The sequence below is a fragment of the Streptosporangium pseudovulgare genome (assembly GCF_014648055.1).
Taxonomy (GTDB): domain Bacteria; phylum Actinomycetota; class Actinomycetes; order Streptosporangiales; family Streptosporangiaceae; genus Streptosporangium; species Streptosporangium pseudovulgare.
Genome location: NZ_BMQJ01000032.1, coordinates 1 through 57,671, shown reverse-complemented (window position 1 = coordinate 57,671; position 57,671 = coordinate 1). Strand labels below are relative to the sequence as shown.

46 protein-coding genes, 2 tRNA genes, 1 pseudogene and 1 riboswitch (1 of these 50 running past the window's edge) are annotated in these 57,671 nt (G+C 71.6%); of the genes and pseudogenes, 21 read left to right on the top strand and 28 right to left on the bottom strand.

The window, feature by feature from the left end; all coding sequences use genetic code 11:
• From IEZ10_RS36455 to IEZ10_RS36430, 6 genes are all read right to left on the bottom strand, one after another.
• Window positions 1–2,463 carry the 5' portion of a valine--tRNA ligase gene (locus IEZ10_RS36455; protein ID WP_189251075.1) on the bottom strand. Its footprint begins 108 nt before the window's first position, so the window shows 2,463 of its 2,571 coding nt (coding positions 1–2,463); its start codon is at window positions 2,461–2,463; its stop codon lies off the left edge, out of view.
• Between the two features lie 202 nt (window positions 2,464–2,665).
• Complete coding sequence (gene clpX, locus IEZ10_RS36450) at window positions 2,666–3,946, bottom strand: ATP-dependent Clp protease ATP-binding subunit ClpX (RefSeq protein WP_179823929.1); 1,281 nt, start codon at window positions 3,944–3,946, stop codon at window positions 2,666–2,668.
• A 193-nt stretch (window positions 3,947–4,139) separates the two neighbouring features.
• On the bottom strand, window positions 4,140–4,784 hold the full coding sequence (locus IEZ10_RS36445) for an ATP-dependent Clp protease proteolytic subunit (protein WP_189251072.1): 645 nt from the start codon (window positions 4,782–4,784) through the stop codon (window positions 4,140–4,142).
• An 11-nt stretch (window positions 4,785–4,795) separates the two neighbouring features.
• Window positions 4,796–5,440: a ClpP family protease gene (locus IEZ10_RS36440; RefSeq protein WP_308426337.1), complete on the bottom strand. Its 645-nt coding sequence runs from the start codon at window positions 5,438–5,440 to the stop codon at window positions 4,796–4,798.
• Window positions 5,441–5,673: 233 nt separating this feature from the next.
• Window positions 5,674–7,071, bottom strand: a complete 1,398-nt coding sequence (gene tig / locus IEZ10_RS36435) for a trigger factor (RefSeq protein WP_189251071.1) — start codon at window positions 7,069–7,071, stop codon at window positions 5,674–5,676.
• 210 nt (window positions 7,072–7,281) lie between these two features.
• On the bottom strand, window positions 7,282–8,148 hold the full coding sequence (locus tag IEZ10_RS36430) for a Sco1979 family transcriptional regulator (protein WP_189251070.1): 867 nt from the start codon (window positions 8,146–8,148) through the stop codon (window positions 7,282–7,284).
• Between the two features lie 267 nt (window positions 8,149–8,415).
• Here IEZ10_RS36430 and IEZ10_RS36425 point away from each other — a divergent pair, with 267 nt between their 5' ends.
• Entirely contained in the window at window positions 8,416–8,910 is a 495-nt protein-coding gene (locus tag IEZ10_RS36425) for an ATP-binding protein (protein WP_189251069.1), read from the top strand.
• A 241-nt stretch (window positions 8,911–9,151) separates the two neighbouring features.
• On the opposite strand, the gene IEZ10_RS36420 is transcribed toward IEZ10_RS36425, so the two are convergent.
• Window positions 9,152–9,225: transfer RNA gene (locus tag IEZ10_RS36420), tRNA-Pro, on the bottom strand.
• Window positions 9,226–9,314: 89 nt separating this feature from the next.
• On the opposite strand from IEZ10_RS36420, the gene IEZ10_RS36415 reads away from it, so the two are divergent.
• From IEZ10_RS36415 to IEZ10_RS36390, 6 genes are all read left to right on the top strand, one after another.
• Window positions 9,315–9,385: transfer RNA gene (locus IEZ10_RS36415), tRNA-Gly, on the top strand.
• 734 nt (window positions 9,386–10,119) lie between these two features.
• Entirely contained in the window at window positions 10,120–11,841 is a 1,722-nt protein-coding gene (locus tag IEZ10_RS36410; protein WP_189251068.1) for a SpoIIE family protein phosphatase, read from the top strand.
• Window positions 11,842–11,937: 96 nt separating this feature from the next.
• Window positions 11,938–12,528 (top strand): TIGR03086 family metal-binding protein, encoded by a 591-nt coding sequence (locus tag IEZ10_RS36405; RefSeq protein WP_189251067.1) that lies wholly within the window; start codon window positions 11,938–11,940, stop codon window positions 12,526–12,528.
• A gap of 256 nt (window positions 12,529–12,784) precedes the next feature.
• Complete coding sequence (locus IEZ10_RS36400) at window positions 12,785–13,585, top strand: DeoR/GlpR family DNA-binding transcription regulator (RefSeq protein WP_189251066.1); 801 nt, start codon at window positions 12,785–12,787, stop codon at window positions 13,583–13,585.
• Window positions 13,582–14,661 (top strand): galactose-1-phosphate uridylyltransferase, encoded by a 1,080-nt coding sequence (gene galT / locus IEZ10_RS36395; protein ID WP_189251065.1) that lies wholly within the window; start codon window positions 13,582–13,584, stop codon window positions 14,659–14,661. The genes IEZ10_RS36400 and galT overlap by 4 nt, the downstream gene beginning before the upstream one ends.
• Before the next feature lie 71 nt (window positions 14,662–14,732).
• A riboswitch (cyclic di-AMP (ydaO/yuaA leader) is annotated at window positions 14,733–14,869 on the top strand.
• A gap of 41 nt (window positions 14,870–14,910) precedes the next feature.
• Window positions 14,911–15,840: a coiled-coil domain-containing protein gene (locus tag IEZ10_RS36390; RefSeq protein ID WP_229812019.1), complete on the top strand. Its 930-nt coding sequence runs from the start codon at window positions 14,911–14,913 to the stop codon at window positions 15,838–15,840.
• Window positions 15,841–15,863: 23 nt separating this feature from the next.
• On the opposite strand, the gene IEZ10_RS36385 is transcribed toward IEZ10_RS36390, so the two are convergent.
• Together IEZ10_RS36385 and IEZ10_RS36380 are read right to left on the bottom strand one after the other, a co-directional pair.
• Window positions 15,864–16,394, bottom strand: coding sequence for a MarR family winged helix-turn-helix transcriptional regulator (locus IEZ10_RS36385; protein ID WP_189251063.1), 531 nt, complete (start codon window positions 16,392–16,394; stop codon window positions 15,864–15,866).
• Window positions 16,395–16,459: 65 nt separating this feature from the next.
• On the bottom strand, window positions 16,460–17,767 hold the full coding sequence (locus IEZ10_RS36380; RefSeq protein ID WP_189251062.1) for a M50 family metallopeptidase: 1,308 nt from the start codon (window positions 17,765–17,767) through the stop codon (window positions 16,460–16,462).
• A 188-nt stretch (window positions 17,768–17,955) separates the two neighbouring features.
• Between IEZ10_RS36380 and IEZ10_RS36375 the strand changes: the two genes are divergently transcribed.
• On the top strand, window positions 17,956–18,561 hold the full coding sequence (locus tag IEZ10_RS36375) for a response regulator transcription factor (protein ID WP_189251061.1): 606 nt from the start codon (window positions 17,956–17,958) through the stop codon (window positions 18,559–18,561).
• Between the two features lie 640 nt (window positions 18,562–19,201).
• Here IEZ10_RS36375 and IEZ10_RS36370 read toward each other — a convergent pair.
• Window positions 19,202–20,317, bottom strand: coding sequence for a PP2C family protein-serine/threonine phosphatase (locus tag IEZ10_RS36370; protein WP_189251060.1), 1,116 nt, complete (start codon window positions 20,315–20,317; stop codon window positions 19,202–19,204).
• Window positions 20,318–20,435: 118 nt separating this feature from the next.
• Here IEZ10_RS36370 and IEZ10_RS36365 point away from each other — a divergent pair, with 118 nt between their 5' ends.
• Window positions 20,436–21,665, top strand: a complete 1,230-nt coding sequence (locus tag IEZ10_RS36365; protein ID WP_189251059.1) for a GNAT family N-acetyltransferase — start codon at window positions 20,436–20,438, stop codon at window positions 21,663–21,665.
• A gap of 40 nt (window positions 21,666–21,705) precedes the next feature.
• Window positions 21,706–21,879: a hypothetical protein gene (locus tag IEZ10_RS36360; RefSeq protein WP_179823959.1), complete on the top strand. Its 174-nt coding sequence runs from the start codon at window positions 21,706–21,708 to the stop codon at window positions 21,877–21,879.
• A gap of 25 nt (window positions 21,880–21,904) precedes the next feature.
• Here IEZ10_RS36360 and IEZ10_RS36355 read toward each other — a convergent pair whose 3' ends face one another.
• The gene (locus tag IEZ10_RS36355; RefSeq protein WP_189251058.1) at window positions 21,905–22,372 is read right to left on the bottom strand and encodes a ribose-5-phosphate isomerase; all 468 of its coding nucleotides are present in this window, start codon (window positions 22,370–22,372) and stop codon (window positions 21,905–21,907) included.
• Between the two features lie 108 nt (window positions 22,373–22,480).
• Between IEZ10_RS36355 and def the strand changes: the two genes are divergently transcribed.
• Window positions 22,481–22,969 carry a peptide deformylase gene (gene def, locus IEZ10_RS36350; protein ID WP_189251057.1) on the top strand — a complete coding sequence of 163 codons (489 nt, stop codon included), beginning with the start codon at window positions 22,481–22,483 and terminating at the stop codon, window positions 22,967–22,969.
• A 102-nt stretch (window positions 22,970–23,071) separates the two neighbouring features.
• Here the strand turns inward: def and IEZ10_RS36345 are convergent, their stop codons facing one another.
• The 3 genes from IEZ10_RS36345 to IEZ10_RS36335 form a co-directional block, all read right to left on the bottom strand.
• Window positions 23,072–23,584 carry a hypothetical protein gene (locus IEZ10_RS36345; protein WP_189251056.1) on the bottom strand — a complete coding sequence of 171 codons (513 nt, stop codon included), beginning with the start codon at window positions 23,582–23,584 and terminating at the stop codon, window positions 23,072–23,074.
• Between the two features lie 195 nt (window positions 23,585–23,779).
• A complete protein-coding gene (locus IEZ10_RS36340) occupies window positions 23,780–25,189 on the bottom strand; it encodes an aldehyde dehydrogenase family protein (protein WP_189251055.1) in 1,410 nt (469 codons plus the stop codon).
• A gap of 316 nt (window positions 25,190–25,505) precedes the next feature.
• On the bottom strand, window positions 25,506–26,126 hold the full coding sequence (locus IEZ10_RS36335; RefSeq protein ID WP_189251054.1) for a mycothiol-dependent nitroreductase Rv2466c family protein: 621 nt from the start codon (window positions 26,124–26,126) through the stop codon (window positions 25,506–25,508).
• A 264-nt stretch (window positions 26,127–26,390) separates the two neighbouring features.
• Between IEZ10_RS36335 and pepN the strand changes: the two genes are divergently transcribed.
• Both pepN and IEZ10_RS36325 read left to right on the top strand, forming a co-directional pair.
• Window positions 26,391–28,961 carry an aminopeptidase N gene (pepN, locus tag IEZ10_RS36330; RefSeq protein ID WP_189251053.1) on the top strand — a complete coding sequence of 857 codons (2,571 nt, stop codon included), beginning with the start codon at window positions 26,391–26,393 and terminating at the stop codon, window positions 28,959–28,961.
• Between the two features lie 94 nt (window positions 28,962–29,055).
• Window positions 29,056–30,018 carry a hypothetical protein gene (locus IEZ10_RS36325; RefSeq protein WP_189251052.1) on the top strand — a complete coding sequence of 321 codons (963 nt, stop codon included), beginning with the start codon at window positions 29,056–29,058 and terminating at the stop codon, window positions 30,016–30,018.
• Here IEZ10_RS36325 and IEZ10_RS36320 read toward each other — a convergent pair whose 3' ends face one another.
• On the bottom strand, window positions 30,019–30,756 hold the full coding sequence (locus IEZ10_RS36320; RefSeq protein ID WP_189251051.1) for a Pycsar system effector family protein: 738 nt from the start codon (window positions 30,754–30,756) through the stop codon (window positions 30,019–30,021).
• Between the two features lie 615 nt (window positions 30,757–31,371).
• On the opposite strand from IEZ10_RS36320, the gene IEZ10_RS36315 reads away from it, so the two are divergent.
• The 3 genes from IEZ10_RS36315 (at window position 31,372) to IEZ10_RS36305 (ending at window position 34,716) form a co-directional block, all read left to right on the top strand.
• Window positions 31,372–32,082: a nuclease-related domain-containing protein gene (locus tag IEZ10_RS36315; protein WP_229812018.1), complete on the top strand. Its 711-nt coding sequence runs from the start codon at window positions 31,372–31,374 to the stop codon at window positions 32,080–32,082.
• Between the two features lie 176 nt (window positions 32,083–32,258).
• Window positions 32,259–34,097, top strand: a complete 1,839-nt coding sequence (gene ilvD / locus IEZ10_RS36310) for a dihydroxy-acid dehydratase (protein ID WP_189251049.1) — start codon at window positions 32,259–32,261, stop codon at window positions 34,095–34,097.
• 133 nt (window positions 34,098–34,230) lie between these two features.
• Entirely contained in the window at window positions 34,231–34,716 is a 486-nt protein-coding gene (locus tag IEZ10_RS36305) for a helix-turn-helix transcriptional regulator (RefSeq protein ID WP_189251048.1), read from the top strand.
• 96 nt (window positions 34,717–34,812) lie between these two features.
• On the opposite strand, the gene IEZ10_RS36300 is transcribed toward IEZ10_RS36305, so the two are convergent.
• The 3 genes from IEZ10_RS36300 to IEZ10_RS36290 are packed head-to-tail and all read right to left on the bottom strand — an operon-like array spanning window position 34,813 to window position 36,405.
• A complete protein-coding gene (locus IEZ10_RS36300) occupies window positions 34,813–35,028 on the bottom strand; it encodes an FmdB family zinc ribbon protein (RefSeq protein WP_189251047.1) in 216 nt (71 codons plus the stop codon).
• 15 nt (window positions 35,029–35,043) lie between these two features.
• The gene (locus IEZ10_RS36295) at window positions 35,044–35,865 is read right to left on the bottom strand and encodes a GNAT family N-acetyltransferase (RefSeq protein ID WP_189251046.1); all 822 of its coding nucleotides are present in this window, start codon (window positions 35,863–35,865) and stop codon (window positions 35,044–35,046) included.
• A gap of 30 nt (window positions 35,866–35,895) precedes the next feature.
• Window positions 35,896–36,405, bottom strand: coding sequence for an HNH endonuclease (locus IEZ10_RS36290; RefSeq protein WP_189251074.1), 510 nt, complete (start codon window positions 36,403–36,405; stop codon window positions 35,896–35,898).
• Window positions 36,406–36,732: 327 nt separating this feature from the next.
• On the opposite strand from IEZ10_RS36290, the gene IEZ10_RS36285 reads away from it, so the two are divergent.
• On the top strand, window positions 36,733–38,805 hold the full coding sequence (locus IEZ10_RS36285) for a prolyl oligopeptidase family serine peptidase (protein ID WP_189251045.1): 2,073 nt from the start codon (window positions 36,733–36,735) through the stop codon (window positions 38,803–38,805).
• Window positions 38,806–38,949: 144 nt separating this feature from the next.
• Here IEZ10_RS36285 and purU read toward each other — a convergent pair whose 3' ends face one another.
• From purU to IEZ10_RS36270, 3 genes are all read right to left on the bottom strand, one after another.
• Window positions 38,950–39,804 carry a formyltetrahydrofolate deformylase gene (gene purU / locus IEZ10_RS36280; protein ID WP_189251044.1) on the bottom strand — a complete coding sequence of 285 codons (855 nt, stop codon included), beginning with the start codon at window positions 39,802–39,804 and terminating at the stop codon, window positions 38,950–38,952.
• A gap of 388 nt (window positions 39,805–40,192) precedes the next feature.
• A complete protein-coding gene (locus tag IEZ10_RS36275) occupies window positions 40,193–40,687 on the bottom strand; it encodes a GNAT family N-acetyltransferase (protein ID WP_189251043.1) in 495 nt (164 codons plus the stop codon).
• Complete coding sequence (locus IEZ10_RS36270; protein ID WP_189251042.1) at window positions 40,684–42,246, bottom strand: NsdA family TPR-like regulatory protein; 1,563 nt, start codon at window positions 42,244–42,246, stop codon at window positions 40,684–40,686. Before IEZ10_RS36270 ends, IEZ10_RS36275 begins: the two co-directional genes overlap by 4 nt.
• A gap of 442 nt (window positions 42,247–42,688) precedes the next feature.
• Here IEZ10_RS36270 and IEZ10_RS39605 point away from each other — a divergent pair, with 442 nt between their 5' ends.
• From IEZ10_RS39605 to IEZ10_RS36250, 4 genes are all read left to right on the top strand, one after another.
• Complete coding sequence (locus IEZ10_RS39605) at window positions 42,689–42,871, top strand: hypothetical protein (protein ID WP_229812017.1); 183 nt, start codon at window positions 42,689–42,691, stop codon at window positions 42,869–42,871.
• Window positions 42,872–43,449: 578 nt separating this feature from the next.
• A complete protein-coding gene (locus IEZ10_RS36260) occupies window positions 43,450–44,325 on the top strand; it encodes a mechanosensitive ion channel family protein (RefSeq protein ID WP_229812016.1) in 876 nt (291 codons plus the stop codon).
• 36 nt (window positions 44,326–44,361) lie between these two features.
• The gene (locus IEZ10_RS36255; RefSeq protein ID WP_189251040.1) at window positions 44,362–44,760 is read left to right on the top strand and encodes a globin; all 399 of its coding nucleotides are present in this window, start codon (window positions 44,362–44,364) and stop codon (window positions 44,758–44,760) included.
• A gap of 65 nt (window positions 44,761–44,825) precedes the next feature.
• Window positions 44,826–46,355 (top strand): glycoside hydrolase family 13 protein, encoded by a 1,530-nt coding sequence (locus IEZ10_RS36250; RefSeq protein ID WP_189251039.1) that lies wholly within the window; start codon window positions 44,826–44,828, stop codon window positions 46,353–46,355.
• Window positions 46,356–46,573: 218 nt separating this feature from the next.
• On the opposite strand, the gene ettA is transcribed toward IEZ10_RS36250, so the two are convergent.
• The 7 genes and pseudogenes from ettA to IEZ10_RS39600 all read right to left on the bottom strand — a co-directional run.
• Window positions 46,574–48,238, bottom strand: coding sequence for an energy-dependent translational throttle protein EttA (ettA, locus tag IEZ10_RS36245; RefSeq protein WP_179824004.1), 1,665 nt, complete (start codon window positions 48,236–48,238; stop codon window positions 46,574–46,576).
• Between the two features lie 10 nt (window positions 48,239–48,248).
• A complete protein-coding gene (locus IEZ10_RS36240) occupies window positions 48,249–49,448 on the bottom strand; it encodes a GGDEF domain-containing protein (RefSeq protein WP_229812015.1) in 1,200 nt (399 codons plus the stop codon).
• Between the two features lie 622 nt (window positions 49,449–50,070).
• Window positions 50,071–50,973 carry a single-stranded DNA-binding protein gene (locus tag IEZ10_RS36235; RefSeq protein WP_189251037.1) on the bottom strand — a complete coding sequence of 301 codons (903 nt, stop codon included), beginning with the start codon at window positions 50,971–50,973 and terminating at the stop codon, window positions 50,071–50,073.
• Between the two features lie 233 nt (window positions 50,974–51,206).
• Window positions 51,207–52,850 carry a GTP-binding protein gene (locus tag IEZ10_RS36230; RefSeq protein ID WP_189251036.1) on the bottom strand — a complete coding sequence of 548 codons (1,644 nt, stop codon included), beginning with the start codon at window positions 52,848–52,850 and terminating at the stop codon, window positions 51,207–51,209.
• A 7-nt stretch (window positions 52,851–52,857) separates the two neighbouring features.
• On the bottom strand, window positions 52,858–54,603 hold the full coding sequence (locus IEZ10_RS36225; protein WP_229812014.1) for a dynamin family protein: 1,746 nt from the start codon (window positions 54,601–54,603) through the stop codon (window positions 52,858–52,860).
• A gap of 1,424 nt (window positions 54,604–56,027) precedes the next feature.
• A complete protein-coding gene (cobA, locus tag IEZ10_RS36220; protein WP_189251035.1) occupies window positions 56,028–57,260 on the bottom strand; it encodes a uroporphyrinogen-III C-methyltransferase in 1,233 nt (410 codons plus the stop codon).
• Window positions 57,261–57,415: 155 nt separating this feature from the next.
• Window positions 57,416–57,671 (bottom strand): annotated as a pseudogene (locus IEZ10_RS39600) (pseudouridine synthase); the annotation flags it as partial.

The following is a 57,671-nucleotide window of genomic DNA, read 5'->3' as shown; positions in this document are numbered from 1 at the left end:
CATGAACTGCTCGTTGCCCAGCTTGGCGGCCACCTGCGCGGCCTCCTTCCGGGCAGCGGCCAGGTCCTTCTCCAGCCGCTTGCGCTCGGCGACCACGTCGATCGTCCCCGCGGTGTCGATCTCCACCACGATGCCGCCCACGTCGAGACGGGCGGTGGCCGAGAACGACTCCGACGGCTCATCGAGCCGGAGCAGCGCGCGGATGGCCCTTTCGTGCGGGGCGAGAGCCGTACCGGTGAGTGACAGGCGTGCGGCGACGCGCTGGCCGGGCTTCAGCCCCTGGTCGGAGCGGAACCTGCGGACCTCGGTCACCAGGCCCTGGACGGCGAGGATCTCCTCCTCTGCGGAGGAGTCGCGCAGCGACTCCTGGACCGTCGGCCACGGCGCGACCACGATGGAGTCGCCACCGGTGAGAGCCCGCCACAGTTCCTCGGTCACGAACGGCACCAGCGGGTGGAGCAGCCGGAGCAGCGCGTCGAGGACGTGGCCGAGCACCAGCCGGGTGTGCTCCTCGCCCGCGGCGAGCTGGATCTTGGCCAGCTCGACGTACCAGTCGCAGACCTCGTCCCACGCGAAGTGGTAGAGGATGTCGGAGATCTTGGCGAACTCGAAGTCCTCGAAGGCTGCGTCGACCTCCGCCACGACCTCCTGCAGCCGGGAGAGGATCCACCGGTCGGCGGCCGTCAGCTCGCCGACCGGAAGCTCGCCGACCGCGGCGCCGTTCATCAGGGCGAAGCGGGTGGCGTTCCAGATCTTGTTGCAGAAGTTGCGGGAGCCGCCGGCCCACTCCTCGCTGATCGCCACGTCGGAGCCGGGGTTGGCGCCGCGCAGCAGCGTGAACCGGGTGGCGTCGGCGCCGAAGCGCTCGACCCAGTCGAGCGGGTCGACCACGTTGCCGAACGACTTGGACATCTTCTTGCCGTGCTGGTCGCGGACCATGCCGTGCAGGGCCACCGTCTGGAACGGCGGGCGGCCGTCCATCGCGTAGAGGCCGAACATCATCATCCGGGCCACCCAGAAGAACAGGATGTCGTAGCCGGTGACCAGGACGGAAGTCGGGTAGAACTTCTCCAGCTCGGGCGTGCGGTCCGGCCAGCCCAGGGTCGAGAACGGCCACAGACCCGAGGAGAACCAGGTGTCGAGGACGTCGGGGTCCTGGACGTATCCGGCGGGCGGCTCCTCGTCGGGTCCGACGCAGACGACCTCTCCGGCCGGGCCGTACCAGACCGGGATCCGGTGACCCCACCAGAGCTGGCGCGAGATGCACCAGTCGTGCATGTCGTCGACCCAGTCGAAGTAGCGCTTGGCCAGCTCCGGCGGGTGGATCTTCGTCTGGCCGTCGCGGACGGCGTCACCGGCGGCCTTGGCCAGGGGCGAGACGTTGACGAACCACTGCAGGGACAGCCGCGGCTCCACCACGGTCTTGCAGCGCGAACAGTGGCCGACCGAGTGGAGGTAGGGGCGCTTCTCCTCGACGATCCGGCCCTGCTCACGCAACGCGGCCACCACGGCGGGACGGGCTTCGAAGCGGTCGAGCCCCTGGAAGGGACCGTGCGTGGTGATCACTCCGCGCTCGTCCATCACCGCCAGGGAGGGCAGCGAGTGGCGGCGGCCGATCTCGAAGTCGTTGGGGTCGTGCGCCGGAGTGACCTTGACGGCACCGGTGCCGAAGGCGGGATCGACGTGCTCGTCGGCCACCACCGGGATGCGGCGCCCGGTGAGCGGAAGCTCGACCTCGCGTCCGACCAGGTGGGCGTAGCGCTCGTCGGACGGGTGGACGGCCACCGCGGTGTCGCCGAGCATGGTCTCGGCCCGGGTCGTGGCCACGACGATGGAGTCCTCGCCGTCGCCGTACCGGATCGAGATGAGCTCACCCTCGTCCTCGCTGTGCTCCACCTCGATGTCCGACAGCGCGGTCAGGCAACGCGGGCACCAGTTGATGATGCGCTCGGCGCGGTAGATGAGCCCGTCGTCGAACAGCCTCTTGAAGATCGTCTGGACCGCGCGGGAGAGACCGGGGTCCATGGTGAAGCGCTCACGCGTCCAGTCCACGCCGTCACCGAGCTTGCGCATCTGGCCGAGGATCCGGCCGCCGGACTCCTCCTTCCACTGCCAGACGCGCTCGATGAAGGCCTCGCGGCCGAGGTCGTGGCGGGACAGGCTCTCCTTGGCGAGCTCCCGCTCGACGACGTTCTGGGTGGCGATACCCGCGTGGTCCGTGCCCGGCAGCCAGAGCGTCTCCTGGCCGCGCATACGGGCGCGGCGGGTCAGCGCGTCCTGGATCGAGTGGTCGAGGGCGTGGCCGATGTGCAGGACTCCGGTCACGTTGGGCGGCGGCAGGACGATGCTGTACGGCTCGCGCCCGCTACTCACGTCCGCGGTGAAGTATCCCTCCGATACCCAGCGCTCGTAGCTCCGGGTCTCCACGTCGGCGGGGGTGTACTGGGTGGGCAGATCTGGCATCGTCACGGTGTCCAATTCTAGGGACGTCCGGGTGGTCGATGCTCCAGGCTTTTCCGGGACCGTCTCTCACCCGGCCGGATCGCCCGGAGCGGACCGGCGCCGGAACGGATGACGCCCCCTCGGGATTCCTCCCTCGGGGGCGTCATGGTGCGGGGATCGCCGGTCGCCGGGCCGTACGGGCGGCCGGTGCGGCGGCCGCGGGTTACGCGGACTTCTCGCGCGGCGTGCGCTGCTGCTTGTTGAGCTGGTCGCGGGGCACGAGGGTCGGGTTGACGTGCTCCAGAACCGACTCGCGGGTGATGACCACCCTCGCCACGTCCTGACGGGAGGGAACCTCGTACATCACCGACAGGAGGACCTCCTCCAGGATGGCCCGCAGACCACGGGCGCCGGTGCCGCGCAGGATCGCCTGGTCCGCGATGGCCTCCAGGGCGTCGTCGCTGAACTCCAGCTCGACGTTGTCCAGCTCGAACAGCCGGCGGTACTGCTTCACCAGGGCGTTGCGCGGCTCGGTGAGGATCTGGATCAGGGCGTCGCGGTCGAGGTTGTGGACGCTGGTGATAACCGGGAGGCGGCCGACGAACTCGGGGATCATGCCGAACTTCAGCAGGTCCTCCGGCATGACGTCCTTGAAGATGTCGGAGGCGTCGACGTCGTCCTTGGAGTGGATGATCGCGTTGAACCCGATGCCCTTGCGGCCGATCCGGGACTCGATGATCTTCTCCAGGCCGGCGAAGGCGCCGCCGCAGATGAACAGCACGTTGGTGGTGTCGATCTGGATGAACTCCTGGTGCGGGTGCTTGCGCCCGCCCTGGGGCGGCACGCTCGCCGTGGTGCCTTCCAGGATCTTCAGGAGGGCCTGCTGGACGCCTTCCCCGGAGACGTCCCTGGTGATCGACGGGTTCTCGCTCTTACGAGCGATCTTGTCGACCTCGTCGATGTAGATGATGCCGGTCTCGGCCTTCTTGACGTCGTAGTCGGCGGCCTGGATCAGCTTGAGGAGGATGTTCTCGACGTCCTCGCCGACGTAGCCCGCCTCGGTCAGCGCGGTGGCGTCGGCGATGGCGAAGGGCACGTTCAGCATCTTCGCCAGCGTCTGGGCGAGCAGTGTCTTGCCCGAGCCGGTCGGGCCCAGGAGCAGGATGTTGGACTTGGCCAGCTCCAGGCCGTCGTCGCGGCCGCGGTCGCCGGACTGCACCCGCTTGTAGTGGTTGTAGACCGCCACCGACAGGGCCTTCTTCGCCTGGTCCTGGCCGATGACGTAGGCGTCGAGGAACTCGTAGATCTCCCGCGGCTTGGGCAGGCTGTCCCACTTGAGCTCGGAGGACTCGCTGAGCTCCTCTTCGATGATCTCGTTGCAGAGATCGATGCACTCATCGCAGATGTATACGCCGGGTCCGGCGATGAGCTTCTTGACTTGCTTCTGGCTCTTCCCACAGAAAGAGCACTTCAGCAGGTCTCCCCCGTCGCCGATGCGTGCCACCCCAGATACTCCTTTGCGTGGGACCGCCCTGGCTTCCGCGGTCCGTTTCTTCCGACCGGCCCGATACCCGGTGCGAAAAGTCATCCCGCTCAGGTTTCGACGTTACCGTCTTCTGGGCCCTCAGTGAGCCCCCTGGCGGCGAGTCGCACCGGAACGTGCCCAATTAGGCACCGTTCCGGTGCGGTGGACCCCGTCAGGAAGCTACGGCCTTGGCCAGCTTCTTGCGGGACGGGATGATGTCGTCGATCAGCCCGTACGCCTTCGCCTCCTCGGCATCGAGGATCTTGTCGCGCTCGATGTCCTTGCGGATCTGCTCGGCCGTGCGGCCGGTGTGCCGCGACAGGATCTCCTCCATCTGCGTGCGCATCCGGAGGATCTCACGCGCCTGGATCTCGATGTCGCTGCCCTGGCCGCCGCCCTCGGTGGAGGGCTGGTGGATCAGCATCCGGGCGTTCGGCAGACCGAACCGCTTGCCGGGCGTGCCGCCGGCCAGCAGGATCGCCGCAGCCGAGGCCGCCTGGCCGAGGCAGACCGTCTGGATCTCCGGCCGGACGAACTGCATCGTGTCGTAGATCGCCATCATGGCGGTGAACGACCCGCCGGGCGAGTTGATGTACATGCTGATGTCGCGGTCGGGATCGAGCGACTCCAGCGTCAGCAACTGCGCCATGACGTCGTTGGCCGAGGCGTCGTCCACCTGCACGCCGAGGAAGATGATGCGGTCCTCGAACAGCTTGTTGTACGGGTTCATCTCCTTCGCGCCGTACGAGGTGCGCTCGACGAAGGAGGGAAGGACATAGCGGCCGTTGATGTCTCCCGGCCGGATCAACTCACTCACCTTGTTCCCCTTCAGGAGACGGGGCCCGTGGAGGGCACCTGCCGGGCGCTACGGACGACGTGGTCGATGAAGCCGTAGTCCTTGGCCTCCTCCGCCGTGAACCAGCGGTCGCGGTCGGAGTCGGCCTCGATCTGGTCGAGCGGCTGGCCGGTGTGGAAGGCGATCCGCTCGGCGAGGGTCTTCTTGACGTAGAGCATCTGCTCGGCCTGGATGGCGATGTCGGCGGCGGTGCCCCCGATGCCTCCGGACGGCTGGTGCATCATGATGCGGGCGTGCGGCAGGGCGAACCTCTTGCCGCGCTCGCCGGCGCAGAGGAGGAACTGGCCCATGGAAGCGGCCAGGCCCATCGCGACCGTGCACACGTTGTTGGGCACGTATTCCATCATGTCGTAAATCGCCATACCGGCGGTCACGGACCCACCGGGCGAGTTGATGTAGAGCCAGATGTCGCGCTCGCCGTCGTCGGCCGCGAGCAGGAGCAGCTCGGCACAGATTCGGTTGGCGATCTCGTCGTTGACCTGGGTGCCCAGCACGATGATGCGCTCACGCAGCAGCCGCTGGTAGAGCTGGTCTTCGAGCCTGAACGAGCCGGTCGGCTGGCTCATCGACTCGGGCCCGGAGCCGGTCGGCTGGTAAATGGTCGGCGGGCTGGTCACAGCGTCACCTTCCGATGCGTCGTAATCGATTGTGGCTTTGCTTGTGACCTTAACGCGCGTCACCCACCGGACATGCCCCCTCCCGGTGCTGTTCGCTGACGGCGCATGCTCGCCGCACCGCCCGGACGCCCCGCGCGGGCCGTCCGGCCCTGTTCCCCGGGGCTCACGGCGAAGACGGCGGCGCCCCACCGTGCCGGGCATGGTGGGGCGCCGCGTGGTGCGCGTCGGCGAGATTACTTCTCGGCGGCCTCGTCGGCCTGCTCCGCGGCGGTCTCCTCGGCGGCGGGCTCCTCGCCGGCCTCCTCGGCGTTGATCTCGGCGTAGATGGCCTTGAGGTCGACCTCGTTGCCGGCCTCGTCGGTCACCTTGGCGGCGTCGCCGACGAGGCTCTTGGCCTTGTCACGGACGATCTCGACCATGGCGAGGGTGAGCTGGTCGTTGTCGGCGAGGTGCTGGGCGAGCACGTTCGGGGCGACGTTCATCTGCATGGCGCGGCGCACCACGAAGTTGGTCAGCTCCTGCTCGCTGACGCCGATCTCCTCGGCCCTGACGATCTTGTCGAGGACGAAGCCGGTCTTGAGGGCCTTGGCGGCGCTCTCGTCGAACTCGGCGTAACGCTCTTCCTCGGTGGTCTGGTAGAGGCGGAAGAACGCCTCCTTGCTCAGACCGCTCTCCGCGATCTGGTGCTCCAGGTTGTGCTTGCGGTTGTCGACCTCGGCCTTGAGGGCGCTCTCCGGAAGCGGGATGTCGATCTGGGCGAGGAGGGCGTCGAGGGCGTTCTCGCGGGCCTGGACGACCTGCTCGATGAGCTTGTTGCGGCGGCCCTGCTCGCGAATGCTGGCCTTGAGCTCGTCGAGGGTGTCGAACTCGCTGGCGAGCTGCGCGAACTCGTCGTCGAGCTCGGGGAGGACCTTCTCCTTGACGTTCTTGATGGTGATCGTGACCACGGCCTCCTCGCCGGCGTTCTCGCCGCCGACCAGGTTCGTGGTGAACTCCTTGACGTCACCGGCGGACATGCCGACCAGGGCGTCGTCGAGGCCCTGGAGCACCGAGCCGGCGCCGACCTCGTAGGAGACGTCGTTGGCCTGCTGCTCCTCGATGTTCTCGCCGTCGATCGCGGCGGCGAGGTCCATGACGACGTAGTCGCCGTTGGCGGCGGGGCGCTCGACGCCGGTCAGCGTGGCGAAGCGCTGGCGCAGGCCGTCCAGCTGGGCCTCGATGTCCTCGTCGGTCACCTCGGCGACCGGGACGGTCACCTCGATGCCCTGGTAGTCGGGGACGTCGAAGTTCGGGCGAACGTCGACCTCGGCGGTGAACTCGACCTGCTCACCATCGTCGATCTTGGTGACCTCGATGTCCGGCTGGCTGACGGGGAAGATCTCACTCTCGTCGACGGCCTGGCCGTACAGCTTCGGCACCGCGTCGTTGAGGGTCTCCTCCAGCACCACCGCGCGGCCGAAGCGCTGCTCGATGATGCGGGCCGGAACCTTGCCGGGGCGGAATCCGGGGACGCGCACCTGCTGCGCGACCTTCTTGTACGCCGCCTTCATGCTCTCGCCGAGCTCCTCGAACGGCACCTCGACAGTGAGCTTGACCCGGGTCGGGCTGAGCTCCTCGACAGCGGTCTTCACGGGGTGATCTCCTTGATCAAGCTTCGAGTGATCGCGGGCGCGTCAAGTCGTACGGCTACCGCGGCAAGCTCGCGCGCCGCGCCCACATGAGCGGCGCGGGGCACAGCCTTCGAGACATACAAGCCGTGAGGGCATGATCCACCGTGGCGGGTGTCCAGCGCCGCTGGCCAGTCTAGGGCAGTCGCGCACCACAGAGCGACCGGTGGTTGTTCAGTTCTCCTTGATGATGCGCCGCAGGATGTCGGTCGTCTCGTCCGGGGTGGTGCTGACGGCGCACAGCCGTTCCATGACCTCGCTGTAACGGTCCACTTCTTCCCGCTTGTCGAGATAGAGGGCGCTGGCGAGCTGCTCGACGTAGACCACATCGGGCAGGTCGGGGTCGGCGAAGCGCAGCACGCTGAAGGCGCCGCCCTCGGCGCTGTGGCCGCCGAAGCTGAACGGCATGACCTGGATCGTGACGTTCGGCCGCCGCATGAGGTCCAGCAGGTGCTCCAGCTGTGCCCGCATCACGTCGGCGCCGCCGATGGGGCGGCGCAGCGCCGCCTCGTCGATGACCGCCCAGAAGAACGGCCCGTCGGGCCGGTCGAGCACCTTCTGGCGTTCCATCCGCAGGTCGACGCGGCGCTCGATCTCCTCGGGCCCGACGCCGGCGCTTCCCGCGGTGATGACCGCCCTGGCGTACTCCTTGGTCTGGAGCAGCCCGGGCACGAACTGGACCTCGTAGGTGCGGATCCGGGAGGCGGCCTCCTCCAGCCCGACGTAGGTCTGGAACCACGAGGGCAGCAGGTCGTTGAAGCGGTGCCACCAGCCCGGCTCGTTGGCCCGGGACAGAAGGTCCATCACCGCCGAGCGCGCCTTCTCGTCCTCGACTCCGTAGAAGGTCAGCAGGTCGGAGACATCGCGCTCCCGCAGTCCGACCCGGCCGAGCTCCATCCTGCTGATCTTGGACTCGGAGCCGCGGATCAGATGGCCCGCCTCCTCGCGGGAGAGGCCCCGGGCCTCACGGAGCCGGCGTAGTTGGGAGCCCAAGAGGATACGCAGAGCTGTCGGACCCGATCCCGGGTGGATCTGCGTCACTTCGCCTCCCTGTGCAGTTGGGCCAGCGCACACAGTGTCATCACTTCCGGCCTTCATGACAAGGTCCCAACGCCGTGTCCGATTCACCGAGCATCACGCAAGAATCGATGATGCGGCTGCACGCTGCAACTGCACGTGCATTTGGGTCTTGCAGGGGGCGGCCCGGTGACTCATGATGGCCTAGTGCATATTGGGCTTAAGGTGCACAAGCTCTGACAATTCACAGGCAGTACGGAGATGGCAATGGCGGCGGGAGGCACCGGCAGGATGGTTGAGGAGCCAGAATCGGCTACCGACTACCTGCGGGCGACCCGCGAGGTCAGCTTCGACGACCTCCTCGTGGCCGACCGCCTCGACGGCTCCGACGCGACGGCGTGCCCGCTCTCCCCTCAGGCCGACTCCGTCAAGACCGCGCGGGACGTGACCCGCTCGACGCTGCGCCACTGGGGCTTGTCGGAACTGAGCGATGACGCAGCGCTAGTGGTTTCGGAACTGGTGACCAACGCGGTCCGCTACGCGCTGTGCCCGCCCGTCCGCGTCGACACCACCCCGATCACGCTGATGCTGATGCGCATCTCGGCGCACGTCGTCCTCGCCGTGGCCGATCCGAGCGACGAGGCGCCCACGCCCAAGGAGCCCGACTTCATCTCCGAGAACGGCCGCGGTCTCTACATCGTGGAGACCTACAGCAGGTGCTGGGGATGGGACCACCTTGCCCGCGGCGGCAAGGCCGTCTGGGCCGTCTTCAGCGGGACCGGCTGACCGGACCGGCGGGATCACGGGGCCCGGCGGCCCCGGCGGGATCCACGACCCCGCGACCTTCCGGGCTCGGCACTCGGGCCGGGCCGCGCGGACCCCGCGTCCACGGGAACCCGTGAACCGGCGGATCACCCCCGAGCGCGTGTTCGTCGCGGACCTCGCGCCCACCGGGGCCCGTGCGGCCGGCAGGGCCCCGCGCCCATGGGAAAGGGCCGATCCCTGCGGATCGGCCCCGGGCCCGCTGTCGGGGTGACAGGATTTGAACCTGCGGCCCCCTGCTCCCAAAGCAGGTGCGCTACCAAGCTGCGCCACACCCCGGTTCGCCGAGTGCGCGCACGCTCCGGAACTCCGGTACGATTACGCCCTGACGACCGGATGAAGTCTAGACCAGACCGGCACCGGCTCGTGCGGACGTAGCTCAATGGTAGAGCCCCAGTCTTCCAAACTGGCTACGCGGGTTCGATTCCCGTCGTCCGCTCCGAACGGGAAAGGCCAGGTCATGCCGTACGGCATGACCTGGCCTTTCCCGTTTTCCACGGGTTTTCCGCCCGCCGCTTTCGCGCCGCCCGCATCGTGTATCAGATTTTTCCCATTTCGTTTCGGTCGTCGCCCTGAGCACCGGCCCGAAGGCATGAGTGATGACGCCCCCGTCCCGGCCCCGCGTCGCGCACCGGCAGATCAGCGCCGCCCGCGGCGAGGCCCGCCTCATCCCGTCGGCTCCCTGCGGTTCGGGAACCCGTACGGCTCGTCCGCCCGCGGGGAGCCCCAGGGGCGGCGGAGATCCGCGCGGCGTCCCTGGGCCCGCTCTGGAGTCCGCTCCGGCTTCGGCCGTGGCGGACCCGGCCCGGGTCCCCGCTCCCGCCGGAGGTGCCCGGCCTACGGGGGCACATGAGGTGAAACGTCGCGCTGTGCCGTACAGGCGTCACAAGACTCATACGGCGAATAATCCGAAATCTCCGGCAAAAATGAGCCTAGACCCTAGATCGTTCCTTACCATTCTTCTTTGGACGTAGCCGAGTTCGTGGAGGGGAACGTGACGAGGTCCGACGGCGTCATCATCAGCGGTGAGCACAGCGGGCTCCCCCACGCCGCGCGCCTCTCACCCTCCAGTCCGCCCACGACCGCACCCGCCAGACCCGGCGGACGGTCCTGGGGTGCGCCCGCGGACGGCCCGGCCACCCGGCGGACCCCGGCTCCCCTCCGGCGGGGCGCGTGAACCGCCGCTTCGTCACCAAGGACCCGGCCACCGCGATCCCCCGGATGAGCAGCCCCGCCTCCATGAACGAGCAGCTGTCGCTGCTCAACGCGGCGAGCAAGCGGATCGGCAGCACCCTCGACATGTTCGAGACCGGCAGGGAGCTGATGAACGTCGCCGTGCCGCGGTTCGCCGACGCGGCCGGCATCCTGGTGCAGGACCGGCTGGTGGCCGAGGGCGAGTCCCCCCAGCGCGCCACCGACGGGTCGGTGCCGGTCCGGCGGATCGCGGTCGGGGTGGCCAGCTCCTCGCCCGGCGAGTACGCCGATGCGTTCCCGGTGGACGAGGTCGTCGTCTACGACGCCTGGACGCCGTACGCCAGGTGCATGGCCACCGGAAATCCGATCCTCTATCCCCGGCTGGGCCGCCGCACCTCCGAGGAGATCGGGCGGTTCGCCAAGCGCGACACGGTGGCCAGGGTGCTGGAGGACAGCTCGTTCCTGGTCGTGCCGCTGAAGGCGCGCGGCCAGGTGCTCGGCTTCGTCGTCTTCACCCGCAGGCCGGACAGCGAGCCGTTCGAGGAACAGGACATCAACCTCGCCGAGGAACTGGCGGCCAGGACCGCCGTCTGCCTCGACAACGCCCGGCTCTACAACCGTGAGCGGCGCACCGCGCTCACCCTGCAGAGCAGCCTGCTCCCGGTCGACCTCCAGCAGCCCCTGGGCCTGACGATCGCCTCCCGCTACCTGCCCGCGAGCGACCTGGTCGGGGTGGGCGGCGACTGGTACGACGTGATCCAGCTCCCCGGATGCCGGGTGGCCCTCGTCGTGGGCGACGTGATGGGGCACGGGATCAGGGCCGCGGCCACGATGGGCCAGCTCCGCACGGCCGCCCGCACGCTCGCCAGCCTCGACCTCACCCCCGCCGAGGTGCTGTTCCGCCTCAACCGGATGAGCCAGGACCTGGACGGCACCCAGATCGCGACGTGCGTCTACGCCACCTACGACCCCGTCACGCGGACCTGCGCGATCGCCTCGGCGGGACACGTCCCTCCGATCCTGGTACGGCCCGGCGGCGGGGCCGAGCCGCTGGAGCTGCCCCCGGGGCCGCCCCTCGGCATCGGCAACGAGCCGACGGAGATGCGCGAGCTCGTCCTGCCGCACGACGCCGTCCTCGCCTTCTACACCGACGGCCTGGTGGAGAGCCGCGACCGCGACATCGACGAGGGGATCGGCATGGTCTGCGACCTGCTGGCCGGTCAGAACCAGGACCTGGAGGCGGTCTGCGACCTCACGATCGAGGCCCAGCGGCCCGGGCACGAGCGCGACGACATCGCGCTCCTGCTGGCCAGGGTGCGCCGGCTGGGCGAGGAGGATCTGGCGCAGCTCACGCTCGACCCCGACCCGCGCTCCGCCGCCCGGGCCCGCCGTCTCGTGCGCGCGACGCTGTCCGAGTGGCGGCTGGACCCGATCGCCGACGCCACCGAGCTCATGATCAGTGAGCTGGTCACCAACGCCATCAAGCACGGCTCGGGCACGGTCGAGGTGCGCCTGCTGCGCGGCCCCTCGCTGGTGTGCGAGGTGGCCGACCGCTCCCCGGCGCGGCCGGTCATGCGCGAGGCGGGCAGCGACGACGACACCGGGCGCGGCCTGCACCTGATCAACTGGCTCGCGCACCGCTGGGGCACCCGCCCGACCCCGGACGGCAAGATCGTCTGGGTGGAGCAGCGCCTGCCCTGAGCTCCCTTCCCCCGGTCCCCCGGGCCGTGCCCGCGGACGGCGATGACTACTCGCCCCGCGGGAGTTACGGTCGAGGTGAGGATCGGGGAGGGCATGATGAGCATCGACATACGCGAGGCCTACCGCCGAGCGCTGGACGCCTTCGGCGCTCTCGTCCACCGGATCGGGCCCGGGCAGTGGAGGCTTCCCACCCCGTGCGTGGACTGGGACGTCCGCACCCTGGTCGACCACGTGGTCAGGGAGAACCGCTGGGTTCCCCTGCTGCTGGCCGGCCGGACCGTGGGCGAGGTCGGCGACGCCCTGGACGGCGACATGCTCGGCGACGACGCGCTGAAGTCGTTCGACACCTCCGCCACGGCGGCCGTGCAGGCGGTGTTCGAAGACGGCGCGCTCACCCGCGTCGCCCACCTGTCGTTCGGCGACGTGCCCGGCGGCGAGTACGTCGCGGAGCTGTTCGCCGACGTCCTCATCCACACCTGGGACCTCGCCCGGGCCGTCGGCGCCGACGAACGGCTCGACCCGGAGCTGGTCGACGTCTGCGCGGCCTGGTTCGCCGACGCGGAGAAGGGCTACCGGCAGGCCGGGGTCATCGGGGAGCAGCGGCCGACGCCCGCGGGCACCGACGCGCAGACCCGCCTCCTGGCCGCCTGGGGCCGCCCGCCGCATCCCGACGGGGACGACGACTAGATCCGTTCGGATCGCTCCCGTCCGCCGTGGGACGGTGACCGGACCCGTTCCTCCGCCGTGGCCTCCCGGAGACGGCGGCCGGACCCGTTCGCGGACCGCCCAGCCCGCCATGTGCCCGGCCGGTCCCCGGCGCGGTACGGGGCCGCCGGACAGGGCATGTGAGCCGGGCGGTCATCACCACCCACCAGGTTCCAACATCTTCCAACCATCACGGTTGTGGTAATTTGCTGAAATCTGGTGATTTAAGGGGTGGTCAATGCTCGCCCAGCAGCGGCGGCAGGCGATCTTGGAGCGGGTGCGCGCGAGCGGCGGGGCCAGGGTCGCCGACCTGGTGCGTGAGCTCGGGGTGTCGGACATGACGATCCGCCGGGACCTGGAGGTGCTGGCCGAGCGCGGGCTGGTGGCGAAGGTCCACGGCGGCGCCACCGTCGCCGGACCCGGATCCACCGAGGAACCGGGGTTCGCCGCCAAGTCGGCGCGCCAGCAGCCGGAGAAGGAGGCGATCGCCCGGCGGGCGGCCCGGCTGGTACGGCCGGGCACGGCCGTGGCGCTCTCCGCCGGGACCACCACCTGGACGCTCGCCCACTTCCTGACCGACGTGCCCGACCTGACGGTGATCACCAACTCGATCGGGATCGCCGAGGTCTTCCACCGGTCCCCCCGCGCCGACCGCACCGTCGTGCTGACCGGCGGCGTCCGCACGCCCTCCGACGCGCTGGTCGGCCCGGTCGCGGTCGCGGCGGTCCGCGGGTTGCACGTGGACACCCTCTTCCTCGGCGTGCACGGGATGAGCGTGCGCGCCGGGTTCACCACGCCCAACCTGCTGGAGGCCGAGACCGACCGCGAGCTGGTCGCCTCGGCGCACCGGCTGGTGGTGCCCGCCGACCACACCAAGTGGGGCACGGTCGGCATCAGCACGATCGCCGGGCTGGCCGAGGCGCACGTCGTGGTCAGCGACTCCGGCCTGCCGGAGGAGGCCCGCGAGGAGCTGGCCGCCCGGGTGGGCGAACTGATCATCACCGACCCCCACCAGCGGAACGAGACGGCGAACCGATGAAACGCACGATCACCCACCTGGCCGACGGCCGCGAGCTGCTCTACTTCGACCGGCGGGACGACGCCGACCGGAGCGCGGCCGACCTGCGCGACCTGCCGCCCCGTCCCCCCGCCTCCGAGCTGCGCTACGACCCGCTCACCGAGGAGTGGATCGCGGTGGCCGGGCACCGCCAGAGCCGCACGTTCCTGCCGCCGGCCGACGAGTGCCCGCTGTGCCCCTCGGCTCCCGGCCGGCTCACCGAGATCCCCTCACCCGACTACGACGTGGCGGTCTTCGAGAACCGCTTCCCGTCCTTCTCCGGCCAGCCGGTCGGCACCGCCCCCGTCGGCGGGCTGAGCGAGGTCCGCCCGGGGACCGGGCGGTGCGAGGTGGTGTGCTTCACCTCCGACCACGACTCCTCCTTCTCCCGGCTCTCCCCCGAGCAGGTCGAGCTGGTCATGGAGGCGTGGATCGACCGTACGGCGGAGCTGTCGGCGCTGCCCGGAGTGGAGCAGGTCTTCTGCTTCGAGAACCGGGGCCCCGAGATCGGCATCACCCTGGCCCATCCGCACGGCCAGATCTACGCCTACCCCTACGTGACCCCCCGGACCCGGCTGTCCCTGCAGGCGGCCGAGCGGCACCGGAGGCGGACCGGAGGCGACCTGTTCGCCGACGTGCTCGCCGCCGAGCGTGAGGCGGGCGTCCGCGTGGTCGCCGCCAACGAGCACTGGACGGCGTTCGTGCCGGCCGCGGCGCGCTGGCCGGTCGAGGTCCATCTCTACCCCCACCGCCGGGTGCCCGACCTGGGCTCGCTGGATGCCGACGAGCGGGCGGCGTTCGGCCCCCTGTACACCCGGGTGCTGCGCGCCCTGGACGGGCTCTTCGGCGTGCCGCTGCCGTACGTGGCGGCCTGGCACCAGGCGCCGGTGCACACCGGCCGGGACCTGTCGTACGCCCACCTTGAGGTGTTCAGCATCCGCCGGGCGCCCGACAAGCTGAAGTATCTGGCCGGGTCGGAGTCGGCCATGGGCGCCTTCGTGAACGACGTCCTGCCGGAGGACACGGCACGCCGCCTGCGGTCCCTGGCCGAGGGGTGATCGGCGTCCGGTCACGGAACGGGGTCGCGTGACCATCCGTTTACCATTGCTATCCTCACCCATTGGACTTTATGTCCGATATGCCTAATTCCGGGTGCGTCGCCCGGGAGCCGGGGAACCACCGCACCCGGGGTGAATCCACTTCGGTGGTAGGGCTCTCTCCCGCCCGAACCCGTCAGCTAACCCGGTAGGCGGTAGGAGAGGAGAGCCGTGGCGGCTCCGTCCCCCACGTCCCGTCGCCGTGCGGCCGTGACCGTCTCCGCGGTCTCCGCCCTGGCGTTCGTCCTCGGCGGCGGGCCCGCCGGCGCCGACCCCAAGCCGTCCGAGTCCGAGCTGCGCGCCGACCTCGCCAGGCTCACCAAGAAGGTCGACGGGCTCATCGAGGACTACGCGGCCAAGCGGGAGTCGCTGCGCAGGGCCCGGCAGGCCGAGAGCCGGGCCAGGACCGCCCTGACCGAGGCGGAGCACGCCTACGCCGAGGCCAGGGAGCAGGTCGCGGACATCGCCCGGCTCCACTACCAGGGCGGCGGCGACCTGCCCGCCCTGCTGTTCGCCCCCCAGCTGGACGGCGCGGCGGTCACCGCGCAGCTCGCCGCCCAGCAGGGCGCCCATCTGCGGACCTTCGCCCAGAGCCGGGACCTGCGCAAACGGGCGGCCGAGGAGGCCACCCGGCTCACCGGCCGGATCGCCGAGGAGGGCGACGCCGTGGCCGCCCGGCGCCGCGACGCCGAGAAGGCCATCGCGGACGTCGAACGGAAGCTCGACGCGCTCGTCCCCGTGGGCTCGGGCCGCCGCGCCGACGGCAGCTGGGCGCCCCAGCTGCCCACGGGCTCCGACAACATCACCGACCGCACCCGGATCATGCGCGGGGCGGTCGGGAAGCGGTTCACCCTCCCCCACGAGGTCGGCTGCTACCGTTCGGAGAACGACGGCGGCGAGCACCCGCTGGGCCGGGCCTGCGACTTCATGATGAGCGCCGGCGGCTCGACGCCCACGGCGGAGCACGTCGCGCTCGGTGACGAGATCGCCGCCTGGGTCCTCAAGAACAGGGCGCGGCTCGGGGTCAAGTACGTGATCTGGCGCCAGCGGATCAACAGCGGCACCGGCTGGCGCGCCATGTCCGACCGCGGCGGCGTCACCGCCAACCACTACGACCACGTGCACATCTCGATGTACTGACCGGCCCGTGCGGATCGACGGCGTCACGGACGGGTGACGGCCACGTCCGTCATCCCCGCCGCCTCGGCGACCATCCGGTCCAGGCCGGCCAGGTCGGCCGGGCGGGCGACGGCCGCCTCGGCGAAACGGGTGAGCAGCCGGGCGAAGGTCTCGCGGTCGGCCTCCGTCCAGTCGGCGATCAGGCCGTCCAGGTAGGTCCGCCGGTAGCGGACGACCACCTCCAGCACCCGGCGGCCGCGTTCGCTCAGCACGAGCCGGGCCCGCCGGGCGTCCACCGCGGACTCCTCGCGCGCCAGCAGGCCCGCGCCGATCGCGTCGTTGACGAGCCTGCTGGCGGTGGACGGATCGACGTCGAGCTGCTCGGCGACGGCGCCCACGGTCACCTCGGGCACGTCCAGGCTCAGCTTGTGCACCGCGTGCACGACCATCACGTTCGACATCTGCACCGGCCGGGGCGGCTCGCCCGCCCGGCGGGCGCGCAACGGCCGGGCCCAGATCCGGCGCAACCGGAACAGCGCCACGTCGATCGCCGCTCCCGGCGTCCGGTCGTTCACGGCGTACCCCTACGGCGGGTACGGCCCGCCCGCGGCGCGCCGTACGGAATGGACGGTTACGGAGATCAACCCAGCAGGCGGATCGGGTTGAAGACGTCGGCGTACGCCAGCAGACCGGCCATGACGATCATCACCAGGGCGATGGCGTAGGTGAGCGGGAGCGCCTTGGCGATGTCCACGTGGGCGGGGGCGGGGCGGCGCGTCACGCGGGCGAAGCCCCGCTTCAGCCCCTCCCACAGCCCGCCGGCGATGTGACCGCCGTCGAGCGGGAGCAGCGGGATCAGGTTGAACATGCCGATCGCCAGGTTGAACACGGCCAGCAGGTTGATGAAGATGACGACCTTGCTCTCCAGCGGGGCCGAGGAGGCCACGATCTCCCCGCCCATGCGGCCGACGCCGACGATGCCCACCGGGCCGTTCTTGTCGCGCTCCTGACCGGAGAAGGCGGCGTTCCAGACGCCCACCATCTTCTCCGGGAAGCGCAGCAGCGCGCCCGCCGTCATCGAGGTGGTGTCCCACATGTGGGCGGCGACCGCTCCGATGCCCTGCCGCTCGGTGACGATCACCGGGCTGACCCCGAGGTAACCGACGCCCTTTTCGATCTTCCCGGGCTCGTCCAGCGACTCGCGGTCCTGGGCGATGAGGTTCGCGGTCACGGTCATCGGCCGGCCGTCCCGCGTGATGCCGATCGCCAGCGGACCGGCGCCATGGGAGCGGATGGCCCGGGTCGCGGCGTCCCAGCTCGCGACGGGCCTGCCGGCCACCGACACCAGTACGTCACCGGGTCGCAGCCCCGCCGCGGCGGCCGGGCTGGGCCTGTCGGCCGCGGTGCACTCGGCGCTGGGGTTCTTCGCGATCTCGGCGGAGGTCTTGACGCACTGCGGGACCGAGGAGATCTGGCTCTTCTCGACGGCGACGCCGAAGCCCATCATCACGACGGCGAACAGCACGAACGCCAGCACGAAGTTCATCGCCGGGCCGCCCGACATGACGATGACCTTCTGCCACCAGGGCTTGCGGTAGAAGACCCGGTCCTCGTCGCCGGGGCGGACCTCCTCCATCGCCGCGTCGCGGGCGTTCTCGATGAGGCCCTGCCACGGACCGGTGGAGACCGAGCGCAGCGTGCCCGGCGCGTCGGTGGGCCGGGGCGGCAGCATGCCGATCATCCGGATGTAACCGCCGAAGGGGAGCCACTTGACGCCGTACTCGGTCTCGCCCCGGTGACGGGACCACAGCGTGGGGCCGAAGCCGACCATGTACTGGGTGACCCTTACGCCGAAGATCTTGGCGGGCACCAGATGGCCGATCTCGTGCAGTCCGATCGAGACCATGAGTCCCAGGAGGATGATGACGACCCCGACGAGCCAGCTCACAGGTCATACTCCCCGGTCGTTTATGTGCGGGCGGTCTTCCGAGACTAACCCACGCTTCGTGGTTCCAGAGTGCCACAGAGGCGGACCCTCCGGATCAAGTCTCTTGCGCCGGGTTGACCGAATGGGGACACTTCGTTGACAGTAAGCGATCGTGCGGTCACCCTGTGAAAGCCGTTGGGGGGAAACTTTTGATCGGGATCCTGATTGCCGAGCACCTGCCGCTGGTCCGACGGGGCCTGGTGGCCTCGTTGGCGTGCGAGCCGGACCTCAAGGTGGTGGCGGATGTCGGGAACGGCGAGGAGGTCCTGCCCGCCGTCCTGCAGCACCGCCCCGACGCGGCGGTCGTCGATCTGGATCTGCCCGACGTCGACGGCTTCGCCGTCGCGCTCCGGCTGCACGAGGACGCCCCGTTCTGCCGGACGCTCCTGCTGTCGCGCCACCCCAGCGCCGGCCAGGTGCGGCGGGCCTTCTCCGTGCACGCGCTCGGGTTCATGAGCCTGGACGTGCGGCCCGAGCAGCTCGCCGACGGCGTGCGCCGGGTGGCCGCCGGGCGGCGGGCGATCGACTCCGAGCTCGCGGTCGCCGCCCTGGAGTCGGCGGAGAACCCGCTGACCCGGCGTGAGCTGGACGTGCTGCGGCTGGCGGCCCTGGGCGCGCGGTCCAACGAGATCGCCGACCAGCTCTTCCTGTCCGTGGGAACGGTCCGAAACCACCTGTCGCGGATCATCAGCAAGACCCAGGCCCGCAATCGCCTCGACGCGGTGCGCATCGCCCGCGACGCCGGGTGGCTCTGACCCCGCGACGACCCCGCGACGACCCCGCGACGACTCCACGACGGAGACTCCGCGACGGACGTCCCCGGCACGACCGCCGAAGCGCAGCCGGCCGCGCCGGGGACGTCCGCCCCGGCCGGGTGCGCGGCCCGTCACCGGACCACGCACCCGGCCGCCTTCGCGTCGCGCCCGGCCGGACCTCCCCCACGAAAGTCACGACGTCGCGCGGCGCGCCGCCGAGGAGCCGCCGATCACCGATGTCACAACGGATGACACCGGCGGCCGCCCACCGGGTGACCCGGCACGGCGGCCGGCATGTCGCACCGTCCGCCGCCCAGGCCGGCCCCCGGGCAACCGCGCCACCCCCCGGGGTCCGGAACCCATGCGGACGGGGCGACCGCCGGATCGGCCGGGCTCCCGGTGAAAGGACACCGGGCCCGACCGCCCGCCGGGGCGACTCCCTGAGGGTTCGAAACCGCCCCTAGAGCGTTCCAAACGCTCACCGGCCTCCGCCAGTGTTCCGGCTCACCGGAAAACGGTGCGGAACACCGACCGTTGACCATGCGTTCCGTAATGGTTCGACCACTCTCGGTGCGAACCGTGCGGCGTCGGGGCGTGTGCCGGGCCACGGGGACGCCGGTTCCGGGGCCCGCGCCGGACGTCAGGGGCGCCAGATGAGGATGAGCGCGCAGTCGTCGTTGTGCCCGGACGACATCGTGGTGACGAGGTTCCGGGCGCCGTCGCGGAAGCCGGAGGGCAGCAGTCGCTCGGCCTCGCCGAGCAGCCGGTCGAGACCGGCGTCGATGTCGCGGCCCGGCTGCTCGATCAGCCCGTCGGTGTAGAGCATGAGCGCGTCACCCCTGCGGAGCATGCCCTTGTCGGGCTCGCAGTGCAGGTCGCCGACGATGCCCAGCACCACGCCCTTGGCCGGGGAGACCTTCCAGGTGCCGGTCCCCGCCTCGAACTTGACCACCGGCGGGTGCCCGGCCGAGGTGATCACGTATTCCGCCGTGGCGAGGTTGACCCGCACGTGGACCGCCGTGACGAAGCCCTCCGCCTCGCGCTGGCGTCGCAGGTAGGTGTTGCAGGCGCCGAGGAAGTCGTCGACCGAGCCGAGCAGGCCGCCGAAGGCGCCCGACAGCATCAGCGCCCTGGTGCCCGCGTCGACGCCCTTGCCGGAGACGTCGACGAGGGCGAGCTCCAGGACGTCGCCCTCCCGGATGGAGACGAGGAAGTCTCCGCCGAAGGAGGAGCCGCCCGCCTGCTTGAGCACCACCCGTGAGTCCCAGGCCTTGGGCAGCTTCGGCAGTTCGCTCTGTTTCTTGAGCCGGTCGCGCAGCTCCAGCAGCATCACGTCGCCGCGCAGGCCCTGCACCCCGAGTTTGCCGCGGGTGCGGGCCATCAGGGCGGCCAGCGCGATGGTGAAGCCGAACGTCGCCAGCAGGCCCGGCCCGATGTGCCCGACCCCGCGCACGACGGCCACGTAGACGAGCGAGACGGCGACCGCGCACAGCAGCTTGGACAGGCTGCGCAGCCGGAGCTGCAGCCCGCCGACGAGGGTGATCGGGATCATGAGCGCCGGGGAGAACCACTCCATGGAGACCCGGGCGGCCAGCACCCCGGCCGTCAGGGTCAGCACGCTCAGCGTGATGAGGAGGTTGCGGTCACGGGCGAACGGCCCACGCCGCAGGAACCGCACGGTGGGTGCCAGAAGGGGGATCCGCGCCAAAAACGCACGGAGCCCAGGAGGAATCAGCGGCACCGGGCGAGAACTCATGATGCGCCTGACTGTATCTGGCTGCCCCCTGTTTGGGCAGCCCACTTGACCGACACCTTGATCATTTAGGGGGGAAATTGAATGGCCCGACGGGTTTGTCACCTCTACCGTGGGAGAAATGTCTTCCACCCTGCGTCCGATGACGGAGAACGACTGGACCGCCTGGCTCGACCTCGACGAGGAGGCGTTCGGCGCCTCCGTGCCGCCGCATCGGAGGGAGCAGTACCGGGCGGTGACCGAGTTCGACCGTTCGCTGGGCGCGTTCGACGGCGACCTCCTGGTGGGCACGGCCACCGTGTGCGGCTTCACCATGACGGTGCCCGGCGGGCCGATCCCGGTGGCCGGGGTCACCTCGGTCGGGGTGCTGCCCTCGCACCGCCGCCGGGGCGTGCTGTCCTCCCTCATGACCCGCCAGCTCGCCGACCTGCGTGAGCGGGGCGAGGCGGTCGCCGCGCTCTACGCCTCCGAGGCGGCGATCTACGGGCGGTTCGGGTACGGCAGGGCCGCCGACGCGCTCTCCTTCGACATCCCCCGGCACGGCGCGGTCCTGGCGGGTCACGCCCCCGCGGACCCCTCGCTGCGCCTGCGCGTCGTACGGCCGGCCGGGAGCCGGGACGTCTTCGAGAAGGTCTTCGACGCCGTCCGCGAGGGCCGTCCGGGGATGTACGCCCGCACCCCGGCCCGCTGGGACTCGGTGCTGTCGGACCACGACGCCGACCGTGGGAACGCTGGGCCGCTGCGCGCGGTGGTGGTCGAGGACGACGGCGGCCCGCGCGGCTACGCGCTCTTCCGGACCGTCCAGCGCTACACCCCGCACACCGTGCCCGACGGCGAGCTGCGGGTCGGGGAGGTCTTCGCGCTGGACGACGCCGCCTACGCGGAGCTGTGGCGGCACCTGCTGGACCGCGACCTGGTGGCGCTGATCAGGGCCCACCGCCGGCCGGTGGACGACCCGCTGGCGCACATGCTGGCCGAGCCGCGCAACCTCAACGCCATCTGGGTGGACGACCTGTGGGTCCGTCTGGTGGACGTCGGACGGGCTCTGGAATCCCGCGCCTACTCGGCGCCGGTGGACGTGGTGGTCGAGGTCGCCGACCCCGTGTGCCCGTGGAACGAGGGCCGCCTGCGGCTGACGGCCGGCCCCTCCGGCGTCCGGTGCGTGCCCACCGGCGACCCGGCGGAGGTGTCGCTTCCCGTGGCGGCGCTCGGCGCGGCCTATCTGGGCGGCCGCCCGCTGACTCCGCTGCGGTCGGCGGGACTGGTGCGCGAGTCGCGGGCGGGGGCCGTACGGGAGCTGTCGCTGGCGATGTCCTGGGAGCCGGCGCCCTGGGCCGGTCTGGTCTTCTGAGCCGTTCCGCGGGCCGCGGGCCGCGGTTACGGTGAAGGGCATGGCACTGCAGAGCTTGCAGATCACCGCGCTCACCGCGATGCGGGCCCGGGACGTCTCCCGGCCCACCCGGGAACAGCAGGAAGGCGCCGACGCGCGGCCCCTGCGCGACGAGACGCCGCGCAGGGAGCCCCGGCGCGGCGACCGCCCGCGCGGGGAGCCGCGCCGCGGGTGACCGGCCGCGGTCTACGGCGGCCGGTCTACGGCAGCGGCGGGAGGCCGCCGCCGGTCTCGTACGCGCCGATCTGCGCGATCCGGCGGCTGTGCCGCTCCAGGCCCGAGTACGGCGTGCCGAGGAAGATCTCCACGAACCGGAGCGACTCCTCCTCGCTGTTCATCCGGGCTCCGAGGCTGATCACGTTGGCGTCGTTGTGCTCGCGGGCGAGCTTGGCGGTGTCGTCGTTCCAGGCCAGGGCGGCGCGGATGCCGCGCACCTTGTTGGCGGCGATCTGCTCGCCGTTGCCGGAGCCGCCGATCACGACCCCCAGGCTGCCCGGGTCTCCCGCGACGCCCTCCGCGGCGCGCAGCACGAACGGCGGGTAGTCGTCCTCGGCGTCGTAGACGAACGGACCGCAGTCGGTCACCTCGTGGCCGTTCTCCTTGAGCCAGGAGACGACACGGTTCTTGAGTTCATAGCCGGCATGGTCGGCACCGATGTAGACACGCACCCGCCCAGTTTCGCAGGTGTATGTCGCCCCGCCGACCCGCCCCCCGGCTAAGGTAATGACCGGCATGCCAACGCACCCCTTACCGGGCCCACGAGAGAAGAATCCCATATGCGTGACATCCGAGTGATCGGAGATCCGGTCCTGCGCACGCCCGCCGCGCCCGTCACGGACTTCGACCGCGACCTGCGCCGCCTGATCGACGAGATGTTCGCCGCGATGTACGCCGCGCAGGGCGTCGGCCTCGCCGGCCCGCAGATCGGCGTGTCGAAGAGGCTGTTCGTCTACGACTGCAGCAACCGCAAGGGGCACGTGGTCAACCCCGTGCTGACCGTGGACGACCCCGCGGAGGTCCTCGACGAGGAGGGCTGCCTGTCGGTCCCCGGCCGCGAGACCGGCACCCCGATCTACGCCCGGACCCCCCGCGCCGCCGGCGTCACCGTCGAGGGCTTCGACCGCCTGGGCCGTCCGGTCCGGGTCAGGGCCCGCGGCCTGCTCGCGCGCTGCTTCCAGCACGAGACCGACCACCTCGACGGCATGCTCTACGTCGACCGCCTGCCCAAGGACGCCGCCCGCAAGGTCCTGCTCCAGACTCCCTGACCGGCTCCGGCCCGCGGGGGGCCGGCCTCGCCCACCGGCCGGCGCGGTCCCCCGGGCCGGCACCGGTTCACGGGCCGGTGACGGCTGACGGGCCTGCCCGGTTCACGAGTCGGTGTCCGTTCGCGGGTCCGCGTCCGCTCGCGGCCCGGTGTCCGTCGCCGGGCCCGCGCCGGGCTCGCCGGCCGGCCGCCGCGCGCGCCGCAGACGGCGCAGACGCCACAGCGGCCTGGACGCCAGGCCGAGGCCGGCCAGCATGAGCAGGGCGACGGCGATCCACTCGTTGGACCCGCCGGGGCCGTAGACGTGGCCCCGGCGGCCGGTGTCGAAGGCCCGCGCCGTCTGACCCGGGATGAACGACCCGCGCTCGCCGCCGTAGAACGCCACCTCGGGACGGACCGTCCGGCCGGTGCGGAACTCCCCCAGCCAGGTGCACTGCTCGTGGCCGGGGTGCTGGACGCACTCGACCCGGTGGGCGGTGAAGGTGCCCCAGGCGCCGTCGCCGCGGAACGCGGCCAGGGCCGGTCCGAGGTTCTGTACGGCCAGCAGCACCAGGACCAGCCCGCCCGCGGCGACCACCAGATCGAACGCGCTGAGACGCATGGTGCTCGGTCGCATACCGTGGCCCTTTCGAGGAGTATGTCCGGGCGGGGTCTACCCCGCGCGCGCCGCCGCCACGACCCGGCGCCGTGGCCGGATCCGGCCGCGCTCACGGCCGCCGGGGCGCCGGCGTGCCGGTGCACCACCGGGCCGATGCCGGACGCCGCTGCCGCGCCCCGGCGCCCGCCGTCTCCCCGGCGCGCCGCCCGCCGGTCAGAGCTGGACCGACTTGACCTCCAGGTACTCCTCCAGGCCGAACACGCCCAGTTCGCGACCCAGACCCGACTGCTTGTACCCCCCGAAGGGGGCCAGCGGGTTGAACTGACCGCCGTTGACGGACACCTGGCCGGTGCGCAGCCTGCGCGCGACGGCGACGCCCTGCTCCTCGGTGCCCGCCCACACCGCGCCGGCCAGGCCGTACGGCGTGCCGTTGGCGATGGCCACGGCCTCGTCCTCGCCGCGGGTGTAGGGGATGACCGCCAGGACCGGCCCGAAGATCTCCTCCTGCTCGATCACCATCCCCGGCTCGACCCCGGCGAACACGGTGGGCTCGACGTAGAAGCCCCGCTCCGTGGGCCGGTCGACGCCGCCGGTGATGAGCCGCGCCCCCTCCTCCTGTCCGCGGTTGATGTAGCGGACGACCCGGTCGCGCTGGGCGGCCGAGACCAGCGGGCCCAGGCGGGTGTGCTCGTCGAAGGGGTCGCCGACGGTGTACTTCGCGGCGGCCCGGGCGGCCAGCTCGACGGCCTCGTCGTACCGGTCGCGGTGGACGATCATGCGGGACCAGGCCGAGCAGGTCTGCCCGGAGTTGAGGAAGGCGTTGGCCACGGTCACCTTGACCGCCACGGCGAGGTCGGCGTCCGGCAGGATCACGCTGGCCGACTTGCCGCCGAGCTCCAGGGCCACCCGCTTGACCCCCTCGGCCGCCAGCGCCGCGACCCGCCGGCCCGCCCCGGTGGAGCCGGTGAACGACACCATGTCCACGTCCGGGTGGGAGACCAGCGCCTCGCCGATGGTCGGGCCGTACCCGCTGACCATGTTGAACACCCCGGCGGGCAGCCCGACCTCGTCGAAGATCCCGGCCAGCGCGAAGGCCGCCAGCGGCGCCACCTCGCTGGGCTTGAGCACCACCGTGCAGCCGGCGGCGAGCGCCGGACCGACCTTGCACAGGATCTGGTGGAGGGGGTAGTTCCACGGCGTGATGGCGGCCACCACGCCGACCGGCTCCCGGAAGATCCGGGAGTTGCCGACCCGCTCGCCCTCGAAGTCGTAGGCGGCGGCGAGCTCGGCGTAGGAGGCCAGCACCCCGGCGGGCATCAGCGTCTGCACCTTCAGCGCCACGCCGTACGGCGCGCCCATGTCGGTGGCGATGATCCTGGCTATCTGGTCGGAACGCTGACGTATCAGGTCGGCGGCGGTGGCGAGGACCTTGCCGCGGTCGGCGGGGGCCGTGCCCGACCACGCGGGCAGGGCCGCCCGGGCGGCGGCCACGGCGGCCTCGACGTCGGCGGCGGCCCCGGCCGGCACCCTGTCGACCGTCTCCTCGGTCGCGGGGTTGACGACGTCGATGCCCTCGCCCGACGCGGACGGCTGCCAGGCTCCGTTCAGATAAAGATGACGCATGACTCTCATCCTCGCGCGCGGATCGTCATAAGGCGAGAGCCCGGCAGGTCAGGCGAGGGGCGGGTCGCGCGGCGTCACGGCTCGGCCGGACGCGGGACCCCTCGCCGCGGCGGGCGCTCGGCCGTCTGTGCCCCCGAGCGTACGGCGAAGCGCGCCGTACGGCGGGGAATGACCGGCATCTGCCCAACATCATTCAGAATTCGTAATATTGGGGATATTTTGGACGGCATCGAAGGGTGGCTTCCGGTCGGCCCCGGGCCTTCCCGGCGCTCCGGTCCCCCCTCCGCGCCGGGGAGGACCGGAGACCACCGCGCGGTCAGTCGAAGATCGGCGGCCGGGTGCGGGAGCGCTTGATCTCGAAGAAGCCGTCGGTGCCGGCCACCAGGCGGACGCCGTCCCAGAGCCGGCCGGCGTCCTCGCCCTTGGGCGCGGGCGTGATGACCGGCCCGAAGAACGCGACACCCTCCACGGCGATCACCGGCGTGCCGACCTCCTGGCCGACCCGGCCGATGCCGTCCTCGTGCGAGGCCCGCACGACGTCGTCGTGGTCCTCGGAGTCCATCGCGTCGGCGAACCCGCGGTCGAGGCCGGCGGCCTCCAGGGCCTCCTCGACCGTCTCACGGAGCCGGTCGAGCTGCTTGAGCATGCCCTGGTTGTGGAAACGGACGCCGAGCTCGGTGTAGAGGCGGCCGACGGTGTCGGAGTCGTACTTCTCCTGCACGGCCGCCACCACCCGGACCGGGCCGATGGCCCTGGCGATCATCTCGCGGTAGGTCTCGGGGACCTCCTTGTCCTCGTTGAGGACGTTGAGGCTCATGATGTGCCAGCGCGGCTCGATGGGCCGCACCTTCGCCACCTCCAGCAGCCAGCGCGACGTTATCCAGGCGTACGGGCAGAAGGGGTCGAACCACAGATCGACGGGAGTGCGCTCGGTCATCTCTTCAGCTCTCTGGTCGTGAGACTCGTTCATCCGGCGACAACCCGGTACGCCGAGCCCCCTATTCCGGCCCGGCCCCCGGCGCCGTTCCGGTCCACCCTTCGACTCCGTTCCGGTCCGGCCCCCACTTCCACCGGCCGCTTTATCCTCGAATGAGGTGACCGGCCGACCCGCGGTCCCCGAGGCGGCGTTCCCCCGCCCCGCATGGCAGGATTCGATGGACCCTTCGCAAGGGAGCGGAGGAGTTGTGACGAGGGAGCTGTGGTGGCAGGCAATCTGACCCGTGACGAGGCCCGCGAGCGCGCGCGGCTGCTCAGCGTGCAGTCGTACGCGGTGGAGCTCGACCTGACCGAGGGTGAGGAGCTCTTCGAGAGCGTCACCACGGTCCGCTTCACCAGCGAGCGGGCCGGTGCCGGGACGTTCATCGAGCTGGCCGACGCCAGGATCCGCTCGGCGGTGCTGAACGGCGCCGAGCTGGACGTGAGCGCCTACGACCCGGAGACCGGGCGGCTGCCGCTGCCGGACCTCGCCGAGGTCAACGAGCTGCGCGTCGACGCCGACTGCCGCTACTCGCACACCGGCGAGGGCCTGCACCGCTTCGTGGACCCCGTCGACAAGAGCGTCTACCTGCACAGCCAGTTCGAGACGGCCGACGCCCACCGGATGTACGCCTGCTTCGACCAGCCCGACCTCAAGGCGACCTTCGAGCTGACCGTGCTCGCGCCCTCGCACTGGGAGGTCGTCTCCAACGCCGCGCCCGACGAGGTCCAGGAGCTGGAGGGGCACCGCGGCAAGCACGGCGCCCTGCAGGACGCCAAGCGCTGGCACTTCCCCGCCACGCCGGTGATGAGCACCTACATCACCGCGCTGTGCGCCGGGCCGTACCACAAGGTGACCTCCGAGCACGACGGCATCCCGCTGGGCATCTACTGCCGGGCCTCGCTCGCCGAGCACCTCGACCCCGACAACATCTTCGAGGTCACCCGGCAGGGCTTCGACTTCTTCCACCGGGTCTTCGGGATCCGCTACCCGTTCGGCAAGTACGACCAGCTGTTCGTGCCGGAGTTCAACGCGGGCGCGATGGAGAACGCCGGCTGCGTGACCTTCCTGGAGGACTACGTCTTCCGCTCCCGCGTCACCGACGCGATCATCGAGCGCCGCGCCGAGACGATCCTGCACGAGATGGCGCACATGTGGTTCGGCGACCTGGTCACCATGCGCTGGTGGGACGACCTGTGGCTGAACGAGTCGTTCGCCACCTACGCCTCGGTGCTCTGCCAGTCGGAGGCCACCCGCTGGGGCCAGGGCGCCTGGACCACCTTCGCCAACGTGGAGAAGGCCTGGGCCTACCGGCAGGACCAGCTCCCCTCGACCCACCCGATCGCCGCCGACATCGTCGACATGCAGGCGGTCGAGGTCAACTTCGACGGCATCACCTACGCCAAGGGCGCCTCGGTGCTCAAGCAGCTCGTGGCCTACGTCGGCCTGGACAACTTCCTGGCCGGCGTCCGCGACTACTTCAACGAGCACGCCTGGGGCAACACCACGCTCGCCGACCTGCTGGGGGCGCTGGAGCGCACCTCGGGCCGCGACCTGTCGTCCTGGTCCAAGGAGTGGCTGGAGACCGCCTGGGTCAACACGCTGCGCCCGTCGTTCACCGTCGACGACGAGGGCCGTTTCACCTCCTTCGAGGTGCTGCAGGAGGCCCCGGCCGAGTACCCGACGCTGCGCTCGCACCGCGTCGCCGTCGGCCTGTACTCCCTGCGCGGCGAGGAGCTGGTCCGCACCAAGCGCGTCGAGCTCGACGTGGTCGGCGCGCGCACGGCCGTGACCGAGCTGGTCGGCGAGGTCCAGCCGGATCTGGTGCTGCTCAACGACGACGACCTGACCTACGCCAAGCTCCGGCTCGACGAGCGCTCGCTGCGGACGCTGGTCGAGGGCGGCATCAACAGGTTCACCGAGTCGCTGCCGCGGGCCCTGTGCTGGTCGGCCGCCTGGGACATGACCCGCGACGCTGAGATGCCCGCCCGCGACTACGTGGCCCTGGCGCTCTCCGGCATCGCGTCGATCAAGGACATCTCGGTCGCCCAGGCCGTGCTCCGCCAGGCCCGCCAGGCCGTCCAGCAGTACGCCGACCCCGCCTGGCGCGCCGAGGGCCTCGCCCTGCTGGCCTCCGGCCTGCGCTCCCTCGTCGCCGGCGCCGAGCCCGGCTCCGACCACCAGCTCGCCTACGTCAACGCCCTGGCCTCCGTGGCGACCTCCGCCGAGGACCTGTCGTTCCTGGCGGGCCTGCTGGACGGCACGGCCGTGCTCGACGGGCTGACCGTCGACGCCGACCTGCGCTGGACCCTGATCCAGGCCCTGGTCTCCGGCGGCGTGCTCGGCGAGGAGGACATCGCCGAGGAGCTGCTGCGCGACTCCACCGCCACCGGCGAGCGCTCCGCCGCGCGCTGCCGCGCCGCGCTCCCGACGCCCCAGGGCAAGACCAAGGCGTGGGCGACCATGACCGAGGGCAAGCTGAGCGGCGCGATGCTCCGCTCGACCATCCTCGGCTTCATGGACCCGAACCACCCGGACCTGCTGGAGCCGTACGGGGCGAAGTACTTCGAGCAGATCGTCCACATCTGGAGCACCTGGACCTTCGACTCGGCGCAGAACTTCGCCGTCGGCTGCTACCCGGCCCTGGCCATCTCCCCGCAGACCGTGGCGAGGACCCAGGATTTGATCTCGGCGGAGCAGCCCCCACAGGCCCTGCGGCGCCTGCTGCTGGAGGGCGCCGACGGCATCGGCCGCGCCCTTCGCGCCCAGGCCAGGGACGCCGCCGCGGCGTCCTGACCCGCGCGTCCCGGCCGCGCCCCCGCCTACCGTGGCGGGGGCGCGGTCCGTGCGGGCGACATTCCCGGCATCGGCGGCTCCGGAAGGTGATCAGGTGGAATCGGCGCGCGACCTTCTCGTCTCCCTGGCGCGGAGGTACGCCTTCGGCGACGTCGGGGCGCTCGCCCCGGAGGTGATCGGGGAGGCGGGCGCCGTCGAGACCGTGTGCGAGTTCGGCCAGCGGCTGCTCTCGCTCGACGCCGAGGACTTCGCGGCCGAGGCGCGCGGCGTGCCCGCCGACCTGCGGCGGCGCGCGCGGGCCTGCACCATGCCCCAGACGCCCCGGGAGCAGCCGCGCGGCGCGCTCGCGTCGCTGCGCCCGGCCTACGGGCTGCTGCTGGAGGTGATCGCCGTCCGGTGGCACCGGCGCGAGCTGAGCCCCATGGTGGCCGCCCTGCACATCGCCAGCGAGTATCTCCCGCTGCTCGCCTTCGAGCCCGTGCTCGGCAACGCGGGCGACCCCGCCCGCTGGCCGGCGGGACTGGGCGCACCGGGCAGCAGGTTCGGCGTGATCGGCGACCGCGAGTGCGACCACACCAAGTCCGAGCAGTCGGCCGCCAACCGGACCCTGCGGGTGGCCGGGGAACCCGCCGAGGGGTGGCGGGCCTACTTCGACCGCCAGCACAGCCAGGTGGCGGGCGCCCTGGCCACCTGCGTGACCTCCTGCCGCAACCCCTGCACCGCCATGGACTGGGTCGGGCACCACGTCCGCGACGACCTCGCCCTGCGCTCCCGGATGGCCCTGGCCTTCGCCGAGACGCCCCTCGTACGGCTGCGCCACGCCGCCCCGGTGGGCCACGGGTTCGGCGTCCCCTCCCCCGAGGAGGTCCTCGACGCCTGGGAGCGCAGCCGGGCCGTCCTGGCCAAGAACGACGTGGGCGCCGCGGCGTCCGCCGAGGACGGTTTCCCGCTGCCCGGCCTGCCCAGCCTGTTCTCGGCCGTCGCGGCCGTCCCGGTGGCGCCCTCGACGCTGCTGGCGGACATCGCCGCGCACCTGGCGGGCCTCCTGGAGTCCTGATCAGAGCGGGCGTCCGCAGTCCTCCACCGGGTCGCAGCGCCAGGGCGGGAGTTCGGGGGCCTGCCGTACGGGCGGCGGGGCCATGGGCCTGCCCGACAGGTCCCACGACGTCATCAGCTCGCCGGCCACCGCCGAGACCAGGCAGCAGGAGGCCGCGAGCAGCAGCAGGACCAGTCCCCGGCGGACGTAGCGCTGCTTGACGTCGGCGACGGCGCCGAGCCGGCCGGCCCGGCGCACCAGCCGGTCGGCCCGGACCGTCGCGTCCCGGGCCCCGTCCCGGCCCGCGTCCCGGCCGGCGGTGCGGGCGCGAAGCTCGGCGAGGGCGCTCTCGGAGAAGGCCCCGGCTTTGGAGTCGTCGGCCGGACCGGCGGCACGCGGACCGGTGCGGAAGGCGCCGGCGGGGAACGCCCCGCCTGCGGGCGGGCGCGGCGCGGACACCCGGGCCGAGTAGAAGCGGCGGCGCTCCACGGCCCGCGCGGCGCGGCGGGCGCTGTACGGCCAGAGCGCGGCGGCGAGCGTCACGATCGCCATCGCGCACAGGAACAGGCCCGCCCACCACAGCCAGCTCACCTCGGCCGGGAGGTCGCGCGGCGTCAGCCGGGCGGCCGTCAGCCCGCCGGTGAGAGCCGTCATGGCCAGGGCGGCAGCCCGGCGGTCCGCGCGACCGCTCCTGTCGCGCGCTTCGGCCAGGAGGCCCGTGAGATAGGCGAACGCCTGGTCCGGCGCCTTTCGCACCATTCCCCCCGCGAAATGTGAACGGCAGGACCGTCTCCGGCCCGACTCGGGCCTTTACCCGATATCGGAAAAGGAACGCATGTCATATCAGAAACCGGGGTACCGCGTATCGGTTCCGGCGGACGCCACGGTCCGGCACGGGGCCTCACCGGCGGGCGGGACTCCGCGCGGCGCGAACCGGCGCCCCCTCCGGAAGGACGGTCGGGGGCCGGCCCGGCCGGGCGCGGAACCTCCGTACGGCGCGGCCCCGGAACCCCGTCCGGCCGGTGGAGCGGACCCGCGCGCGACGCGGCACGGAACGGAGAAGACGCCGGTCACCGGCCGTCTGGGCGCTAAGATCACGCACGTGCGCGCTGTCCGCGCGGCGGCGGGCGACACCGGGTTCTCTAGAGAGGAAATATGTAGATACCCGGTTGCCTGCGGCCCAAGCGGGCAATGACGGTCACAAAAGTATGAGAAACCCAATACTAGGCACCCCTGGGGGCGTCAGCTACCGTGAGTTACGTGGATTCCGGCCAGGTACCAGAAGACGGTAACAACGCGTCACCGATTTGGGTCAGTGACCGGTCGGCCGACGACAGGCCGGCACCCCGACCCCCCGCGCCCGAGCCCGAGCCCGTGCCCGTCAGGCGCGCCTCCCTGCGCGAGCTGTTCGACGACCCCAGGTACGGCCACCTGCGCCGGCGCGTGCTGATCGCCGTCGTCGTGGGCGTCGTCGCGGGGATACTGCTGGCGAGCTGGCGGCTGGGCCTCACCGCCGCGGTGCTCGCGGCGATCGCCGACACCGTGGTCCGCGCCCGCTCGCACTCCACCGTGCCCGCCTGGCGGCGCGCCTCGGTCGCGGAACGGCGCACGGAGGCGCAGCTCAAGGGGCTGGAACGGCGCGGCTACCGCACCCTGCACGCCCGGGCCATCCCCGGCAGCGAGGCCCAGATCGACCATCTGGTCGTCGGCCCCACCGGCGTCTACGCCGTCGACTCCGAGAAGTGGGACAAGCGCCTGCCGGTCCGCGTCCAGTCGCACCGCAAGCTGTTCCACGGCCCGTTCAGCCAGAAGCCCCGTCTCGACGAGGCGCGCTGGGAGGCGGCCCAGGCGAGCGAGCTGATCGGCAAGGCGCTGGGCCGCGAGGTCACGATCATCCCCTCCCTCGCCATCTACGGCCCGGCGATCCCGTGGAAGATCCTCAACGTCCGCGAGGTGGACGTCTTCGACGGCAGCCGCGTCCGCAAGTGGATCACCAAGCGGGAGCGGTCACTGACCTCGGAGGAGATCGACACGATCTACCGCGCCGCCGCCGAGGTGCTGCCCGCCCGTTACCCCGAGGACTGACCGCCTCAGGCCTCCGTCACGCGCTTCTCCCCCCGGCCCCTCCCCGTGAGGGGCCGGGGGACGCGGGACCGTCCCGCGGTATGACATCTCCGTCTCGTGGAATGGACACGACGTCTCACGCACTGGGAGGTGGCCGTACCATTTGAGGACACGGTTTCGATGATGGGAGAAGCCTCATGCCCGCCCTCAGGTCACGTACGGTCACCCACGGCAGGAACATGGTCGGAGCCCGGGCCCTGCTTCGGGCGACGGGCGTGGCGGGCGGTGACTTCGGCAAGCCGATCATCGCGGTAGCCAATAGTTTCACCCAGTTCGTCCCCGGGCACGTCCACCTCCGCGAGGTCGGCGACGTGGTGGCCGGGGCGATCCGCGAGGCGGGCGCGATCCCGCGCGAGTTCAACACGATCGCGGTCGACGACGGCATCGCCATGGGTCACGGCGGCATGCTGTACTCGCTGCCCAGCCGCGAGCTGATCGCCGACGCGGTCGAGTACATGGTCAACGCGCACTGCGCCGACGCCCTGATCTGCGTCTCCAACTGCGACAAGATCACCCCGGGCATGCTGCTGGCCGCCTTCCGGCTCAACATCCCCACGATCTTCGTCTCCGGCGGCCCGATGGAGGCCGGTAAGACGCCGGGCCGCAAGCTCGACCTGATCGACCCCATGGTGGCGGCCGCCGACGACAGCGTCTCGGACGCCGAGCTGCTGGAGATGGAGGAGAACGCCTGCCCGACCTGCGGCTCCTGCAGCGGGATGTTCACCGCCAACTCGATGAACTGCCTCGCCGAGGCCATCGGCCTGGCGCTGCCGGGCAACGGCACGGTCCTGGCCACGCACACGGCGCGCAGGAAGCTGTTCGAGGACGCCGGGCGGCAACTGGTGGAGATCACCCGCCGCTACTACGAGGACGACGACGAGAGCGTCCTGCCGCGCAACATCGCCACCAAGGACGCGTTCGAGAACGCCATGGCGCTGGACGTGGCGATGGGCGGCTCGACCAACACGATCCTGCACATCCTCGCCGCGGCCCGCGAGGCCGGGGTCGACTTCGGCCTCAAGGAGATCAACGAGATCTCCCTGCGGGTGCCGTGCCTGTGCAAGGTGGCCCCGGCCACCTCCAAGTACCACGTCGAGGACGTCCACCGCGCGGGCGGCATCCCCGCCATCCTCGGCGAACTGGACCGCGCCGGGCTGCTCCACCGTGACGCGCGGTCCGTCTCCGGCGGGACCCTGGGCGACGTCCTCGACGCCTGGGACCCGTGCTCGGCGAACGTCCGGCCCGAGGCCCTGGAGCTGTGGCACGCCGCCCCGGGCAACGTGCGCACCGTCAAGCCCTACTCCCAGGACTCCCGCTGGGAGTCGCTCGACCTGGACCGGGCGGAGGGCTGCGTGCGCGACCTCGAACACGCCTACACCCGCGACGGGGGCCTGGCCGTCCTCTACGGCAACATCGCCGTCGACGGCTGCATCGTCAAGACCGCCGGGGTGGACGAGTCGATCTGGAGGTTCACCGGGCCGGCCGTGGTGTTCGAGTCGCAGGAGGAGGCCGTCGAGGGCATCCTCGGTGACCGGGTCAAGGCCGGGGACGTCGTGGTGATCCGGTACGAGGGTCCCAAGGGCGGGCCGGGCATGCAGGAGATGCTCTACCCCACCTCGTTCCTGAAGGGCAGGGGCCTGGGCAAGGCGTGCGCGCTGGTCACCGACGGCCGCTTCTCCGGCGGCACCAGCGGGCTGTCCATCGGCCACGCCTCCCCGGAGGCGGCCGAGGGCGGCCTCATCGCCCTGGTCGAGGACGGCGACCTCGTCGAGATCGACATCCCGGGCCGTTCGATCGAGCTGAAGGTCTCCGAGGAGGAGCTGTCGGCCCGCCGGCAGCGGCTCCTGACCGAGCTGGGCGGCTACCGGCCGCGTGACCGCCACCGCCCGGTGAGCGCCGCGCTGCAGGCCTACGCCGCGCTGACCACCTCGGCCTCCACCGGCGCCTCGCGGGACCTGTCGCAGCTGTCGCGCTGATCGTCCCGGTTTCCCCGGCGCCTCGCCGGGGCTGTCGCAGCCGTCGCTCCGACCTCGGAATCCTCTCGGATACGTCCCATCGCATCCGAGAGGATTTTCGAAAAATGTCGGTGTTCGGACGTACCATGAAGACATGGCAAACGTCACGAAGTCCCCTGCCAGCCCGCTGACGACCGCCGAAATCGCCGCCCTCGCCCTGTCCCTCGCCCACCTCGGCTCGGGCCCGCAGGCCACCGCCGCCCGCCTCGGCCTGCGCCACGCGTTCGAACAGCTGCACCTCGACGACGAGGTCGTCGCCACCACCCTGGCGACCCTCACCGAACCGATGCCCGACGCGGTGGCCGACCGGGCCCGGACCATCGCGGCCGCCATCACCTCGCGCATGGTGGTCCGCCTGCACTACCGGGACGTGTCGGGCCGCATCACCGTCCGCGAGGTCGACCCGGTGACGTGCATGGTCCACCGCGATCACTGGTATCTCGTGGGCATGTGCCGGCTGCGGCGCGGCATCCGGGCCTTCCGGTTCGACCGGATCATCGCCACCGAGCCGACCTTCGTCCCCGCCCGGCCGCACCTGGCCACCGACTTCCTGCCCTTCCAGGGCAAGCGGGCGGCCTGACACCCGCCGGCGCCGTCCCGCGGGCCCCGCGCGCCGGAGCCCGCGGGAACGGCGCCCTGACGCCGCCCGGGGCGGCGTCAGGCGGAGCCGGGGCGGCTAGCCGCAGCAACCGCCCCCGCAACAGCCGCCTCCGCCGCCGGTGGGGCGGGGGGCGGCGCCGCCGGACGCGCCGGTGACGGCGACCGTGGACAGCAGCCTGACGGTGTCGTCGTGCCCCTGCGGGCAGGAGGCGGGCTCGTCGGAGCGGGCCATCGGCCGGGAGACCTCGAACGAGGAGCCGCAGGAGCGGCAGCGGAATTCATAGCGCGGCATGGCACACAAGCGTACTCACGCGAACGCGACGGAGGCGTAGTCGGCGACGGGGACGTACCCGATCGCCTGATAGATCGCGTTGGACGTGGGGTTGTCCAGGTTGGTGAAGAGCAGCACCTCGGTGGCGCCTCCGGCGAGCGCCCCGGCCGTCGCGGCGTGGGCGACGGCCGTGCCGTACCCGCGGCGGCGGAGGGCGGGCGGCGTGTAGACGGGGCCGATCCTGGACACGCCCGCGATGGGCGCGGAGACACCGGCGAACGCGACCGGCTCGCCGCCCGCCTCCCACAGCAGGAGCTCCTCCCTGGTGATCCTGCTGGCCACCAGCGGCGTCAGGTCGAACGCCACGGACTCGTGCTCCTCCTCCTGGAAGGCGACGTTCCAGGCGACGAGCAGGTCGAGGTCGGCGGCGACGGCGGTGCGGGCGGTGCCCTCGGCGGCGGGCGACGGCGCGCGGAGGGCGCCGATCCGGTAGAGGCGCTCGGAGCGGCGCCCCGCCTCCGGCCGCCACCAGGCGGCGGCGAACGCCTCGGCCGCCTCCGCCGGCCCGGAGACGCCGGGCACCCGCCGCTCCGCCTCGATGAGCCGGGTGGCCAGGTCGCGCACGGTGTCGGCGGGGACGTCGGGGAGCAGCAGGGGGCGGGGCGGCGTCTGGCTCGCCGCCGCGACGACCTCGCCGCCGCGCTCCAGCCAGCCCAGCAGCAGGTCCTCGCCCCACAGCCCGGCGCGCATGGCGCGCAGGACCGTGAGCGGCATGGTGTTGCGGACCGGGTCACGCAGCAGCAGCGGCTCCGCCGCCCTGGCGTACTCCTCGACGTCCGAGGTGAACGTCCAGGTCATCCGGCCGTCACCCCGCGGACCCGCGGACGCTCACGCCGCGCTCTCCGCGAGATAGGGGGCCCACAGGGGGTCGCCGACGTTGTGCGCGCCGATCAGCCGCCAGTGGACGCCGTGCGGCACCACCGGGGCGACGCTGAGCGTCCACCCCAGCTCCTCCAGCATCCGGTCGGCCTTGCGGTGGTTGCACGGCATGCACGAGGCCACGCAGTTCTCCCACGTGTGGGTGCCGCCCCGGGAGCGCGGGATCACGTGGTCGATGGTCTCGGCCCGCTGGCCGCAGTAGGCGCAGCGGTAGTCGTCGCGGCGCATCAGCGCTGTCCGGGTCAGCGGGATCCGCGACCGGTACGGAATGCGGACGTACCTGCGCAGCCTGATCACCGAGGGCGCGTCGAGGGTACGGCTCGCCGAGCGGATCACGGCGCCCTGCCCGTCACGGTGCACGACGTCGGCCTTCTCCCGCAGCACGAGCACGACGGCCCGGTGCAGGGAAAGCGTGGTAAGGGGTTCGTAGGTGGCGTTCAAGAGCAGGACCTGGCGCATCAGCGAGCATCTCCCGCCGCACACGTCGTCAGGGTCGTCATGTGAGAGGGTACGCCGTGGCGTACCCCGACTGGCGGCCCCTCCTGAGGCCCGGATGTTTCCGTCACGATGACCTCCGCCGGACGGCCCAGCGGATGATCACCCCGGCGCCGTCCTTCACCAAGTTTGGCTTCTGCATCGTCGTTCCCGCCACCCATAAAAGGCTGGAGAGACGCCTGGTACGTTTTATGCCCGCATTACCAGTTTTTAACTCCTCTCCCGGCGCATCGGTTCCGCCCGGCGCGCTGGTGATGCCGGGACGCCGCCGAAGGTCGTAGGGTTCCTGCCATGACGCGACAGCCCTACCCTCCAGCCAGCCGTGACGACATCGTCGAGAACCTGCACGGCACCCCCGTCTCCGATCCCTACCGGTGGCTGGAGGACCCCGATGACCCCGCCACCCAGGGGTGGCTGGCCGCGCAGGAGAAGCTGTTCGCGGCCGAGATGAGCGCCCTGCCCGGACGTGAGGCGTTCCGGTCGCGGATCGCCGAGCTGCTCCGGTCCGGCTCGGTGGGGGCGCCGGTCTGGCGCGGGACACGGGCGTTCTTCACCCGCCGCACCCCCGACCAGGAGCACGCGGTGCTCTACACCGTCGATCCCGGCGGCGCGGAGCGAGCGCTGTTCGACCCGATGGCGATCGACCCGACCGGGCTCACCACCCTCGACGCCTGGCAGCCCGACAAGGAGGGCCGCCTGCTCGCCTACCAGGTCTCGGTGGGCGGCGACGAGGAGTCCAGCCTCTACCTCATGGACGTCGCGACGGGAGAGCGGATCGAGGGGCCGATCGACCGGTGCCGCTACTCCCCGGTGGCCTGGCTGCCCGGCGGGGAGGCCTTCTACTACGTGCGCCGGCTCCCCTCCACGGAGGTCCCCGAGGGCGAGGAGCAGTTCCACCGCCGCGTCTACCTCCACCGGGTCGGCACCTCCACCGAGGACGACGTGCTGATCTTCGGCGAGGGGATGGAGAAGACCAACTACTACGGGGTGGCGGTCTCGCGCGACGGTCGCCGGCTGCAGATCTCCGCCTCCCGCGGCACCGCGCCGCGCAACGACCTGTGGGTGGCCGACCTGTCCACCTCCGCCCCCGACTCGCCCGAGCTGACCGTCGTCCAGGAGGGCGTGGACGCCCAGACCGCGCTGCACTTCGGCCGCGACGGCCTGCTGTACGTCTTCACCGACCGCGACGCGCCGCGCGGCCGGATCTGCGTGACCGACCCCTCGGAGCCACTGGCCGAGCGGTGGCGCGACCTGATCCCGCAGGACCCCGAGGCGGTGCTGACCGACTACGCGATCCTCGACGACCTCGACCGGCCGGTCATGCTCGTCGGCTGGACCCGCCACGCGATCAGCGAGATCACCGTCCACGACCTGGCGACCGGCGAGCGCGTCGGGGAGGTGCCCACGCCCGGCCTGGGAACGATCGGCGGCATCACCGAACGCCCCGAGGGCGGCCACGAGGCGTGGTTCGGCTACACCGACAACACCACCCCGCCGACCATCCAGCGCTACGACGCCCGCACCGGCGAGACCACGCTGTGGGCCGCATCCCCCGGCGTCGTCGAGGTGCCCGCCGTCCACACCGAGCAGGTGGCCTACCGCTCGGCCGACGGCACCGAGGTCCACATGCTGGTGATCAGCAAGCCCGGCGCCGAGGGCCCGCGCCCGACCATCCTGTACGGCTACGGCGGCTTCGGCCTGTCGATGTCGCCGGGTTACTCCGCCTCCATCCTGGCGTGGGTCGAGGCGGGCGGCGCCTACGCCATCGCCCAGCTGCGCGGCGGCGGCGAGGAGGGCGAGGAGTGGCACCGCGCGGGGATGCTCGCCAACAAGCAGAACGTCTTCGACGACCTGCACGCGGCGGCCGAGCACCTGATCGCCACCGGGATCACCACCCCGGACCGGCTCGGCATCTCCGGCGGCTCCAACGGCGGCCTGCTGGTCGGCGCGGCGCTCACCCAGCGCCCCGACCTGTACGCCGCCGTCGTCTGCTCGGCCCCGCTGCTGGACATGGTCCGCTACGAGCTGTTCGGCCTCGGCGCCACCTGGAACGTCGAGTACGGCTCGGCCGAGAAGCCCGACGAGTTCGCCTGGCTGCACGCCTACTCGCCGTACCACAACGTCCGGGAGGGCGTGTCCTACCCGGCGACGCTCTTCACCGTCTTCCAGTCGGACACCCGGGTCCACCCGCTGCACGCCTGGAAGACGTGCGCCGCGCTGCAGCACGCGCAGGCCGGGGACCGGCCGATCCTGCTGCGCAACGAGACCGAGGTGGGCCACGGCGCCCGCGCGGTGAGCAGGACCGTCGAACTGGCCGCCGACCAGCTCACCTTCCTGGCCCACCACACCGGCCTGACCGTCTGACGCGGCCCTTCTCCGGCTCTCCCGCCGGGCTTTCCCGGCGGGGGGCCGGCCTTCCAGGCGGGAGGGCCGGCCTTCCCGGTGGAACGGCGGCCTTCCCGGGGGACGGCGGCCTTCCCGGGGCGAGGGCCGGAACGGCGGGCGACCTCAGCGGGGGAAGACGATGGTCTTGTGGCCGTCGAGGAGGACCCGCTGCTCGCTGTGCCAGCGCACGGCGCGGGCGAGGACCTGGCACTCGACGTCGCGCCCGATGGCGGCCAGGTCGTCGGCGGAGTGGGTGTGGTTGACCCGCGCCACCTCCTGCTCGATGATCGGCCCCTCGTCGAGGTCGGCGGTGACGTAGTGGGCGGTCGCGCCGATCAGCTTCACCCCGCGTGAGTGGGCCTGGTGGTACGGCTTGGCGCCCTTGAACGACGGCAGGAACGAGTGGTGGATGTTGATCACGTTGCCGGCGAGCTTGACGCAGAGGTCCTCCGACAGCACCTGCATGTAGCGGGCGAGCACCACCAGGTCGGCGCGGTAGTGGTCGACCAGTGCCAGCACCTCCGCCTCCTGCCGGGCCTTGGTCTCGGCGGTGACCGGCAAGTGGTGGTAGTCGATGCCGTACGACTGGGTCAGCGGCCGCATGTCGGGGTGGTTGGAGACCACGGCGACGATCTCGATGTCGAGCAGGCCGGAGCGCGTCCGGTAGAGGAGGTCGTTGAGGCAGTGGCCGAACCTGCTGACCATCACCAGAACGCGCGGCTTGACGGCGGTGTCCCGCAGCTTGGGCTCCATGCCGAACTCCGGGGCGAGCGCGGCGAGGGCCGTGCGGAGCTCGGCCTCGGGGACCGGTGAGGCGAACTGCACCCGCATGAAGAACCGCCGGGAGACGGGGTCGCCGAACTGCTGGCTCTCCAGGATGTTGCAGCCGTGCCCGGCCAGGAGGCCGGAGACCGCGGCCACCACCCCGGGGCGGTCCGGGCAGGACAGCGTCAGCACGAACTCCGTCGTGGGACTCATCGGCGCCGCCCGCCCGTCCGCGCCCGGCTCACGCCGGCCCTGTCGACTCGCTCGCTCATCTTTCATCCCTGGAGGTCAGACCCTGAGGGTCGGATCGTACGGTGTCACCCTGCAGGGTACGGTGCCTCCAGGCCGGCAGGGGCGGATCAGGGGTCTCCGCGCGCCTTTCGCCGGAGCCGAACCCGCGCCACGGCCGATGACGGTGGCGACGGGCCGACTGCCTCAGCCCTCGTGGATGGCGCCGGCCGTGCCACTCAGCCGGACGGTGCCGGGCTTGTGAACGATGATCTTCTTCATCGTGACCCCATGGGAAAGGACTACAGGTACGAGAAGTAAGTATTCCGGCGCGGCATCACGAGGCAAACATCAAATGCCGAAAGAGTCTGAATTAGTGCTGGTTCAACAAAGGGGATGCCGCTTCAACCAGTTCCTTTTCGCCATAAATCACCACACATCCCCCGCGTTCCTCGCGGCTGATCTCGTGCCAGCCGTACTTGCGATACAGCTCGATCGCGGCGGGCTGGTTCAGTGTGGTGTCGCCGCGGAGCCGTGTGTAACCGAGCGCGACCGCCCGCGCCTCCAGCTCCGCGACGATCCTGGCGCCGAACCCGCGCCGCTGGAACTCCGGGTGCACCCGGATGCGGCACATCTCGGCGGTCCGGTCGTCGATACGGCGGAGGCCGCCCATGGCGACCACCCGCCCGCCATCGGACTCCCCGACCAGGAACTCCCCCCGGTCCGCCAGGTAGATCTCGTTGATCCGCGGGAAGTCGTCCTCGTAGTAGACGCCGTCTCCCGGAGCCAGACCGACCTGCGCGAGGCAGATCTGGTGCAGCGCCCACACGGACTCGAGATCGGACCAGCGGTAGCGGCGTACCCTCATAGCACCTCGCCCGTGATCGGGGCCGTCACCGACGCGGTGCGCACCGCCTCCAGATACTCCTTGAGGGCGGGGTGGCCCGGGGCCTTGGTCTCGACCGCCTTGGCCACCTCGTAGGCCCGCTGCATCAGGATGTCGGGCCTGCAGCCCTCTCCCAGGCTCGTCAGCGCCGTCGTGGCGATCTGCAGCGCCTCCTCGACCTCGCCCTCCAGCAGGCGGCACTTGGCCCGGTCGAGCTTGATGATCGTCGGGTCGAGCCAGTCTGACGGGCCGTACTTGGTGAGCGCCTGCTCCAGGATGAGGTCGGCCTCCATCGGCTGGCCCAGCCTGACGAGGGCGTCGCCCTGGTGGAAGTAGAGCTGGCGCTCGGTGTAGCCGAAGGTGGCGTCGTCCTGCTCGGAGGCGGTCATCTGGGAGAACGCCGCCCTGGCCCGCGACAGCGCCCGCTTGGCCTGGTCCACCACGTCCTTCTTGCCCCCGCCCGCCATCATCGCGAGCGCGCGGGCCTCGAAGACCGGGGCCATGGCCTGTGCCGCGCACGGCGTCTGCCCCGCCAGGTCGCGGCTCTTGCGCGCGAGGTTCAGCGCCTCACGCGGATCGCCGTAGTACAGCGGCACCAGCGCCTCCCGGGCGATGACCCAGGCTCGCAGCGCCCGGTCGCCGGTGTCGTCGGCGGCCGTCCGGCCCGTCCGGAAGAAGGACCGGGCCATCCTGTGGTCGCCCAGGTTGACCATGATCATGCCGCTGAGACCGGCGAGCTGGGCCGCCATGCGGCACAGCCGTTCCTGCAGGTCGACGGGCTGGCGATGCTCCATGGCCTTGCGGACGGCGCTGAACTCCAGCAGCACGTCGCACAGCAGGCGCAGCGGCGGCGTGTTCATGTACTGCCGCCCGAAGCCGAGCGTGGCTTCCTCCCACTGGTCGAGCATCGCGGGTGAGACGGTGGCCGACACCAGGGTCTCGTCCATCCTCCTGCGCACGTTCTCGACCGATCCGAGCAACTGGCCGTCCAGCGTCACGCCGGCGCCGGCCAGGAGCTGTAATAGCGTCCTCCGTAGCACGTTCTCGTCCTCCTCGCCCCCGTTCGCGGAGGGGTCGCCGCCAGCCGGGCGGTTCAGCGGCTCGCGCGTCCCGGGGGAAGTGTCGGGTCTTCTGTTCTGGAGATCACTCCCGGCCACCACGGACGTCCTGTGGTCGTGGCCGCAGATGCACGGGCCGTCGTAGCCGAGAGAGGCCGGTTCGACCCGGTAGGCGGAGCACAGGTAGTGGAGATACTCGGGACCGGGCCGCTTGAGCCCGCTCTCGTACGCGGACAGGAGCGTCTCGCCGATCCCCGGCGCCGCCTTGCCGTCGCGTTCGAACAGCGCCCGTATCTGCTCGATCACGTCGGCCAGCGCGACGCCATGGGCGAGGCGGTGCCCCTTGATGCGGGTGGTCCCGAACTGCGGACCACACCTGTCGTAGATCTCCTCGGCGATCTGGGCGGGGACCTGCCCCGCCGCCAGGCCACGGGCCCGGATCTGCCGCGCTAATTCCGTCTCCCTGTGCTGCCTGCCGGACATTCCGGCCCCTCTCTGATGGCCAGCCGGGCTGACTGGCGCACTTGACCGGTCCTCACCAGATGACACAGCGTGACTCTGACGTCGCACTGCGCCTACCGAGAATAATGACCCACGTTTGAGTTATTCGGAACGTGCAGATGAAGCCATTGGCTAAGGATCGTCCTCCACCGGACTGTTTCTTTCAACCTGCTTGGGAGAAGGCATATCCCGATCTTGTTTTTCCCACGTTGACCCTTCACGCCTGGTGAGTCATCTTTGGCCAACCAGCACCGATTCGCGCAGCTAGGCGAACCGGATTCGGTGCGGTACCGGCCGAAAAACAAGGAGGGGCGAGGTGGGGGAAGACGACTTCGGACACCTGGAGCGATTGGTGTCAGAACTTGACTCCCGAGGACTGCACGCGCGATTGGTGCGTACCCGGTCGGGTCGCCCCTTTGTCCGCGTGATCAACCCGAACGCGACCAGCCTGGCGGAGAACGTCACCTGCCGAGCACAGCCGGCCACGGCCCCCCGCCCCCCGGACGTGTACTACTGGTGGTCCTGGGGAGAGCGGATGCACACGGTCGAGGATCCCGCCGGCGCCGCGACCAAGGTCGCACGAGTGCTCGCCGCGGTGGGAGAGTGACACCGGCGGCGGGCGGGGACGGGGTCGCAGCCGTCCGCGCCCGCCGCGCCCACCGCGGTCTGACGGGGGCGGCGGGGTGATCCGGTGCGGAGCGTCCTCGGACGCTGGGCACCCCGCCGACCTCCCCGAAACCCGCCGTGAAGGAGAGTCCGGCGCCCCCTTCCGCCGCGCCCCCTTCCACGGCGTCCACGAAGCCACCGTCCGGACCCGTCCGGACGGAGGTCGGAGGGATCCCTCCCGGGAGCGGCACGGGGCACGCTTCCGGGTGCGTGCCCCGGCCGAGTCGTCCGCCACCGGGTCGTCTCCGGATCCGCCCCCGCGGCCGGGTCCGGGCGGCCCCGTCTTCCCCGGCGCGATGTGACGGCGGCCGGATCGGTCGGCAATATGGACTGGCAACGCGAGTTGCCCGTTTCGCCGACCTATCCGATCCGGGAGGGATCCACTCCGTGTTCCTGCTCGCCCCCGCCCCCACTCCCACCCCGACGCCCACCGGGGTGCCTGGAGTAGAGGAACTTCTCGACATGAGTGCGGGCCTTACCAAGGGATGTGAGAACGGTGGAGGGCTAATCTGCAATCTCATGCAGTCCGTCCTGCCCGCCACCTGGGCTCCCGCGGTCGCCGGCGCGATCGCCATCGTCCTGGTCGTGCTCGTCGCGTTGGCCACGCGGAACGTGGCCAACCGCCTGATCATCCGGGTGGTGCGCCGCGCCGCGTCCTCCAACGGCTCCTCGATCGCCGGGCGGCTGCGCGGCAAGCAGAACATCCCCCTGGAGGGCCTCGACGCGGTCGCCGCCGAACGACGCAGGCAGCGGGCCGAGACCATCGGCTCGGTGCTGCGGTCGGTCGCTTCGGTCGTCATCCTCGGCACCGCCGCGCTGACCGTCCTGGACCGGCTGTCGGTCCCCATCGCACCCCTGCTCACCAGCGTCGGCATCGTCGGCGTCGCCGTGGGCTTCGGCGCCCAGGAGCTCGTCAAGGACTTCATCGCCGGCATGTTCATGCTCCTGGAGGACCAGTACGGCGTGGGCGACGTGATCGACGCGGGCGCCGCCGTCGGCACCGTCGAGGCGGTCACCCTGCGCATCACCCGGCTGCGCGACAACGACGGCCGGGTCTGGTACATCCGCAACGGCACCATCGTCCGGGTCGGCAACGAGTCGCAGGGATGGGCCCGCGCCGTCGTGGACGTCCCGGTGGCCTACGCCTCCGACATCCCCGCGGTCCGCGAGCTGCTTCAGCAGGTGGTCGACGGCATGTGGAACGACCCCGCCTACCGCGACACCATCCTGGTCGAGGAACCGCAGGTCTGGGGCATCGAGCAGATCTCCGACACCGCGATCGTCTTCCGGATCAGCGCCAAGACGATCCCCTCCCGGCAGTCCGAGATCGCCCGCGAGCTCCGCCTGCGGGTCAAGTCGGCCCTGGACCGGGCGGCCATCACGATCGCCGGCTGACGCCGCCCGGTTCCGGCGTCGCTTAGGCTTGGAGCCGTGTCCGCTATCCCCGAGGAATCACAGTCCTTCTACGACGCCGTCGGCGGCGAGGAGACCTTCCGGCGTCTCGTCCACCGCTTCTACGAAGGCGTCGTGAACGATCCGCTGCTGTGGCCGCTCTACCCCGAGGAAGACCTCGCCGGGGCCGAGGACCGGCTCAGCCTCTTCCTGATGCAGTACTGGGGCGGCCCGAACACCTACAGCGCGCAGCGCGGCCACCCGAGACTGCGGATGCGGCACAACCCGTTCGTCATCGGCCCGGCCGAACGCGACGCCTGGCTGCGGCACATGCACGACGCGGTGGTCTCGCTGGAGCTTCCCGAGGAGCTGGAGAAGCGCCTGTGGGACTATCTGGTGTACGCCGCCCACAGCATGGTCAACGCACCGGGCGTCTGACCGAGGAGCGGTAACGTCCGGGCCTCCGACGCATAAACCGCACCGGGCCAGGGCAATCCAAGCACATGGAAATCCCCTGGTGGCGTGATGCCGTCGTCTACGAGATCTATGTTCGCAGCTTCGCCGACGCCTCCGGAGACGGCGTCGGCGATCTGCCCGGCATAAGACAGCGTCTTCCCTACCTCGCCGAACTCGGTGTGGACGCGATCTGGCTGACCCCCTTCTACCCCTCCCCCATGGCCGACGGCGGCTACGACGTCGCCGACTACCGCGACGTCGACCCGCTGTTCGGCACCCTGGCCGACTTCGACGCGCTCGTGACCGACGCGCACGCGCTGGGACTGCGGGTGCTCGTGGACATCGTGCCCAACCACAGCTCCGCCGAGCACCCGTGGTTCAAGGCTGCGCTGCGGGGTGAGGGCCGGGACCGCTACGTCTTCCGCGACGGCGGAGACGAGCCGCCCAACAACTGGCAGTCGACCTTCAGCGGCCCGGCGTGGACGAAGACGCCCGACGGGCAGTGGTACCTTCACCTGTTCGCGCCGGAGCAGCCCGACTTCAACTGGCGCAATCCCGAGGTGCACGCCGAGTTCCTCGACGTACTGAGGTTCTGGCTGGACCGCGGGGTGGACGGGTTCCGGATCGATGTGGCGATGGGCCTGTACAAGGCCGAGGGCCTGCCCGACCTGCCCCCCGAGGACCAGGCGTTCCGGTCCGAGTCGCCGATCTGGGGACGCCCCGAGGTGCACGAGGTGTACCGGGAGTGGCGCAAGGTCCTCGACTCCTATCCCGGGGAGCGGATGGCCATCGGCGAGGTGTGGACCGACTCCGCCGAGGACCTCGCCCTGTACCTGCGCCCCGACGAGCTGCACCAGAGCTTCAACTTCGCCTGGCTGGAGGCGCCGTGGTCGGCCACGGCGTTCCGGAAGGTCATCGACGACACCCTGGCCGCGGTGACCGCTCCGACGTGGGTGCTGTCCAACCACGACGTGGTCCGCCACGTCACCCGGTACGGCGAGGGCCTGACGAACTCCACGGCCGGCCTGGCCCGGGCCAGGGCCGCCCTGCTCGCCATGCTGGCCCTGCCCGGGTCGGCATATCTGTACCAGGGGGAGGAACTCGGACTCCCCGAGGTCAAGGATCTTCCCCCGGAGGCGCGTCAGGACCCCGTCTTCCGCCGCTCCGAGGGCTCGCTGCCGGGCCGGGACGGGTGCCGGGTGCCCCTGCCCTGGGCGGGTGCGGCCGCGCCGTACGGCTTCTCACCCGACGGGGTGGGGCCGTGGCTGCCGCAGCCGGTCGACTGGGCGGCGCTGACCGCCGAGCGGCAGGCCGCGGACCCGGGATCGACCCTGCACTTCTACAAGGAGGCGCTGCGCGCCCGGCGCGAACTGCGCGGCGCCCTGCCCGACGGGATCACCTGGCTCGACGCCCCCGAGGACGCCCTCGTCTTCACCCGTGGCCCGCTGACGTGCGTCCTCAACTGCGGCACCGAGCCGGTGCCGCTTCCCCCGCACGAGCACGTGCTGATCGGCAGCGCGCCGGTGGACGGCTATCTGCTCCCCCCGGACACCGCCGCCTGGCTGCACACTCCCTGACCCGGCGGGCCGTCCGGTCCGGACGCGCGAAGCCACCCGGACACGCGAAGCCGCCTCGACGTACGAGGCGGCCCGGAGGCGCGAGGCGGGCGGCGCGGCCCGAACACCCGAGGTGGCCCGGAGGCGCGAGGCGATCGGGTACGCGAGGCGGCCCGAACGCATGAGGCGGCCCGCCGCTCCCCGTGCGGGGTGCGGCGGGCCGCCTCTGCCGTCCCGCGTCAGTCGCGGGTGAGCTTGCGGTAGGTGACGCGGTGCGGACGCGCCGCGTCGGCCCCCAGACGCTCGATCTTGTTCTTCTCGTAGTCGGCGAAGTTGCCCTCGAACCAGAACCAGTTGGAGTCGCCCTCCCACGCCAGGATGTGGGTGGCGATGCGGTCGAGGAACCACCGGTCGTGGGAGGTGATGACCGCGCAGCCCGGGAACTCGAGCAGCGCGTTCTCCAGGCTGGAGAGCGTCTCGGTGTCGAGGTCGTTGGTGGGCTCGTCCAGCAGCAGCACGTTGCCGCCCTGCTTGAGGGTCAGCGCCAGGTTGAGCCGGTTGCGCTCGCCACCGGACAGGACGCCCGCCTTCTTCTGCTGGTCGGGGCCCTTGAAGCCGAACGCGGCGATGTAGGCGCGCGACGGCATCTCCACCTGGCCGACCTTGATGTAGTCGAGCCCGTCGGAGACGACCTCCCAGACGTTCTTCTGCGGGTCGATGCCGCCGCGGCTCTGGTCGGCGTAGGAGATCTGGACGGTATCGCCGATGACGATCTGGCCGCTGTCCGGCTTCTCGCTCTCGGTGATCATCCGGAACAGCGTGGTCTTACCGACGCCGTTGGGGCCGATGATGCCGACGATGCCGTTACGCGGCAGGTCGAACGTGAGGCCCTCCATCAGCACGCGGTCCCCGAACCCCTTGGTGAGGTTCTCGGCCCGGATGATCGTGGTGCCCAGACGCGGGCCCGGCGGGATCTGGATCTCCTCGAAGTCCAGCTTCCGGTGCTTGGCGGCCTCGGCTGCCATCTCCTCGTAGCGCTGGAGTCGCGCCCGGCTCTTGGTCTGGCGGGCCCGTGCGTTGGAGCGGACCCACTCCAGCTCCTCCTCCAGGCGCTTCTTGCGCTTGGCGTCCTTCTGGCCCTCCAGCTTGAGCCGGGCGGTCTTGGCCTCGAGGTAGGTGGAGTAGTTGCCCTCGTAGGCGTGGCAGCGGCCGCGGTCGAGCTCCAGGATCCAGCCGGCCACGTTGTCCAGGAAGTAACGGTCGTGGGTGACGGCCAGGACGGTGCCGGGGTACTTCTCCAGGTGGGACTCCAGCCACTGGACGCTCTCGGCGTCGAGGTGGTTGGTGGGCTCGTCGAGCAGGAGCAGGTCGGGCTGCTCCAGCAGCAGCTTGCACAGCGCGACCCGGCGGCGCTCACCACCGGAGAGCATGGTGACGTCGGCGTCCGGAGGCGGGCAGCGCAGGGCGTCCATCGCCTGTTCGAGCTGGCTGTCGAGGTCCCACGCGTTGCGGTGGTCGAGGGCGTCCTGGAGCTTGCCCATCTCCTCCAGCAGCTCGTCGCTGTACTCGGTGGCCATCAGCTCGGCGATTTCGTTGAACCGGTCGAGCATGGCCTTGGTCTCGGCGACGCCCTCCTCGACGTTGCCGAGTACGGTCTTCGACTCGTTCAGCGGGGGCTCCTGCTGGAGCATGCCGACGGTGAAGCCGGGCATGAGGCGGGCTTCACCGTTGGACGGCTGGTCCAGACCCGCCATCATCCGCAGCAGCGTCGACTTTCCGGTGCCGTTGGGGCCCAGGACGCCGATCTTGGCGCCCGGCAGGAACGACAAGGTGACGTCGTCGAGGACGACCTTGTCGCCGTGCGCCTTGCGCACGCGCTGCAGTGTGTAGATGTACTCCGGCATGACTTCTAGCTTAGGGCCTTTCGGGCTTTGCTAGGGGCGGCCGGGGGCCGGGGCCGGTGGGCCGGGGAACCACGGCGGCCGGAAGGCAGATCCGGTCGCGGCCCATCTCCTTGGCCTGGTAAAGAGCGAGGTCCGCGGCGGCGAGCAACTCGATCAGGTCGTCGCCGTGCATGCTCATGATCGCGACCCCGGCGGAGATCGTCACCGTGACGAGGTTGTCGTCGGCGGGGACCGCCATCCGCCCGATGCGGGACCGCAGCCGCTCGGCCACCCTGCGCGCCTCGGTCACGTCGGCCCGGGGCAGCAGGACGACGAACTCCTCACCCCCGAACCGGCCCACCACGTCGTAGTCCCGCAGCTGGCTGCGGATGGTCGAGGCGACGCCGGCCAGCACCTGGTCGCCGACCAGGTGACCGTAGGTGTCGTTGACCCGCTTGAAGTGGTCGATGTCCACGATCAGCAGGGCCAGCGTCTCACCCGTGCGGCGGGCCCTGACGATCTCGGTGTCGGCCTCGCGCTGCCAGGCCGCCGCGTTGAGCAGGCCGGTCTTGGGGTCGGTGCGGGCCGCGGCCTGGAGCTGGGCGTGCAGCAGGCTGCGCTGGAGCAGCATCACCGGCGGCAGCGCCAGCACCAGCAGGGCGAGGTTCAGCCCGCAGGTGATGGCGACGAGGATGCCGACGCACAGTTCGACCACGTCGAGCAGCAGGTTCTCCCGGTTCCACAGCACCTCCCGCCAGCGGCTGTCGGGCGCCGCCGCGTGCGCGGCGACGGCGATCAACGCGGTGTTGAGCACCGTGAACAGGGCGGCGCACCCCACGGCGACGAGAATCGGCACCCCGGCCCCGGTGGTCAGCGCGCTCAGGTCGCCCACGACGGAGTGGAACAGCACCGAGGCCGAGCATCCGGCCAGGCCGATGGCGGCCGAGCTGAAGACCCGCCGGTAGGCCACCGTCTCGCGCACGCGCTTCTGCAGCAGGATCTGGAGCGGGATCGGCGACAGGAGCGCGTACACCGGAGGCAGCAGCAGTGCGACGGGCAGCCACCAGGCCGACAGCAGGTCACGCGAGACGCCGGCCGGCATGCCGAGCCTGCGGGTCGCCTCGATGCAGACGGCCCCGCACGCCATCAGCGCGGTGAAGGTGAGCACGTCGTGCCAGCGGAAGACCGTCGAGACGGCGAAGAAACCGATGGCGAGGAGATCGATCGCCACGATCGCGCAAAGGTAGACGACCAGTGAACGGTGCTGCCCAAGCAAGGGCCAGCGATCAGCCAAGGCCGTCACACCGTCACGCGGTTTGACCGAGGTGTGACCGGGTGCCGTCATGTCGCCCCCTTCTCCGACTAACGATGTGTAACACGATAGTTGCGGAGTGTGCGGCGCGCGACGGGAACCGCTACCTTGAGCGGGTGGGCGCGTGTCCCGGCGGCCCACGAGTGGAAGGACCCGCTCCCCGCCGAGCGGACCGTGTGGGAAAGGAGCAGCCATGCTGCGGGGTGTGACCTGGACCTGACAGGTGCTCCGGCATCTGGCACGGGCAAGACCATCGGGCCGTCTCCACCGGCGCCACCGCCCTCCCGGCGAGGCACCGGCCGCGTCCGGCCGATGCCCCCTCAGCCCTCGGGTCTCCCGAGGGACACCGCCCGGCACCGGAAGCCCGCCGCAGGAACCTCGTCATACGAAGAACACCTTTTCCAAGCCGGAACGCCTTCGCGCCGGAACACCCGCTCAGCGGGCGTCGCACCCGATCCCGGAACACCCGCTCAGCCGGCGTCACCCCGGACCGGAACACCCTCCCGGCCGGCATCGCCCTCAGGCCGATCCGGTCACCGCTTCAGGCCGCCGCGCGCACCTCGACGGGCCACGGCGTCTCGTCCGCCCCCTCCGGCACCGGTGACTCCCGCCTCGGGGATCTCCGTCCCGAGGGCCTCCGCGCGGTCTCGCCGGGCCTCTCCTCACCGGTCCACCCCGCACCGGTCCGCCTCGCGCCGTCGCCCTCTCCTCCGGGCCGGGCCGCACCGGCGCTCCCCTCGCCGGCCCGCTCCGCCGCGGCCCCCGCGGCGGCCTCCTCCATGGCGGCCTCCTCCGCGCCCGTCCCTCCGGCCGCGTCACGGACCGCCGGGTCCTGGCCGTCGGCGGCGCCGTCGCCGGACTCGGCCGGTATGAGAGCACCCGGCGCGGACACCGCCGAAACCCCCGGCGCGGACGCCGCCGCAGGGTCCGGAGCGGACGCCGCCGCGGCGCCCGGGACGGATCCCGCCGGGACGCCGGGGACGGGCGTGGCCGTGGGGACCGCCAGGCCGCCCATGGCCCAGTCGTGCGTCCCGTGGTCGAGCTCGCTCCGCTCGTCACGGCCCAGCGACGGGGCGATCCCGCCCCGCATCGGTTTGGTGAAGCTCCCGAGGCCCCAGCGCAGGTCGTGCCCGAGCGAGCTGGCCTCCACCTCGGGCATGAAACGACGCTCGCCCTCGTGGACGAACTCGCGGATCCGCAGCCGCCCCTGCACGACGATCGGCTGGCCGAGCCGTACCGACTGGGCGACGTTGTCGGCGAGCCCGCGGAAGCAGCGGACTCCGAAGTATGTCGTCTCGCCGTTGCACCACTGCTGGTTGTCCCTGTCGAAGTAACGGCTGGTCGAGGCGACCTTGAGCGAGGTGACCCGGCTGCCGTCGGGGAAGGTGTGCTGGCGCGGCGGGGCCGCGACGTTGCCGGTCAGCGTGATCTGGATGTCGTTCATCGTGATCTCCCGTGAAGGCGGGCGGGCTGCCCGCGACCTGAAGACACGATGGCCCGTGCCGCCACCGGCACGGGCCGCCGAACTCCGTTCTGTGGACAGCCGCGCGAACACGCCCGGGCCCTGTGGAAAATCCCGGCCCCCAGGGGAACGCCGCTCGCCGTACCAAGGACCTGAAAGGACCCAAAGGGTCCCTAAAGGCCCCTAAAAGCCTCGAAAGGCTCGAAGGCCGGGTGTCACCCCTGGACGCCGCGCATGGCGGCGTAGAACTCGTCGTACCTGGCCAGCTCCCGCTCCACCGGCTCGATCACCAGCTCTCCGGCCACCGCGGCCACCCTGCGGCGCATCTCCCGCTCCAGGCGTTCCCGCTCGGTCTCCGCCCGCATCGCGACGACGTTGCGGGCGGCCGTGGCGGAGAGCACGCCGAGCCCCAGGACCGAGAACATCATCAGCCCCACCCACGGGAGCGAGGCCGCGTCCGCGAAGAACTCCAGCGCCGCGGGCGGCTTCCCCACGCCGAACACGCCGTAGGCGAGAGCCGTGCCCGCCCAGGCGAGACCGGCCACGAAGAGCAGGACGAGCAGGTACTGCCAGATCCGCACCAGCCGCCACCAGGTGGGAACCCGGTCGAGGCGCGGCGCCACCTCCGACAGCTCCTCGGAGAGCACCCCGGGAAGCCGGTCCGCGTGGGAACGCGCCGCGTCCCTGATCCCGTTGCGCCACGCCTCGTGCATGCCGGTGGCCAGGCCGTCGGCCAGGGCGTGCACCGCGTTGTCCACCTCGGCGGGCTGAGCGCTGACCGCGCCTCCGGCCAGGCCGCGGATCTCCTCCTTCAGGCCGCCCAGGCGCAGGCTGCTCAGCGGGTCGGGCCGGAGCCTGGCGGCCCAGCGGGCGTACGGCCAGCCCAGCCACTCCGCCGCCCGCACGCCGTACACGTTCTCCATGGCCTCCCCGACCGCGGGCACGCCGACCGCGTCGCAGAGGGCGTCGGTCAGGCCGATCCTGCGGGCCTCGTCGACGGACACGGGGGCGGCGGGGGCCTCCTCGGCGGGCATGGCCTTCGTCAGCCGCGCGGTGAGCCGGTCCAGGTCGGCCTCGATGCGCTGGACCGCCGCCCGGCGCCTGGTGACGGTCCCGGCGAGGACGGCCTTCAGCTCGTCCACGCCCGCCCCGGTGAGCGCGGAGGCGGTGACGATGACGGGGTCGGTGACCCCTTCGCGGCGCAGCAGGTCCGCCAGGTCGGAGACGCACTCGGCCTGCTCCTCCGGCTCCAGACGGTCGACCTGGTTGAGCACGAAGATCGTCACCGCGTCGTGCCCGGCCAGCTCGGTGACGTAGCGGCGGTGAGTGGAGGCGTCGGCGTACTTCTGCGGGTCGAGCACCCACACCACGAGGTCGGCGACCTGGATGAGCCGGTCGGCCTCGGTGTCGGTGAGCGCCCGGATGGAGTCGTGGTCGGGCAGGTCGAGCAGGATCAGCCCGTGCAGCCGGCCCTCGCCCCGGTCCAGGGCGCTGGCCCTGGCGAAGCGGTGCCGCCACTGGATCTGCAGCCAGTCGAGCAGCGGACCGGCGCCGTCCAGACCCCACACGCAGGCATGGGTGCGGGCCGTCGTGGGGCGGCGGACCCCGGTCGGCGACAGCTCCAGGCCGGAGATCGCGTTGAACAGGGTCGACTTGCCGCTTCCGGTGCCTCCCGCGAGCGCGACCACGGTGTGCTCGGAGGAGAGCTTGAGCCGGTCGCCGGCGCGCAGCAGCAGCTGCCCCGAGCCGGTGAGGAGCTCGGGGTCGACTCTGCCCGATCCCAGTTCCACGACCCGGGCCAGTGCGGCGAGCCGGACGCCGATCCCCTGCCGGGTCCGGGTGGTGCCAACGGTGGTCATCGCTCGCTTACCGTTCCTCGTTCACCGCGGGGGCGCTTCGTCCCGCGCGGACCACTTCAAGGTTGTACGCCGCCTGGTAGAGGCGGGTGGCGGCGGACTCGTCGGGCACGCCCGCGCCGTCGAGGACCCGGGTGTGACGCGACGTCTCGTCGTCGAAGATCGCGCCGATCCGGGCGCGCAGGTCGCTGCGGGCCCTGGCACCGATGGTCCGCACCGACTCGGCCCCCAGCAGGGCGTTGACCAGCCGCTGCGGCAGCGTCCCGGGGCCGGGCCCGGTCTCCGCCGAGCCTTGCCCGAGCAGTCCCACCGTGAAGACCAGCGCCAGCGACTCGACATCGAACGAGACCAGCCGCGCCACCGACCGCTTGGTCACGCCCTCGGTGCGGATCAGTTCGACGATGTGGTCCTGCCAGGCGGCGATGGTACGGCCGGTCCTGCGCGCCAGGTCGTCGGAGGCGCTGCCGAGGTCCGGGGCGGCGGCCAGGATCTTGTCCGTGCCGGGCCGCCGCAGCCAGCGTGCGACGGCCTCCTCTGCGGCCCGCTGCGCCGCCGAGATGACGACGGACTCCAGGCCCGCCCGGAGCGCGGCCTTCAGCGCGGTGAGCCGCTCGGGGGCCTGCTGACCCGCCTTGCCCGCGAACCGGCCGGGTCTGCGCAGGTGGAGGGTCCGCATGAGGTCGCCCGAGCCCGCGAAGTCCTGCCAGCGGGCGAGCACCTCGCCGCAGAGCAGTGAGCCGTCACCGGTCGCCTTCTCTATCGCGGCCAGCGCCCCGCCGTAGACGGCGTCCACGTCCCGGCGGAGCTCGCCCCGGAACGCGACCTGGAACTCCAGTTGCCGGGCCAGCGCGGGCATCCGGGTGCGGAAGCTGTCGAGCACCCCGGACAGCGTCGCCTGTACGGCCCGTGCCCGGCGCTGCTCGTCGATGGACAGCCCGGTCAGCCAGTCGTGGAGGTCGGCGACCTCGCGGGCGGGGAGCATGCCGCCGGTGACCTTGCTCTCGTCGACGACGAAGCGCTCGACCTCGCCCAGGCCGTACTCGGCCAGCATCCTGAAGAAGTGCTTGGTGACCACGTCACGCGACTTGGGCGGCACCCGGGAGAGCACGATGGCCAGTTCGGCCCCGCGCTCCTTGGCCAGACGCAGCAGCCGCCACACCGGAGCGTCGGCGTAGCGAGCTGCTGTGGTGACAAATATCCATAAATCACCCACGTCGAGCATGCGGTGGGCGATCTCGTGGTTCTCCTCGACGACCGAGTCGATGTCGGGGGTGTCGAGCAGGGCCATGCCCACCGGGAGGCTCTCGGCGGGGGCGAGCACCAGGGAGTCACGGCCGACCGCCGCCGGGACGGCCTCCTGCCGGCGCAGACTCCCCAGCACGTCACCCTTGGCGAACCAGTCGCGGTCATCGGGGTGGCAGGCGAGGACCGGGGTGGCGGTGGTCGGACGGCGCACGCCGGTGGGGCTGACCCGGGCCCCGGCCAGGGTGTTGAGCAACGTGGACTTGCCCGCGCCGGTCGAGCCCGCGATGACCACCAGCGCCGGGGCGGTGCTCGTGCGGACCCGGGGGATCACGTAGTCGTCGAGCTGGGCGAGGATCTCCTCCTGGGTCCGCCGCGACTCCTCGGCCCCGGGCAGGTCGAGGCCGAACCGCAGGCCGGTGACACCCTCGCGCACGGCCGCGAGCGCGCGGCCCAGGAGGTCGGCGGCGGCGTCGGGCAGCGGGGTCTCCCGCATCCGGTCCGGGCCGTCCACGGGGCGGGGATCGTGCGCGGGGCGGTGATCATGCGTGGCGGCCGGGCTCTTCCCGGGAGCCGGTTCCCGCGTGGGGTCCGGGTCCTCTCCGGGACCCGAACCGCGCGCGGGGCCCGAGACACGCGGGGCCTCGGCCACGGGATCCGGAACGGGTACGGCCTCGGACACGGCGGGATCCGAAGCGGGTACGGCCTCGGCCGCAGTGGAGTCCGGGACGTCCCCGGGGGCCCCATCACGCACGGAAACCGACTCGTGCGCGGCCTCGGACACGACAGGGCCCGAAGCGGGTACGGCCTCCGCCACAGTGAAGCCCGGAACATCCCCGGGGGCCCCATCACGCACGGAAACCGGCTCATGCGCCGCCTCGGACACGACAGGATCCGAAGCGGGTACGGCCTCCGCCACAGTGAAGCCCAGAACATCCCCGGAGGCCCCATCACGCACGGAAACCGACTCGTGCGCCGCCTCGGACACGACGGAGTCCGGGACGTCCGCGAGTGCCTCATCGTGTGCGGGGTCCCGGTCGCGGGCGAAGTCCGCATCTCCGGCGGGACCGGCCACGACGGGAGTGGGCGCGGCTCCGGTGGCCTCTCCGCTCCCGCCGGTGCCCTCACCGGCGTCGTCACCGGTGCGGGCGGACGCGGACCCATCCCCGGACCGGCCCGGTTCCGCGGCTGCGCGGCCGGGAGAGGATGCCGGGGCACCGTTCGCAAGGGCCTTCTCCACGGGAGCACCGCTCGCCGGGGTCGGTGATGAGGCGTCATGGCCACCCACCGGGGGCGCGGGAGTGCCGCCGGTCAAAGCCGCGATCCTCGCCTGGGCCGCCGCCGCGGCGGCGCGGAAGGCGGCCATCGGGTCGTCAGCCGTCGCGGCGGCACGGAAGTCCGCGAGCGGATCGTTCGCCGGCGGGCCGGCGGGGCCGTTCGCCGCCGGGGAGGCGGCCCCGCTCCGCGTGGGCGCCTCACCCGCGGGGCGCGCGGGCACGCCTGTGGGCCGTCCGGGAGCATCGGGTCGCGCGGACGCTCCGCTCACGGGCCGCCCGGGGGCGGCGGGCCGTACGGGTGCTCCGCCTGCGGGCCGGGCTGATCCGGTGACCGGCGCCGACGGTCCGGCGGCGTCCTCGCGAGACGCGGGCGCGTCGCCGGTCAGGGCCGCGATCCTCGCCTGGGCCGCCGCCGCGGCGGCGCGGAAGGCGGCCATCGGGTCGTCGGCGGACGGGGCGGCGGATCCGCCCGCGTCCTCGCCGGCCGGGGGGCGGCCGGGCGAGCGGGGGTCGTGAGCGGGGCCGATGGCTCCGAAGGCGAGGGTCTGCTCCCCGGGTGACTCGGCGTCGTCCGGAGCGGTGCCGCCGGAGGACTCCCGGGAGGCGCGGGCGAGCCAGCGATCACGTTCGCCCTGGTGGGGGGGCCTGTTGGCAGGCGACTTCACGGTACGCGCTCCGCTCGAACCATATCGACCTCCTGGCCGATCTTCACGACATCGCCGACGATCACGATCGCAGGTGGCCGGATCCCGGCCGCGGTCACGCGCTCCGCCACGGTGGACAACGTCGCGTGGAGAGCCCGTTGGGTGGGAAGAGTACCGTCCTGTACCACCATCACGGGAGTTTCCGGCGAACGTCCTTCTTGGAGAAGAGTTTCGGCGATTACTCCGATTCGTTCGACGGCCATCATGAGCACCAGGGTTCCATTGGAATTCGCCAGGTTCGGCCAGTCGACGGTCGACCGGGGATCGCCGGGCGGAACGTGGACCGACACCACATGGAACTCCTGGCTGACGCCGCGGTGCGTCACCGGCACGCCCGCCGCGGCGGGTACCGCGACGGGGCTGGTGATGCCCGGCACGACGATGACCGGGATGCCCTCGCGGGCACAGGCGAGCATCTCCTCCCCGCCGCGCCCGAAGACGAACGGATCGCCCCCCTTGAGGCGGACCACGAACTTGCCCTGCTTGGCGCGCTCGACCAGCAGCCTGTTGATCTCCTCCTGAAGCATGGACCGGCCGTAGGGGACCTTCGCGGCGTCGATCAGCTCGACGTCGGAGGGAAGCTCGTCGAGCAGGGCTCGCGGCGCGAGCCGGTCGGCGACGACCACGTCGGCCTGGGCGAGCAGCTGCCGGCCGCGCACCGTGATCAGGCTCGGGTCCCCCGGGCCTCCGCCGACCAGCGCCACGCCCACCGGTTTGGTACGGCCGCGCCGGGCGTCGATCGTGCCGTCGCGCAACGCCGCCACCACGGCGTCCCGGATCCCCGCCGCCCGGCGGGGATCACCGCCCGCGGTGACCGCAACGTCGATCTCGTCGACCCGCCCGCGGGCGGGGGTCCACGCCGCCGACGCCTCCCTGTCGTCCGCGCGTACGCACCAGATCCGCTTGGCCTCCGCCTCGGCGGCCACCGCCGCGTTCACCGCCCGGTCGTCGGTGCATGCCTGCACCAGCCAGGCCCCGTCCAGGTCACCCACCTCGTACGGCCTGGCCTCCCAGGTCACGCGGCCGGCCGCGATGAGGTCGTCGAGGGCGTGGGTGACCTCCGGGGAGATGACGGTGACCAGCGCGCCGGCGTCGAGCAGCGCCGGAACCCGCCGCTGGGCGACGCGTCCACCGCCCACGACGAGCACCCGCCGCCCGGAGAGGCGCAAACCCAGTAGATAGGGCGACATGCGGCAGATCTCCTGTTCGCGGTCGATCGGTGGGCATGGGCGTCAGGAGGCAAACCTACCGGCTTGCGACGTGTAGTTGACTGCCTCTGTCCCAACAGGGTTCCCACCAGGGTAAGGAACGCCTCCCCGTCACTCCCGACAGGCTTCCCGCGATCTCACCGGAACCTCTCGCGGTCTCCACCCGGCCTTTTCGCGTTCTCCTCGCGGTCCTCCCACCCGTTCCACGGTCTTTCCGAGGCCCCGCCCCCGCGGCCTCTCCCCCGGTCTTCCCGGTCTTCCCGGTCTTCCCGGTCTTCCCGGTCTTCCTGGTCCTCCCGGTCCTCCCGGTCCTCCCGGTCCTCCCGGTCCTCCCGGTCCTCCCGGTCCTCCCGGTCCTCCCGGTCCTCCCGGTCCTCCCGGTCCTCCCGGTCC

Excerpts from the sequence above, each read along its gene's own strand:
- IEZ10_RS36425 (WP_189251069.1), top strand. The coding sequence starts at position 8,416 with ATGGTTGAGGAGCCAGAATCGGCTACCGACTACCTGCGGGCGACCCGC.
- IEZ10_RS36405 (WP_189251067.1), top strand. The coding sequence starts at position 11,938 with ATGAGCATCGACATACGCGAGGCCTACCGCCGAGCGCTGGACGCCTTC.
- IEZ10_RS36400 (WP_189251066.1), top strand. The coding sequence starts at position 12,785 with ATGCTCGCCCAGCAGCGGCGGCAGGCGATCTTGGAGCGGGTGCGCGCG.
- galT (WP_189251065.1), top strand. The coding sequence starts at position 13,582 with ATGAAACGCACGATCACCCACCTGGCCGACGGCCGCGAGCTGCTCTAC.
- IEZ10_RS36370 (WP_189251060.1), bottom strand. The coding sequence starts at position 20,317 with ATGAGTTCTCGCCCGGTGCCGCTGATTCCTCCTGGGCTCCGTGCGTTT.
- IEZ10_RS36365 (WP_189251059.1), top strand. The coding sequence starts at position 20,436 with ATGTCTTCCACCCTGCGTCCGATGACGGAGAACGACTGGACCGCCTGG.
- IEZ10_RS36360 (WP_179823959.1), top strand. The coding sequence starts at position 21,706 with ATGGCACTGCAGAGCTTGCAGATCACCGCGCTCACCGCGATGCGGGCC.
- def (WP_189251057.1), top strand. The coding sequence starts at position 22,481 with ATGCGTGACATCCGAGTGATCGGAGATCCGGTCCTGCGCACGCCCGCC.
- IEZ10_RS36345 (WP_189251056.1), bottom strand. The coding sequence starts at position 23,584 with ATGCGACCGAGCACCATGCGTCTCAGCGCGTTCGATCTGGTGGTCGCC.
- IEZ10_RS36340 (WP_189251055.1), bottom strand. The coding sequence starts at position 25,189 with ATGCGTCATCTTTATCTGAACGGAGCCTGGCAGCCGTCCGCGTCGGGC.
- IEZ10_RS36335 (WP_189251054.1), bottom strand. The coding sequence starts at position 26,126 with ATGACCGAGCGCACTCCCGTCGATCTGTGGTTCGACCCCTTCTGCCCG.
- IEZ10_RS36320 (WP_189251051.1), bottom strand. The coding sequence starts at position 30,756 with ATGGTGCGAAAGGCGCCGGACCAGGCGTTCGCCTATCTCACGGGCCTC.
- ilvD (WP_189251049.1), top strand. The coding sequence starts at position 32,259 with ATGCCCGCCCTCAGGTCACGTACGGTCACCCACGGCAGGAACATGGTC.
- IEZ10_RS36305 (WP_189251048.1), top strand. The coding sequence starts at position 34,231 with ATGGCAAACGTCACGAAGTCCCCTGCCAGCCCGCTGACGACCGCCGAA.
- IEZ10_RS36300 (WP_189251047.1), bottom strand. The coding sequence starts at position 35,028 with ATGCCGCGCTATGAATTCCGCTGCCGCTCCTGCGGCTCCTCGTTCGAG.
- IEZ10_RS36295 (WP_189251046.1), bottom strand. The coding sequence starts at position 35,865 with ATGACCTGGACGTTCACCTCGGACGTCGAGGAGTACGCCAGGGCGGCG.
- IEZ10_RS36290 (WP_189251074.1), bottom strand. The coding sequence starts at position 36,405 with ATGCGCCAGGTCCTGCTCTTGAACGCCACCTACGAACCCCTTACCACG.
- IEZ10_RS36285 (WP_189251045.1), top strand. The coding sequence starts at position 36,733 with ATGACGCGACAGCCCTACCCTCCAGCCAGCCGTGACGACATCGTCGAG.
- purU (WP_189251044.1), bottom strand. The coding sequence starts at position 39,804 with ATGAGTCCCACGACGGAGTTCGTGCTGACGCTGTCCTGCCCGGACCGC.
- IEZ10_RS36275 (WP_189251043.1), bottom strand. The coding sequence starts at position 40,687 with ATGAGGGTACGCCGCTACCGCTGGTCCGATCTCGAGTCCGTGTGGGCG.
- IEZ10_RS36270 (WP_189251042.1), bottom strand. The coding sequence starts at position 42,246 with ATGTCCGGCAGGCAGCACAGGGAGACGGAATTAGCGCGGCAGATCCGG.
- IEZ10_RS36260 (WP_229812016.1), top strand. The coding sequence starts at position 43,450 with ATGCAGTCCGTCCTGCCCGCCACCTGGGCTCCCGCGGTCGCCGGCGCG.
- IEZ10_RS36250 (WP_189251039.1), top strand. The coding sequence starts at position 44,826 with ATGGAAATCCCCTGGTGGCGTGATGCCGTCGTCTACGAGATCTATGTT.
- ettA (WP_179824004.1), bottom strand. The coding sequence starts at position 48,238 with ATGCCGGAGTACATCTACACACTGCAGCGCGTGCGCAAGGCGCACGGC.
- IEZ10_RS36235 (WP_189251037.1), bottom strand. The coding sequence starts at position 50,973 with ATGAACGACATCCAGATCACGCTGACCGGCAACGTCGCGGCCCCGCCG.
- IEZ10_RS36230 (WP_189251036.1), bottom strand. The coding sequence starts at position 52,850 with ATGACCACCGTTGGCACCACCCGGACCCGGCAGGGGATCGGCGTCCGG.
- cobA (WP_189251035.1), bottom strand. The coding sequence starts at position 57,260 with ATGTCGCCCTATCTACTGGGTTTGCGCCTCTCCGGGCGGCGGGTGCTC.